Here is a 54,831-nt window from a genome sequence, read left to right on the forward strand (position 1 = left end):
AGACGAATACCCTCGAAGCCGCACAGGCCGGGTCGACCGAAAACCCCGGCCGAGCTCAGGCCAAAGCGGTAGCCGCTTCAGAACCACCTCGGACATCCACCTGCGAGAGAGGTGTGCGTTTCGCTGAGGTCTCTGAAAAGAATGCGGTCCGAAATCTTTTCAAGATTTCGACGGTGTGCGGAGGCAAGCGATGCTCGAGCTTGAGGCGACAAACACCCATCTTTACCCCGGCGCAACCGGCGCGATCCTGAGCGGTGCGCCGGGGGACGGGCCTGTCATCCTGCGCTTTGCCGATGGCGGCGGGGCCACGGGCACACTCTCCGGCGAGGTGCTGCAAATCGCCCCCTTCACCACCGCGGCCGGCACCGAGATCGCCGCGAAATCCTGGCAGATCGCCTTCGATGGCGACCGCTTCCGCATCACCGCCCGCGCCGCCCCCTGAGGGCTGGACAATCCGGGCCGCGCGGCTAAGTCTGCGCGCATGCGATTTCTTCTTGTCTTCCTGTTCTTTCCCGCCTTTGCACTGGCCAATGACTGGCAGGCTTTGGACCAGCCCGGCGCCATCGCGATCATGCGCCACGCGCTGGCGCCCGGGGCCGCCGATCCGGCCGATTTCACGCTGGATGACTGCACCACCCAGCGCAATCTCGATGACCAGGGCCGGGCCCAGGCGCGGGCGATCGGCGCGGCGTTCCGGGAGCGGGGCATCCGCTTCGACCGGGTCTTCACCAGCCAATGGTGCCGGTGCCGCGAGACGGCGGAGCTGCTCGATGTCGGCCCGGTCGAAGAGGCGCCGGCGCTCAACTCCTTCTTCGATGACTTCTCGGAGGAGGAGGCCAGCACGAACGCCGCAAAGGCCCTGATTTCAGAGACTTCCGGGGCGCGGTTGATGGTGACCCACCAGGTCAACATCTCGGGCCTGACCGGCCGCAGCACGCGGTCGGGCGAGGTGCTGATCATCCGCATGGCAGATGGTGAGGCGGAGGTGCTGGGCGCGATCATGATCGCGCCCTGAGCGCGGTTCACGGGACGAGCGCGACCTGCGACAGGCGTTCGTAGAACGGCAGATGGTGCCGCAGGTAGTCGCGCAGGTGGGGCGCCTCCTCGGCCAGGGCCTCGAACTCGGCCTCCTTGCGCAGCATTTCCTCGGCATCGGCGGCCCGGATGCCGGAGGAGGTCGAGGCGTGCTCGTGCCAGGAGCTGACCTGTTCCCAGTCCTGCGGGGCCTTCTTGTTCCAGTCGAACGCCTCCTCGCGGAAGTCGAGGCCGATCCGCTCCCACAGGCGGGCCATGGTGCCGCGGGTGTCGGCGCGGACGGTCTCGGCCTCGATCACCACGGCGTCGTGGCCGGCCTGGGTGACGGCCTGGTAGAGTTTCCACTCGTCCTCGAGCCCGATTTCCTGGTTGGACATCTGCGGATCGAGCCTGTGATAGCTGAGGATCGAGGCGAGCGGGTGGCGGATCAGGAAGCAGTGGGTGACCCGTTCCATGAAGGCCGGATCCCTGGTGATTTCCGGTAGAACATAATACGCCATGTCCTTGAAAAATACAGGGTTTTCCTCGGCCATGCCGATCAGCATGTCGCGGATTCCGGCATAGGTGGTCGGGTGATCCGACTGGGCGTCGAAGCCGGGGAACGGCTTTTCCAGGACGTTGAGGTAGTAATAGTACATGAACGGCTCGTGCGCGCAGGTCAGGTCGCCCCGTTCGCGCATCACGCGCTCCATCGCGGTGGACATCGAGCGGGGGTGCGACCAGAGCGCGATGATCTTGTTCATGTCCATGGGCCTCCTATTGATCAGGGTCAGATTAGCCGCGGGAGGACCGGGGGACAATGGCACAAGCGCAAGCCGCGACCCGGCATCTGAACCGGGCCGAAATCTGCTGCAACTTTGGGCTTCAAGCCTCAGAAATCGAATATTTCTTCCAGGAATCCACCGCGCTTTTTCTTCTTGCGCCCGTCATGGCCGCGGCGGTCGTCCCCGGCGTTCCAGACCCGGGCCTGGGGCGGTTCGGGTTCCGAGCGGTCGATGATCTTGTCGAGCTCGCCACGGTCGAGCCAGACGCCGCGGCATTTCGGGCAGTAGTCGATCTCGACACCGGCGCGTTCGGCGAGTTGGAGGGTTTCTCCGTCGACGGGGCATTGCATGGCGGGTCTCCTCTGGTGGTTTGCATCTATGGAGGTGTGCAGTACGGGGCCGATCTGCAAGGGGATGCGGCGATTTGGGCGGGGTCTTGCGAATCGGGGTTAACGGACGGAAATGGCGAGGTTTTCCGGTGTCGGTATCACGTCGGTATTACGTCGGTATTTTGTCGGTGTTCACGGCGGTGCCGGGTGCCGGTTAACGGGGCGTTCGGAGGCGGCGCAACGGGGGCTTGGAGTGCCCGGGCGGATGGCGCATGGTGAGGCCATGGAGAATGCCGACACCCCCCGCCCCGCCGCCGCCCTCGTGCTGGGGGCTAAGGTGCTGGAGGGCGGCCGGCCCTCGGCCGCGCTGGAGCGGCGGGCGCTGCATGCGGCGGGGCTGTACCGGGACGGCGTGGTGGCCCGGATTATTGCCAGCGGCGGCCCGCCGGGTGCCCGACCCACCGAGGCGGAGGCCATCCGAGGCTTGTGCGTCGCGGCGGGGGTGCCGGACGCGGCGATCCTGCTGGAGACGGAGGCCGGGAGCACCGAGGAGAACATCCGCCTCGCCCTGCCCCTCCTTGCGGCGGAAGGGATCGGGTCGGTCTGGCTGGTGACGGACGGGTTCCACGCCCGCCGGGCGGGCTTCACGGCACGGCGGCAGGGGATGGACGCGGAGATATCCTGCCCGGAGTTGACCGGCGTGCCGCTGTTGCGTCGGGTGCGGATGCATTTGAGGGAGACGGTGGCGCTTGCGGTGTATGCGGTGCGGCTGTGGCGGGGGTGACGGTCAAGTGACGGGGTTCAGTGGCATCGCGCTGACGATACTCAGGTTCCCGCAAATGGACGCATCGCCCTCGGCATGCGACACTTCTTTGTTTCGGCTACCCGAGTTTAGAAGACGCCATGTTTACACTTATCGAGAACACCATCTCGTTCGATGATACGTCCCTTGAAAGCTTTTACGAGGGGAGCACTACAATCCATCTTGGTGAAAGGGAGGGGGCGCCGTCCTATGCACCCGACTTGTTCGACGACGGCCAACTCACGATCTACTACCAGTCCTTGCTGGGTGCGGATGTATGGTTTTCCGCCGAAGGGACCGGTTACCGCTACACTGAATGCGGGGTCATGCGTTTTTTCAACGAGTTGGCGACGGTGATCTGTGCCCTTCCGATGCACAGGCTCGACACGATAAAGTTTCGCGGGCCGGACCCGGACGAAAGCTGGGAATTGTCCCGTGCGGGCGACCGTTACATGCTTCGGGAGTCCCGGTGGACAGAGGCGCTGAGCACTGACCGTGACGCGTTCGATGCATCGGTCTGGGAGGCCATGGGCATACTGATGTGGGCTTACAGGAAGCAGTTTCCCGATATAACCGACATAACCGATTATACGCATTGCCTGCGCGTTGCCGGAGATCCCATGTTCTACGGCGCAACAGGACGGTGACCGGAGGGGCCAGGGCAGAGAATGCGAGAGCGGACTGCGCTGGCGGCGTATGCGGGATGACCTTTGGTCTCAACCTGTCCCCGCCGGGCGAGCGCCGGCCCGTGGGGAGGCGCTGCAACGTAAGTGGCCCACGCTTTATGGTGCCGAGTACATCCAACCTAAGAACCTCACACCACGCCCGCCAAAGCGCCTGCCCGCCGGGACGGGCCGGCGCTCGCCCGGCGGCCTTCGGCCTCTGTTCCGGGCGTGTATCGGACCAAATCGAACGGAAAAGCCTCAGCGGCAAAACCTACCGCGCCACCGTCACGTCCACATACCGCCCGATCCCGCCCGAGCCGTAGATGCGCACGAAAACCGTCGCCCCGCCCTGCAGCAGGTTCTGCCGCGCGACCGGGTCCATCGAGCCGTTCATGATCATCCGCTCCATCGCCGCGCGGTTGTCGACATTGCCGAAGAACGGATCCCACTCGTCGCCCACCTGCCGGATGCCGTAGCGGTGGTAATTGGCCCGGTCCTGCCGGAGCACCTGCCAGGGCTGGGTCAGGCGGGCGCCCTTGGAGTTGTAAAGGTCGTCGGTGCCGATGAAGGCGGTATAGGCGCCGATCAGCTGTTGCGCCGCGGCGGGGCTGGCAAACGCCAGCAGCCCTGCGGCAAGAAATGACTTGAGGTAACGCATCTTGGCCTCGGAAATGCACACATGCCCCATGACATGCGCCCCGAGCATACGCCCGCCCGGGCCGGTGCGGCGAGTCTTTTCGTGCCGAAGGCCGCCGCCGCCTAGCGGACGACGTGGACCGCGCAGGTCGCGTGGCGCACCACCTGGTGCGCCGTGCTGCCCAGCAAAAGGTCGGCCATGCCGGGGCGGTGGCTGGCGATGACGATGCAGTCGACCGAGTTGCCCGCCGCCCAGTCGGTGATGGTGCGCCCGGCATGGCCATCGACGACGATGCCCTGCGAATGCGGGATGCGGGAGGCCATCTCGGCCAGCTCGGCCTCGATCGCCGTGCGGCTTTCGGAGAGGTATTCCTGCGGCATGTAGGAGATCGCGTAGGTCGGCACCTGCTCCATGACGTGCAGGAGGGTGACGCGGCCGGTCTCGCCGGCCAGAAGCTGGGCGACGCTCATGGCGCCGGCGGCGTCGCGATCTTCTTCGAAGGATACGGGGACGAGGACATGGGTGTACATCTTGGCTCTCCAATGCGCGTGACGGCGCGGTATGACAGTGAAACCGCCGCCTGCCCCGCATTGTTCCGCATCAGCCCGGGCGGCGCTGTCCCAGCCGCGACATCACCCGCCCGTCGGTGACGACGAGGCCCACGGCGATCAGCGCGAAACCGGTGATGGCCCCGGGGGAGAGGCGTTCGCCCAGCACCCCTGCCCCCAGCGCCACGGCCACGGGCGGGATCATCAGGGTCACCAGCATCAGGTTCGCGGCCCCTGCCCTTGCGAGGATACCGAAGTAAAGCAGGTAGGCCAGCGCGGTGGAGAGGGTGGAGAGCGCGAGCAGCGCGGCCCAGGCGGCGCCCGGAAGGGCCAGCGTGGGCGCCCCGTCGGTCAGCAAGACGAGCGGGAGCATCAGCAGCGTGCTGCCCGTCAGCATGCCGAGCGCGTTCATCTCGGGCGGTGTACCCGAGAGCATGGCGCGACCCCAGACGCTGGCGAAGGCATAGCTGAGCGCTGCGCCGAGGATGGCGAGCTGGGCGAGGTTGGCGGGGTCGAGCCCCGACAGGGCGCCCGGCCCCATGATCGCCGCCACCCCCGCCAGCCCGAAGAGCGCGCCCGTGATCTTGCGCGGCGACAGCGGCTCGTCGGCCAGCAGCAGCCCGGCCACCACCGCGGCGAACACCGCCGTGGTGCCGTTGAGGATCGAGGCGAGCCCGCTGTCGATGCGGGTCTGGCCCCAGAAGATCAGCGAGAAGGGAATGGCGTTGTTGAGCGCCCCCATCACCAGGTAGGCGCCCCAGGTGCGCGGGCTGCGGGGAATGGCGATGCCGCGCAGGCGGATCACGAGGAACAGCACCGGCAGCGCCCACGCCACGCGGTGCAGCGTGATGGTCAGCGGCGGCACGTCGCGCAGGGCGATCTCGGCCAGGAAGAACGAGCCGCCCCAGACGGTGGCGAGGGCGGCCATCATCAGCGCGGCGGCAGGGGTGATGGCGGGATTGGTCATGGCTGAGACATGGCACGGGCCGGCGCATGCCGGCGACCCGGAACTTGCGCTATTTCGACATCGCCTCCTCGATCTGCTTGGCGATCTGGGTGGCCCATTCGCCGATGATCGGCAGGAATTCCACCTGGCTCAGGAACCAGGCGATGATCGACAGAAGCAGCGTCGCCCCCAGCACAGAGCCCAGCCCGAAGACCAGCCCGCGGGCGAAGTTGAAGGCCAGCACCCTGGGCAGGGAGTTGTGCATGCGGATGAAATTGTGGGAGTTGAGCCGCGAGACCTCGCGCGTGAGCGAGCGCAGCTCGGCGCGCACGTCGTCGGGGCCCGGTTCGGGCTCTGGCTGTCGTCGTCTGCGTCGGAAGCGGGTCAACCGAACGTGGCCGTCACGTCGTACATCACCGGCTCGAAGCTCTTGCACAGCTCGTGGATCTTGCGGTTGCGGCGGCGCATCTCCTCGGAACGGAGCATGGCCTGGAAATCCTGCCGCGAGCGCCATTGCGAGTAGTTGGCGATGCGGGTCTGGGCGTCGTTCACGTGCAGGCCGGCGGCGATGAAGCCGGGCTGTTTCGAGATGAACTCCTCGTAGGCGGCGGACAGCTCGTCCATCAGGTCCTGGCAGGTGCCGGGGGTCATTTCGAAGGTGGTGATGACGGTCTGGACATCCTGTGTCGTGGCGATCTTGGGCATCGGGCACTCCCTCCTTGCAGGGACAGCCTAACAGCTAGAACGGCACGGGCAACGCGCAAGACGCGATCCGGGGGCGATTAACCTCGCGTTTACCAGTTTCGGCAAGGCTCGGCGGTGGAGGCTGAACGACATGGTGCGGATTCTGGTCCTGCTGCTGGCGTCAGCGGCCGGATCCATGGCCGCGGCCGGGACCTGGCCCATGGCGAGGGGCGAGGGGCATCTCTGTTTCTCGATCGAGGGGGATGCGGGCGGTGGCGCGGGCGCTTATGCAACGCTTTACGCCGAGATGGGCGTGGGCCGGGGGCGTGTCGTGGGGCTCGATTTCGGGCAGGCGGAGGATGATCTCGCCAAGGCGGTGTTGTTCGCACGGTTCCCGTTCGGGGCGCGCGGCGGCGACATCGTGCAGGCGTGGGAGATGGGCGTGGGCATGGTGGATGGCGCGCTGACGCTGCGGCCGGGGGTGTCGATCGGCCGGGGCTTCCAGATCGGGGAGCGCGCGGGCTGGGTCGCGCTCGACAGCCGGGCGGTGTTTTCCGAGGCGGGCACGGGGGTGCTCGAGACCGACCTGACGGTGGGCGCCGAGCTGGCGGGCGGGCACAAGTGGATGGTGCAGCTTCAGATGGCCGCACCCGATGACGCCGACCCTTACGTGAAGATCGCGCCGAGCCTTGCACTGAAACGGGGAAAGGGCCGCCACCTCCTTCTGGGGGCGGCGGCCGGGCTGGTGAATGCCGACGCGGTGAAGATCACCTTCGGCATCTGGCAGAAGTTCTGAGGCGCGTCAGGCCGGCGTGTCGATCCGCAGGCGGATCGTGACCGTGCCCTCGACCGGCGTCTCCCAGCGCAGGTTGACCCTGTCCTTGTTCGGCCCCTGCTGGACCTGGTGATAGGGCATGCCCCAGTAGATCGACCCGCCCTGCTGCCGGATCGCCCCCTTGGCCGTGACCGATTCCACCGTCCGCGCCCAGGCCTCGAACGGCAGCTTGGGGAAGGGTTCGACCACCCAGGTGTCGCTGTGGCTGGCCTCGACATGTTCCATCACCAGCGGGTTCTCGACCACGGTGTTGACGTTGTTGAAGGCGTTGCCGGTGAAGGTGATGTTCCTGAACCGGCTGAAATCCATCGTGGCAAAGCTGGTGTCGATCCCCTCGACCCGGTCGATATTGCCGTCGAACAGGCGGAAAGTATTGCCGGTCACGTTGAGCCCGTTGATGAAATGGCCGGTGCCGTAGGGTTTGACCCGGATGAAGTTGAAGGACGGCGCCGTGCTTTGCGACAGGAAGTTGTTGTTGGTGATGCTCATCGCCGAGAACGAGAACTCGCTGGAGAAACCGGGGTTCTTGTCATGCTCGTTGGTCCACTCGATCGAGCAGTCGCAGATGTAGTTGCCGCTGATCGTCGCCCGCGAGTTGGTATGCGCCATGACGATCCCGGCGCTGCGCGGGCCCACGTCGGCGGCATCGCCCTGGAAGATGTGGTTGCCGAGGATAACCGAACTGGTGCCGCCCACGATCGCGAAATGCTTGAAATAGGTACAGCGGTTATGCCGGATCTTCACGTCGTTGGCGTTGATGTTGACACCGATCGACTGGCGGTTCGGCACAAGAAGCTGCGTCTCGTCCGACAGGAACTGGCAGCGGTCGATCATCATGCCCTGGCAGCCGTCGCCATGGCTCGAGACGCCGCGTTCGCGCGGCGAGGTGAACCAGCAGTCGCGCAGGTGAAATCCGATGCCCTTGGTGGGCAGCAGAAGCCCGTTGCAATCGCCCCGGCAGAGGAAATCGACATTGGAGATGGCGAATTTCGAGATCTTCGAGAAGCCCGAGAAATCGAGCATGTACTTGAAGCGGCGGAAGGTGAAATTCTGGGTGCCCACCGCGTCGTAAAGCTCGCGGCTCAGCTCGATCGTGCCGGCGCCCACGTTCTTCGACTTCACGTAGACCTCGCGGCCAACCCCGTTGCCCTCGACCAGCGAACCCACGGGGATATTCGCCACGTTGGCCACGTTGTTGAGCTCGTAGCCCCTGCTGGTGGTATAGCTGGCCTGCGAGGTGAAGGTTTCGGTGTCCCAGTTGGGCCCGGCCACGACCGAGAACTGGCCGTTGCTGATCAGCCGCCGCTGGGCGAAATTGCTGACATCGGGAACCGCGGCCTTGAGGTCGACGGGCTCGCGCAGGTCGATCTTGAGGCCCCTCATGTCGAGCTCGACGTGATGCGGCGTGCTGATCAGCGACTGGAACGCCTTGCGAAAGGCCAGCTCCTCGTCGCCGAAGGCGTCGATATAGCCCGGCAGGTCGAAATTCTGCATGAGCGTCAGCACCTTGTCGGCGGGCATGGTGACCGTGCCGTCGAACCGCGCGCGCGCCTGCAGGGTCACGCTGTCGCCGAGGAAATAGGCCCCCTCGGGCACCAGCACGTCGCGCCCGTCGGCGGCGGCGTCGGCGGCCTCGAAGGCGGCGTGATCATCGGTGACGCCATCGCCCACGGCGCCGTAATCGCGCACGTCCACCACGCCGATCAGGTCACGCAGGAAGAAGCGGGTGACGTCCTCGATCTCGATATCGTCGATCCGGACGACGCCGCCGTTCGGGCCGGTCAGGTCGAGCCCGAAATGGCCATAGAGCGCCCCGGTGCCCCAGGCCATATCGACGCCGCCGCGGCTGCCGGTGCCGACGATGGCGCTGACCTCGACCACGTCGCCATAGGTGGTCAGCGTCACCTCCGGCCCGGTCTCGTCGACGCCCGTGACATGGGCGCCGCCCGCGCCGCCGGCCCAGCCGGCGATGCGCACATCCGGCAGCGCGCCGCTGATCGCCTTCACCCGCGCCCGGATGCGCAGGTAACAGCCCGGCAGGATCGGCGTCTCGCCGGTATGGCGCAGCTTCATGGTGGCTTGCGTCTTCAACAGCTCCAGCGCGCCGCCGAAATCGGCATCAGACGGCACGAAGGCCGCATCGGGGGAGTTGTCGTAAGTGTCGGAGCCCGGCGTGCCGTTGCCGCTCGACCAGACGTCGAGCCCGCTTGCGAAGGCCGGCGGCATGAAGGTGATGTCATCGGTAACTGCCTTGTTCATCGCTTTCCCTTTCCGCATCCGCCGCGCGGGCGTCCCGGGCCCGGATGTCAATTGGATTACCTCACCGTACGGTCGCACCGCCGGTGAAATCGGGGGGTATGCGCAAGGGGTAAGCGAGATGTCTTTACACCGCACGGTGCGTGTTGCGCGACCTGTGCTAGGATGGGACCGGGATAATTCGGACAAGGGAATTTCAGATGCTGGAATTCGACGCGGCCACGCGCCGCATTCTCGACCGGTCCTATGCCGGCTCGGACGTGGTGCGCCGGCGGCTGGAGAACTTCCGCGCGCTCGACCCGAGGCCGGGCGAACGGGTGCTCGACCTGGGCTGCGGGACGGGTTTGCTGACGGCCGAGATCGCGCGGGCGGTGGGTGATGCGGGCCATGTTCTGGGCGTCGACCCGAGCGCCGACATGCGCGCCGGGGCCGAAGAAAGCTGTGCCGGGGTCGAAACGGTGAGGATCGCGGAGGGCGATGCCGCCGCCATCCCCGCCGAAGACGGGGCCTTCGACAAGATCGTGTCGCTACAGGTATTCGAATATCTCGACGACGTGCCAGCCGCGCTGGCCGAGGTGTCGCGGGTGCTGAGGCCCGGCGGCCGGCTGGTGATCGGCGACTGGCACTGGGATTGCTTCGCGTGGCACAGCGAAAGCCCGGAGCGGATGGCGCGGATGATGGCCTCGTGGGACGAGCACTTGGCCGAACGCTGCGTCCCTGCCCTGTTGCCGGCGCTCCTGTCCGATGCCGGCTTCACCTTCGGCGAAAGCCGGGCGGTGCCCTTTACCGACACCTGCCTGCGCGCCGACGGGATGGCCAACATGATGCTGCACCTGATGGCCGGCTATGCCCGCCAGAACGGCCACCTGCCCGAAACCGAAATCGCCGCATGGAAGGCCGAGCAGGAAGAGCTGGCCCGCGCGGGCCGCTTCTTCTTCTCGCTCACGCATTTCGTCACCGTGGCCCACAAGGCGTGAGCCCCGGCGGCGTCAGGCCGTGCCCTCGGTCGCCTTGCGCACCCGTACCGCGTTGATCAGCCAGCCGGTCTCGCCCGGTATCATCTGGTATTCGAGGATATAGAGCGCGCCCTCGGCATCCCGCACCATCACGTTCTGCCACAGCTCCTTGCCGCGGCGGTCGATGGACAGGAAATTCACCTCCGAAGGCCGCCAGACCATCGGATAGCCCTGCCGCACCATCTGGCCGAAGCGCTCGGGCGTGCCGAAGATGCCCTTGATCATCGGGCTGGCATAGGTGAAGGCGGTTTCGAAATCGTCGGCGAGGAAGGCGTCGATCTGGTTCGAGATCACCTTCTCTATGTCCTCGTTGGCCTTCGCGGGCAGCGCCAGCGCAAGGGTGACAAGAATCGCGCTTATCATGTGTCGCATATCATACCTCCATGCAGGTGATACGCGGGCGACGCGGCGTCCGGATCACTCTTGCCCCGTCCCGGCGCCGCATAATGGTCTGGAACAGGCACCTTCCCCGTGCCAATCTCCGCGCCGAACGACACCGCAGCCGGAGGCTCCGCCCATGCCCGCCACTACCACCTATGCCATCGTGATGCTGATCGCGGGCTTCGGCATCCCGATCCTCGCGGCGCTCAACGCGGCGCTCGGGGTGCGGCTGGGCTCGCCCGTGGCGGCGGCGGCGCTGCTCTTCGTGGTGGCGCTCGTCGTCACGCTGGGGGTGCTGGCTTTCACCCGTCCCTCGGCGCTCCTGAACGTGGCCGGCGCGCCGAAACATCTGTATCTCGCCGGGATACTGGTCGCCTTCTATATCCTCTCGATCACCTTCGTCGCACCGAGATTCGGCGTCGGCAACGCGGTGTTCTTCGTGCTATTGGGCCAGCTTGTCAGCGCCGCGGCGATCGACCATTTCGGGCTGTTCGGGGCCAATGTCTCGCCCCTGTCGCTGTCCCGCGCGGCGGGGATCGGGCTGATGGCGGCCGGCGTCTTCATGACGCAACAGGTCTGAGAGACCGGAACCGTTGGCGAAGCCCGGCCAAGCCGTGATAGGCTTGCCCGCAAAGGAGAGATCAGCCATGGCCCACCATTTTCCGCGCCGCGCCATCCTCGGCTGGCTCGGCCTCGTCGCCCTGACCGGACCGGCGGCGCTCGCCCAGGATGTCGAGGAACCCGACCCGACCGACCTCGTGCCGCGCCGCTTTTCGCCCGCGGAGTTCGCGTCGCTCGACGACAACGAGATCTACATGGCGAACCTGGCCAACCGCCGGGGCCGCGCCATCCGGATCGACGGCTGCTCGGCCGAGGCCAGCGCCGAGATCATCCGCACCGCCAATGCCGACCGCGCCGCCGGGCTGGAGATGCTGCGCCGCCTCTGCGGCGGCTAGCTCAGCGTCCCGCCAGCGCCTGTGCCTGCTGCCAGGCGGCGTCATCCACCTCGACCGGGTCGGCGCCCTGTCGCCCGGCGCCCGGGATACGCGCGCCCTCGTCCATCGCCACCATCTCGGCGATCCGGGCAAAGCGGTCATGGAAGGCGCCCGACATCCCCGGGTCGATCAGCAGGTAGTAATCGCCGATATCGTGCGGCTCCCCTTCGGGCGCCTTGAGCGGGGCGATATCCGGCGCCGCGCGGCTGCCGGTCATCCCCGCCGCCAGCAATTCCGCCATCAGGCCAAAGCCCCAGCCCTTGTAGCCGCCCATGCTGACCAGCGAGCCGCCCAGCGCGGCCTCGGGGTCGGTCGTGGGCCTGCCCTCGGCATCGACGGCCCAGCCTTCGGGGATTTTCTCGCCCGCCGCCTTGGCCATGGTGATCTTGCCCAGCGCCACGGTGGTGGTCGACTGGTCGAACAGCATGGCGATGCCGCCCTGCCCGTCCGGCACGGCGAAGGAGATGGGGTTGGTGCCGATCACCCGCGTCTTGCCGCCCGGCGGCGCCACGATGGGCGAGGCATTGGTCATGCCCAGCGCGATCAGGCCCTGCCGCGCGATCTGCTCGGTGAAGAAACCCAGCGAGGTGCAGGTATGGGCGTGACAGATGGCAAGGCTCGCCACGCCACACTCCCGCGCCGCCGCCACGGCCTCGGGCAAACCGCGCGCAAAAGCGGGCTGCGCAAACCCCAGCCGCGCGTCGACCACCACCGCGCCGGGGCGCGGGCGGCTGACCTCCGGCGCCACGTCGCCCTTCACCCGGCCCGACCGCAATTGCTGGCAATAGCTTTCCAGGTAGTAGAGCCCGCAGATCCGGTTGCCGTGGCTCTCCGCCTCCCGCACCGCGCGGGCCACCTCGCCGGCGATCCAGCCCTCGGCGCCATGCGCCTCCAGCGCCGCGCGCGTCACTTCCTCGATCTCGGCCAGCGATACCTTTGCCATTCCTGTCACCCCCGGGCTTCTTCTTGGTAAAAATATCCAGATCCGACAGCGCCACAAGCACCGCCGCCCAAGGCCCTATCCCGCGACAACCGCGCCCTGGTCGAGCTTGACCACCCGGTCCATCCGCGCCGCCAGCTCGAGGTTGTGCGTCGCGATCAGCGCCGCCAGCCCGGTGCCGCGCACGAGCTGCATCAGCGTGTCGAACACCGTGTCCGAGGTGACGGGGTCGAGGTTGCCCGTGGGCTCGTCGGCCAGCAGCAGCCGCGGGGAATTCGCCAGCGCCCGGCAGAAGGCCACCCGCTGCTGTTCGCCGCCCGACATGGCCGAGGGGCGGTGACCGGCGCGTTCGGCGATGCCGACCCGTCCCAGCAGCTCGTCCGCCCGGGCGACGGCCTTCGCCCGCGGCACCCCGTCGGCCAGTTGCGGCAGCACGATATTCTCGCGCGCGGTGAATTCCGGCAGCAGGTGGTGGAACTGGTAGACGAACCCCACCTCGCGCCGCCGGGCGATGGTACGGCGGCGGTCCGACAGGCCCGTCATCGCCTCGCCGCCGATCTCGACCGTGCCGCTGTCGGGCGTGTCCAGAAGCCCCGCGATATGCAGAAGCGTCGACTTGCCCGCGCCCGAGGGCGCCACCAGCGCCACCATCTCGCCCGCGGCAATCTCCAGCCCGGCCTCGCGCAGCACGCGCACCTCGCCCTTCTGGCCGGGGTTGTAGGTCTTCTCGATCGCCTTCAGGCGCAGCATCGGGTCACTCATAGCGCAGCGCCTCCACCGGGTTGAGCCGCGCGGCACGGCGGGCGGGGAAGATGGTGACGATGAAGCTGAGGCCCAGCGACAGGCCCACCGCCGACATCACGTCCCAGAATTGCAGCTTGGCGGGCAGGAAATAGATGCCGCGGCTGTCCGGCGTCCAGATCGGCTGGTCCGAGAAGGAATCGAGCAACGCGAAGATCGGGTCGATATAGATCGCGAAGAGGCACCCGAGCAGCACGCCGAAGGCCGTGCCGATCACGCCAGTAAACGCCCCGCAGATGAAGAACACCCGCAGGATCGACCCCTCGGTCAGGCCCATCGTGCGCAGGATGCCGATATCGCGCCCCTTGTTCTTGACCAGCATGATCAGGCCGCTGGTGATGTTCATCGCCGCGATCAGCACCAGCACCGACAGGATCACGAACATCACGTTATCCTCGACATCGAGCGCCCGCAGGAAGCTGCCCGAGGAATCCTTCCACGTCCAGAGATAGGCGCGCTCGCCCGCCGCCTGCCGCAGGGGGCCCGCCATCGCCTCCAGCGCCTCGGGCTCTTCCAGCATGACTTCCAGCTCGTCCGCCCGCCCCTCGCGGTTGAAGAAGCTCTGCGCCTCGCCGAAGGGCAGGTAGGCGCGGGTCTTGTCGATGTCGTAGCGCCCGGCCTCGAAGACATAGACCACCTCGTAGGCGTTGATCCGGGGCGAGGTGCCGAAGGCCGTCTTGACCCCGTTGGGCGAGATCAGCTTGACCTTGTCGCCGATCGAGACGCCCAGGTCACGGGCCAGGATGCCGCCCAGCGCGATGCCGTCCGGAAAGGCCTCGATATCGCCGTTCGAGGTTTCCTCGTTGGCGATGCGGGGGATGGTCTTGAGGTCGTCGAGCGCGATGCCGAACACCTCGACCCCGGCGTTGCGGTCGCGGGCATTGGCCATCACCTGCCCCTTGACCAGCGGCGCGACGCGGGTCACGCCCGGCACCTGCCGGACGCGCTCGGCCATGGCCTCGTAATCCTCGATCGTGCGGTCGATGCGGCCGGTCTGCTGGTCGACATCGCCGCCGCTGTAGATCGTAACATGGGCGTTGGCGCCAAGGATGGTGTCGACGAACTCCGCCCGGAAGCCCGAGCGCACGGCCAGCGTGGCGATCAGGGCGAAGACCGCCAGCGTGATGCCGATCAGGCTGATCCACGTCATCGTCGAGACGCCGCCCTCGGCCCGCCGGGCCCGCAGGTAGCGCCAGGCGATCATCCATTCGAAACGGGAAAACGGGGCTGGATTGGCTGCCACTTGGACCTCGGAATTATTTTGCGCGGACCTTGGGCATTGGGAGGGCCTGCGTCAAGCGAAAGGCGCCGCGCCTCAGCAGGAGCCGACGTTCAGCCCCTCGGACATCTTGCCGACGCGCGGGTCATAGACCGCCCGGTCGGACTCGGCATACTCGATCAGCCAGTGGCCCAGCACCACGTCGCCGTCACAGGACTTGCCCTGTTCGACCCGCAGGTAGAACACCGTCTCGCCATCGCTGCCCGACAGCACGAACCAGTCGTCCTGCCCGTCCTCGTGGGTGATCTCGGCCCCCTCGTTCACGTGGAAGGCCTTGGTCTGCTCGCGATAGGCGGCCACGCTGTCGGTGGTGTTGTAGCTGCCGTAGATGCTGATCTCGCCGCTGTCCTCGGGGCTCGCGAAGGACTGCCCGTCGCCGTTCTGCGGCGCGGGGCCCGCCACGAACCCCACCGGCAGCGTGCCGTGCACGTCGAAACGGTCGTTGTGATAGGTCAGGCTGTCGGCCAGCGCCGCCGCACCCCAGAGGAGCGCGCCTCCCGCCAGTGTCAGCCCTGCCGTCCGCATGCTCATCGTGCGCCTCACATCCACGTGTGGAACGAGCTTTTCGCCATCGGCTCGGCCCGGTCCAGGTGCGGGTGATGCGGCCCGTAGATCTCCGCCAGCCGGGCGATCGCCTGCTCGGGCGGCAACTCCTCGCTCTCGCCCGTGCGGCGGGAGGTCAGCTCCACCACCCCGTTCTTGAGGCCGCGCGGCCCCACAGTGATGCGCCACGGCAGGCCGATCAGGTCCATCGTCGCGAACTTGCCGCCCGCCCGCTCGTCGCGGTCGTCGTAAAGCGGCTCGAGCCCCAGCGCGGTGACCGCCTTGTAAAGCGCCTCGCAGGCGGCGTCGGCCGCCTCGTCGCCCTGCTTGAGGTTGACGATGCCCACGTGGAACGGCGTCACCCCCTCGGGCCAGATGATGCCCTTGTCGTCGTGGCTGGCCTCGATGATGGCGCCGACCAGCCGGCTCACGCCGATGCCGTGGCTGCCCATGTGCACCGGCACGGGCTTGCCGTCGGGGCCCTGCACGGTGGCGCACATCGGCTCGGAATACTTGGTGCCGAAATAGAAGATCTGGCCCACCTCGATCCCCCGCCCCTCGCGCCGGCGCTCTTCCGGCACGCGCTCGTGGAAGACCTTTTCCTCGTGCGTGTCGTCGGTGCGGGCATAGCGGCTGGTGAATTCCTCCAGCACCGCCTGGCACTGGCCGACATCGTTGTAGTCGATATCGCGGTCGCCGAATTTCAGGTCGGTGATCTCGCTGTCATAGAACACGCCCGACTCGCCCGTTTCGGCCAGCACGAGGAACTCGTGCGTGTCGTCGCCGCCGATCGGGCCACTGTCGGCGCGCATCGGGATCGCCTGAAGGCCCATCCGCTCGTAGGTGCGCAGGTAGCTCACCAGGTGGCGGTTATAGGCGTGCAGCGCGTCCTCTTTCGTCAGGTCGAAATTGTAGCCGTCCTTCATCAGGAACTCGCGGCCCCGCATGACGCCGAAGCGCGGGCGCACCTCGTCGCGGAATTTCCACTGGATCTGGTAGAGCGTCATCGGCAGGTCCTTGTAGCTGCCGACATGGGCGCGGAAGATATCCGTCACCAGCTCTTCCGCCGTGGGGGTATAGAGCATGTCGCGGCCGTGCCGGTCCTGCATCCGCAGCATTTCCTTGCCGTAATCGTCGTACCGCCCGCTTTCGCGCCACAGGTCGGCCGATTGCAGCACCGGCATCAGGATCGGGTTGTGCCCGGCGCGGATCTGCTCTTCATGCACGATGTTCTCGATCTTGCGCAGCACCTTGAAGCCCAGCGGCAGCCACGAGTAGATCCCGGCGGTGGCCTGCTTGATCATCCCCGCCCGCAGCATCAGCCGGTGGCTGACGATCTGTGCCTCGGCGGGGTTCTCCTTGAGAACGGGCAGGAAGTAACGGGACAGGCGCATCGGGCGGACCTCGTGATGGGTGGCGTAAAGGTGGCGTTCGGCCCCCCGTTTATGGCTTTGCCGGGGGTGAGACAAGCCATGCGGGCGTTCCGGGCCCGGTTTTCGTACCCGCCTGCCCCGTCGCGGCTGAATCGGACCGGCCGGGCGCGGTTTCTCTCACCCCGCCCTTGAAAGCGCGCCCCGCATCGGCAATGTGTAGACGGACGCTTAACCGGGGCAACCATGGCACTTCCCGTCTCGACACAGGCAAAATACTGGGGCATCGCGGCGGCGGTGTTCCTCGTGCTGATGTGGTTCCTGGGCGACGTGATCCTGCCTTTCGTGCTGGGCGGGGCGATTGCCTACCTGCTCGACCCGATCGCCGACCGATTCGAGCGGATGGGCTGTTCGCGCGCCGTCTCGGTCATGCTGATCACGCTGGTGGCGGTGATGATCTTCGTCATTCTAGCGCTCCTGGTAATCCCGACGCTGGTGAACCAGACCGTCACCCTGTTCGAGACGGTGCCGCGCGTCTTTGCCGAGCTGCAGATGTTCCTGACCAACCAGTTCCCGGCGCTGGTCGATGAGGACTCGACCCTGCGCCAGTCGCTGACCGCCCTGGGCGAGACGATCCGCGACCGCGGCGGCCAGATCGTGGAATCGATCATCACCTCGGCCGCCTCGCTGATCAACGTGGTGGTGCTGCTGGTGATCGTGCCGGTGGTGGCGGTCTACCTGCTTTACGACTGGGATCGCATGGTCGCCGAGATCGACGCCCTGCTGCCGCGCGACCACGCCCCGGTGATCCGCCGCCTCGCGCGGGAAATCGACACGGCGCTGGCCAGCTTCATCCGCGGCATGGGCACGGTCTGCCTGATCCTCGGCACGTATTACGCCGTGGCGCTTATGGCGGTGGGGCTGCAATTCGGCCTCGTGGTGGGGGCCATCGCCGGGCTCATCACCTTCATTCCCTACGTGGGCGCGCTGGTGGGCGGTGTGCTGGCCATCGGGCTCGCGCTGTTCCAGTTCTGGGGCGACTGGGTCTCGATCGGACTGGTCGTTGGCATCTTCGTGCTGGGCCAGGTGATCGAGGGCAACATCCTGACGCCCAAACTGGTCGGCAATTCCGTGGGCCTGCACCCGGTCTGGCTGATCTTCGCGCTGTCGGTCTTCGGCGCGCTTTTCGGTTTCGTCGGCATGCTGGTCGCGGTGCCGGTGGCGGCGGCGCTGGGGGTGCTGGCGCGGTTCGGGCTGCAGCATTACAAGGACAGCCCGCTCTACCGTGGCCAGGCCGAGGACGACTTCCGGTAATGGCCCGGCAGCTCAGCTTCGATCTGCCGGTGCGCACCGCGCTCGGGCGCGACGACTTCTTCGTATCGTCGGCCAACGCCACCGCCGTGGCGATGATCGAGGGCTGGCACACCTGGCCCGCCCGCAAGCTGGTGCTGGTGGGGCCGCGCGGGGCCGGCAAGACCCACCTCGCCCATGTCTGGGCAGCCCAGAGTGGCGCGCGGATAATCCCGGCGCGCGAGGTGGCCGGGGCCGACATCCCGGCACTGGCCGAGGGCCCGGTGGCGATCGAGGATTGCGACGCCATCGCCGGCGACCGCGCGGCCGAGGACGCGCTCTTCCACCTCCACAACCTCGCGCTGGCCGAGGGGCAATCGCTGCTCTTCACCGCCGCCGCCGCGCCGAACCACTGGCCGCTCGCCCTGCCCGACCTCGCCAGCCGGATGCAGGGCACGCCCACGGTCCAGATCGCGCCGCCGGACGATGAATTGCTGATGGCGGTGATGATGAAACTCTTCGCCGATCGCCAGCTTTCGCCCGCGCCGCCGACCCTGCCCTTCCTGATCAAGCGCATCGACCGTTCCTTCGATGCCGCAAGAAACATCGTCGAGCGCCTCGATGCCGCCGCGCTCGAGCAGCGCCGGCCGATCAACACCGGTCTTGCCCGCGACCTGCTGGACAATAACGGCGCGTGAAGGCAGACTCCGTCACCTTCCCGTCACGAAAATCGCGCAAGAAACAGAGCAGTATGCACAAGGCTGATTTTCTCAAATCCCCCATGCCCGCCCCGGTCGAGCTGCCCGACCTCGATATCGAGGGGCCGGGCCGGTTCTTCAACCGTGAGCTGAGCTGGCTGGGCTTCAACTGGCGCGTGCTGGAAGAGGCGCAGAACCCGCGCGTCCCGCTGCTGGAGCGGCTGCGCTTCCTGTCGATCTCGGCCAACAACCTCGACGAGTTCTACAATGTTCGCGTCGCCGGCCTGCGCGAGCTGGCGCGCGAGGGGCGCTCGAACCCCGGCGCCGACGGGCTGACGCCGGCCGAACAGCTTGTCCTGATCGACGAGAATGCCCGCCGCCTGCTGGCCAGCCAGCAGACCACGCTGGGCGGGCTGCGCGCCGAGATGGAGGCGCAGAACATCCTGATCCTCGATCGCGACAGCCTGTCGGAAAGCGACCGCGACTACCTGTCCGACGCCTTCCTCAACAAGGTCTTCCCGGTGCTCTCGCCGCTGGCGATCGACCCGGCGCACCCCTTCCCCTTCATTCCCAACCTGGGCTTCTGCCTTGCCCTGCAGCTGGAACGGAAATCCGACCGGCGCGCGCTTCAGGCGCTGCTGCCCATCCCGCAGCAGATCGACCGCTTCACCTTCCTGCCCGCGCCCGAGGGCACGCATCGTGCCCTGCCGCTGGAAGAACTGCTGCTGTTGCATCTCCACAGCCTCTTCCCCGGCTACCGCTGCAAGGATCACTGCGCCTTCCGCGTCCTGCGCGACAGCGACCTTGAGGTCGAGGAGGAGGCCGAGGATCTCGTCCGCGAATTCGAGGTGGCGCTGAAACGCCGCCGGCGGGGCGAGGTGGTGCGGATGAACATCTCGGCCAACGCCCCCGACGCCCTGCGCGCCACCATCATGCGCGAATTGCACGTGAACCCCGACGAGGTGGTCGAGGTCGACGGCATGATCGGCCTCGCCGATCTCAAGGAACTGGTCATCGACAGCCGGCGCGACCTGCTTTGGCCCGCCTTCACCCCCCGCGTGCCCGAACGGGTGCAGGACCATGACGGCGACATGTTCGCCGCCATCCGCCAGAAGGACATGCTGCTGCACCACCCCTACGAGACCTTCGACATGGTGGTCCGTTTCCTGGCCCAGGCCGCGCGCGATCCCGACGTGGTGGCGATCAAGCAGACGCTCTACCGGACGTCGAAGAACTCCCCCATCGTCGAGGCGTTGTGCGAGGCGGCGGAAGACGGCAAGTCGGTCACCGCGCTGGTGGAACTCAAGGCGCGGTTCGACGAGGCCGCCAATATCCGCCAGTCCCGCCGGCTGGAACGCGCCGGCGCGCACGTGGTCTATGGCTTCATTGACTGGAAGACCCACGCCAAGATTTCCACCGTGGTCCGGCGCGAGGGCGACAACCTCGTCACCTATACCCATTACGGCACCGGCAACTACCACCCGATCACCGCCAAGATCTACACCGACCTCAGCTTTTTCACCTGCGATGCCAAGCTGGGGCGGGATGCCACCAAGGTGTTCAACTACCTCTCGGGCTATGCCCTGCCCGAGACGCTGGAAAACCTGTCGATCTCGCCCCACGAGATGAAGAACGACCTGATCCGCATGATCGACGCCGAGATCGCCCATGCCCGGGCGGGCCGGCCGGCGGAAATCTGGGCCAAGCTGAACTCGCTGATCGAACCCGACGTGATCGACGCGCTTTACCGGGCCAGCGCCGCCGGCGTGAAGATCAGCCTCGTCGTGCGCGGCATCTGCGGCATCCGGCCCGGCGTGAAGGGGCTGTCGGACAATATCCGCGTGAAATCCATCGTCGGCCGGTTCCTCGAACATTCCCGCATCGTCTGTTACGGCAACGGCGCCGGGCTGCCGTCGAAGAACGCCCGCGTCTTCATCAGCTCGGCCGACTGGATGGGCCGCAACCTCAACCGCCGGGTCGAAACGCTGGTCGAGATCGAGAACGCCACCGTCAAGGCCCAGATCGTCAGCCAGATCATGGCCGCCAACATGGCCGATATCGCCCAAAGCTGGACGATGGCGCCCGACGGCGCCTTCACCCGCGCGGAATGGCCCGAGGGCGAGTTCGCCTTCAACTGCCACCGATTCTTCATGGAAAACCCGTCTCTGTCGGGCCGCGGCTCGGCCGGGGCGGCGGATGTTCCGAAATTGACACATACGGGCGATTGACCACCTCCGCCCCCTGACGCATATGTTGGGCATGACCAACCGAGGGCCAGATGGACGGCACGAACGATCCCGCTGAAACCGATTGGGGCCCATTCGGGCGACCGCTTTTCGACGAGGCCTCGGCCCGGGGGCTGAGCCGGGTGGGCGTGGTCGATATCGGCTCGAACTCCGTCCGGCTGGTGGTGTTCGACGGCGCGGCCCGCAGCCCGGCCTATTTCTTCAACGAAAAGATCATGTGCGCGCTGGGGGCCGGCATGTCCGAAACCGGGCGGCTCAACCCCGAGGGGCGCGCCCGCGCGCTCGCCGCCATGCGCCGGTTCAAGCACCTGGGCGACGGGATCGGCACCGACGGGCTGACCGCCGTCGCCACCGCCGCCGTGCGCGAGGCCGAGGACGGCGCCGAATTCTGCGAGGAGGTCGAGCGCGAGACCGGCATCCACATCCACGTCATCGACGGCAAGGAGGAGGCACGGCTCTCGGCGCAAGGGGTGCTGCTGGGCTGGCCCGGCTCCTACGGCCTCGTCTGCGATATCGGTGGCTCGTCGATGGAGCTGGCCGAGATCAACGGCGGCCGCGTCGGCCGGCGGCTCAGCTCGTCGCTGGGCCCGCTCAAGCTGCGCGACATCAAGGGCGGCAAGAAGGCCCGCAAGGCGCTGATCCGCGACCGCATCTCGTCGATGCAGGATGACCTCGGCGAGCAGAAGAACCGCCTGTTCCTCGTCGGCGGCTCGTGGCGGGCCATCGCCAAGATCGACATGGAGCGCCGCGGCTACCCGCTGCACGTGCTGCACGAATACCGGATGACGGCCAAGGCGGTGCGCGAAACCGCCAAGTATATCGAGAAATCCGACCCCGAAGACCTGCGCAACCGCGCCGGTGTCTCGTCAAGCCGGATGGCGCTGGTGCCGATCGCGTCGGAAGTGCTGCGCGAGGTGGTCAAGACCTTCAAGCCCCGCGACATCGCCATTTCCAGCTACGGCATCCGCGAGGGGCTGCTCTACGAACAGATGCCCCAGCGCCTGCGCGACCGCGACCCGCTGATCGAGGCCTGCGCCTTCGCCGAATCGCGCGATGCCCGCGTGCCGGGCTATGGCACGGTGGTCTACAAGTTCATCGAGCCGCTGTTCAAATCCGTCCGGCCGGAGCGGCGGCGGATCATCAAGGCCGCCTGCCTGCTGCATGACGTCAGCTGGCGCGCCCACCCCGATTACCGCGCCGAGGATTGTTTCGACAACGCCACACGCGCCAACCTTGGCGGGCTCAAGCATTCCGAACGGGTGTTCCTCGGCCTGGCTCTGCTGCACCGCTATTCCAACCGGCGCGAGGGCACGCGCTTCCAGGACCTCAACACGCTGGTCTCCGAAGACGACCAGGTTCAGGCCGAGGTGCTGGGCAAGGCCATGCGCTTTGCCGCGATGCTCTGGCTCAAACGCGACGCGCGGCTGGGTGAACTGCGCTGGTTCCCCAAGAAGAAACGCCTCGACCTGCGCCTCTCGCCCGAGGCGGCGCCGCTTTTCGGCGAGGTGGCCGAGGCCCGCTTCCGCTCGCTGGCGGAAACCCTGCAGGCGGAAGCGACGATCAAGATGGGGCAGTAGGTCGGTTGACCTACATGGAGCCGGGCAGGGTCTTCCTCGCGACCGAAATCAGATCTCGATCTCTTCCCCCGGCTCGATATCCAGCTCCGGATCGCCCGGCGTCTCGGGCTCCAGCGGGATCTTCCGGCGTATGATGATATCGCCGTTGGGCAGCATCTCGGGCATGTGGTAATTGCTCAGGTCGTCGACCTTGCCCAGCAGGTCGGCAAAGGCCGGCCCCATCTCCTGCGCGAAGTCGCGCAAGGCCGGCTCGATCTCTCCCGCCATGCCCTCCAGGTCGCGCAGCGCCGGCTCCATCTCCCGCAGGATACCCTCCAGGAACATCCGCGCCCCCTCTTCCATCAGCGAGCGCTCGGTCCCGGGCTCTTCCGGCTCGGCCTCGGTGTCCTGGGCCAGCACGGGCGGGCTCAGGCACAGGGCCAGCGTGGTGATCAGGGCCAGACGTGTCATGCCCCCGATATAGGAAGCCCGGATGTCGGTTTTAAGACGTGCCTCACCCGACCCCCTCGGTCTCGATCTTCATTTCGTTGCCGCAATGCTTGCAGTGGATCGCATCGCTGTCATGCCGCATGAGCCCGCATTGCTCGCATTTCTGCCGTACCTTGGCGGGCGAGAAGATGGCGCTGGCCAGCCGCAGGAACAGCCCCACCCCCACCAGCATGATCACCACCGCCAGAAGCCGGCCATATGTCGTGGTCATGGCGATATCGCCGAACCCCGTCGTGGTCAGCGTCGCCACGGTGAAGTAAAGCGCGTCGACATAGCTCTCCAGCCCCGGCTCCTGCGCCCGCATCACGTAGACCAGCGCGGTCATCGCGAAGATGAAGACCAGCAGGTTCACCGCCGAAACCACCGTATCCTCGTGCCGGCGGAAGAACCGCCAGTCGCGGCGCAGGTCGCGCAGCAGGTGATAGGAATGCACCAGCCTGAGCGCCCGCAGAAGCCGCAGCATCATCAGCCCCTGCCCGATGAACGGCGCCGCCATCAGCGACAGGATCACCACGATGTCGACCATCACGTAGAACTGCCGAATGTGCCGCCAGCGGTTGGGCGCGATCCAGACACGCGCCAGCAAGTCCAGCAGGATCAGCAGCGCGATCACCCCGTCGGCAATCAGAAGCCACGGCGACAGCTCCAGCATGGCGGTCGCAAGGAAGAACACGATCGACACCGCGTCGAAGGCCAGCAGCCAGTAGCGGAACCGCGTGGCCCGCGTATCGCGGCCCTCGTAAAGCAGGCGAACCCTGTCCTTCAGCGTCATGCGGGCCCCCTCACAGCTCGATATCCATGGTCACCGGGAAATGATCCGACGCGGTAAGCAGCGCGTCGCGCAATTCCGGCACCCGCCAACAGCCCGGATCCTCGAACGGGTGCCAGATGCGCCAGCGCGGCTTCTTCTTCCGGAGGCCCGGCGAGACCATGATGTAATCGAGCAGCGCCTGAAGATAGCGCTGCTCCGACTGGATATAGAACCGCGCCGTCGTGTTCATCGCCCCGATCCTGCGGGTCAGCGCGCGGCGCGCGTGCGGGTCGTAAAGCCGGTGTTCGGTATCGGCCCCCTCGCCCATGATGATCTCGATCGACGAACGCCCGAACAGATCCTCGTACTCGTCAAGCCCCGGCCCGTCATTCAGGTCCCCCATCAGGATCAGCTCCTCGCCCGCCTCCAGGTGCTGCGCGATCCGCTGGCGCAGCCACACCGCCTGCGCCTGCTGCTTGCGGCGATTGGAAATCGCCATGCGCATCACCTCGTCGCGATTGGTCGCCCCGTGCGGCGCCTTCGACTTGAGATGCGCCCCGATCATCCGAAAGCTGGCCCCCGTGGGCGTCTCGGCGGCAATCTCGAAGGGCGGCTTGGAAAACACCACCAGGTCCTCGGTCGCGTCGATATCGAGGTCGATCCGGAACACCCCGTCGAACCGCGGCGCCTCGCGCGCGCCTTTCTGGCCGGTGGGCTCGCCCTTCGGATCGTGCCGGCAGGACAGCCTGTCGGGGTCGAACAGCAGCGCGATCTCCTGCTGGGTGTCGTTGTGAAACCCGATCAGCGCCTTGCGCGCCCGCAGCCCCACCGCCGCCGCGAACCCTTCCAGCGCCGTCACCGTCGACCGCCGGCTGTTGTGGTCGGGCGCCTCGATCACCATCACCGCATCGGCATCGAGCGCGCTGAACACGACCCCCAGCGCCGCCAGCTGGTCGCGCCGCGTCACGTCGTGCCGGCCCGACCACTCGCCATCGTCGAAGGCTGTGCCGGCATCATCGAAAAGCGCGTTGAACCATTCCACGTTGTAGGTGGCAAAGCGCATCTCAGACCCTTTCGGAAATCTCTTCCCACGCGCGGTTGATGTCGATGATCCGCTTCTCGGCCAGCTTCACCGCTTCCTCCGGTACGCCGCGGGCCAGCATCCGGTCGGGGTGGCTCTCGCGCACCTGCCGGCGCCAGGCGGCGCGGATCTGGTCCATCGGCATATCCGGGCTCACGCCCAGGATGGAATAGGGGTCGGGCTTGGCGTCGGGCACGAATCGGCACTTCAAGGCGTTGAATTCATGCGGTTTCAGCCCGAACAGCTCGGCCACCCGTTCCAGGAACTGGTCCTCGTTCGGGTGATAGACCCCATCCGCCACGGCGATGTGGAACAGCCCCTCCATCAGGTCGCTCAGCGTGTCGGTATCCTCGCCGAACATCCGCCTTATGCGCTCGGCATATTCCTCGAAGCCCGCCACGTCCTGCCGGGCCAGGTTGAAGACCTTCGCCGCCCCCGCCTCGTCGGCCTGGGCGATCTGGAACACCTCGCGGAACGCCGTCACCTCGTCGCGCGTCACCAGCCCGTCGGCCTTGGCCATCTTGGCACCCAGCGCGATCACGGCAATGGCAAAGGCGACGCTGCGTTCGGGCGGCGTGCGCAGGCGGTCGAAGACCTGGCTCAGCGGCTCGCCATTGGCCAGCGCCGACAGGGCCTCGGATATGCGGTTCCAGATCGACATGGGCGTGACCCTACCGGCTTCCGCGCGGGATGTCAGCGTCAACCGCCGCCGGGGCCAAGGATTTTCTGCATCAGCACAAGATCCATCCAGCGGCCGAACTTGGCGCCAACCTGCGGCATCCGGCCCACGGTTTCAAAGCCGATGGCCTTGTGAAAGGCAATCCCCGCCGCGTTCTCGCCGCTGACCCCCGCCACCAGCACGTGACAGCCCCTCTCTCCCAGCGCCTCCTCCAGCCGATCCATCAGCGCCCGGCCCATCCCCCGCCCCCGCGCCTCCGGCGCAAGCTGCACGGTATGCTCCATCGTATGCCGATACCCCGGCCCGCCGCGGAAGGGAAACGCCGTGGCAAAGCCCTGCACCGCGCCGTCTTCCTCGGCCACGAAAAACGCGCCCGGCCGCGCCGCGATATCGGCGGCCAGCCCGGCTTCGGTCTTCTCCTCGGTGGTGAAGGTGACGGCGGTCTCGCGGATATAGGGGTTCCAGATCCCGGCGATGGCGCCCGCATCCTCCGGCACGGCGGCGCGCACGCTCATTCCAGCACGCGCAGCCCGTGCGGCGTGTCGATCTCGTAGCGCATCGCCTGCTCGCCGGGCTCGATCACCACGCGCTCATCCTCCAGCCGGTCCTTCAGCGCCGCCTGCAGCGCCACGGCCTCCGGATGCGCGATCACCAGCCGCCGGAGCGCACAGCCCGAGGGTGCCAGCCGTGCCGCCGGATGGGCCGAGCCCTCCCACTGGATCACCGCCGGGAAGGCATTGTCGAAGGGCAGCACCCCGTCCTCCGGCACCGCCATCCGCCAGCGCAGGTCGCCCCGCTCCAGCGCCACGGGAACGCCCGCCCCGGGGATATCGGCCACCACCCCGTCCAGGTCATCCGTCCGGCAGATCCAGATCCGCGGCCGCGGCCGCCCCTCGAACCGGTCGAGGTCGAACCACCGGGGATAGGACAACGCCCCTGCCCCCGGATCGACCGCGATCACCTCGAGGTAAAGCCCCTCCTCCATCCCCAGAAGCAAGTTGTGGGTGCCGAACTTCACATGCTGCCCGCCCGGCTGCAGGCCCACGCCCAGCGCGTGCTCCACCGCCTCGCGGCCCTCGTCCAGCGTCTCGGCCGCCACGGCCAGGTGATCCAGTTCCAGCATTTTGCCCCGCGCTCGTTACCACGTCGCGGCCACCATAGGCACCGCGCCCACCGCTTGGCAATCGCTCAGACCACCACCCGCCACAACGCCCAGAACGCCACCAGAACCGTGGGGTAGAACGTCGCCGCGAAACCGAAGGCGCGCAGCGGCGGCGCCACGTGATAACCGGCCCAGAAGGCCAGCCTTGCCACCGCGAACGCCACCCCCAGCACGAGGATCACGCCCGGCCCCTCGGGACCAAGCAGCACCGCCGCCGCGGGCCACACGGCCATGGCCAGCACGAGCTGCTCGGTGGTGTTGACCAGCACCCGCCGGTCGATCTCCGCCGCGCCGGCCAGCGCGCCGCCATCGACGATGGCCTCATCGAAGAACCGCCGCTGCGCCAGCCGCCCGACCATGGCGATCATCACCAGCCCCGGCGCGAAGAACGCGGTCATGATCGTCGGCATCAGCGCAAAGACCGGCAGTTCCACGAACACCGCCGCCCCCACGAGCACCGCCATGGCCCAGGCCACGCCGGCCGCCATGCCCACCGCAATCTTCCGCCTCTTCTCCATCACCCCGCCCTTCTTCTGGCCCAAAATATCCCGGGGGAGACGTTGAATTTCCTCCGGAAATTCAACGTCGGGGGCAGCGCCCCCTTATCCTACCCCCGCGCCTCGCGAATGAGCTTCAGGATATCCTGCGCCGCCGCGGGAATGTTCGTCCCCGGCCCGAAGATCGCCTTCACCCCGGCCTCCTTCAGGAACTCGTAATCCTGCTGAGGGATCACCCCGCCGCAGATCACGATGATATCGCCCGCATCCTTCTCGCGCAGCGCCTCGATCAGCTGCGGCGCCAGCGTCCGGTGCCCCGCCGCCTGAGAGGAAATCCCCACGACATGCACGTCATTGTCGATGGCGTCCTGCGCCGCCTCGTTCGGCGTCTGGAAAAGCGGGCCGACGTCCACGTCGAAGCCGATATCGGCGAATGCCGTGGCGATCACCTTGGCGCCGCGGTCATGCCCGTCCTGCCCCATCTTCACCACCAGCATCCGCGGCCGGCGACCCTCCTCCTCGGCGAACTCCTCCACTGATTTCTGGATCGCGGCAAAGCCGTCGTCGCCCTCGTAGGCCGCGCCATAGACGCCGGCCAGCGTCTTCACCTCGGCCCTGTGCCGGCCGAATACCTTTTCCATGCTCATGCTGATCTCTCCGACAGTGGCGCGGGCCCGGGCGGCCTCGACCGCCCCTTCCAGCAGGTTGCCGCCCTCTTTCGCGCGGCGTTCCAGTTCTTCCAGCGCCTTGGTACAGGCCGCCTCGTCGCGGTTGGCGCGGATCCGTTCAAGCGCGGCGATCTGCGAGCGGCGCACCTCGTTGTTGTCGATCGACAGGATATCGATCGGGTCTTCCTTGTCCTTGCGGTACTTGTTGACGCCCACGATCACCTCGTCGCCCCGGTCGATCATCGCCTGCCGGGTGGCGGCGGTCTCCTCGATGCGCAGCTTGGGCATGCCGCTGGCCACCGCCTTGGTCATGCCGCCCATCTCCTCGACCTCCTCCATCAGCGCCCAGGCCTTCTCGGCCAGGTCATGGGTCAGCTTTTCGACGTAATAGGAGCCCGCCAGCGGGTCGACCACGTTGGTGACGCCCGTCTCTTCCTGCAGGATCAGCTGGGTGTTCCTTGCGATCCGGGCGCTGAAATCCGTGGGTAGCGCAATCGCCTCATCGAGCGCGTTGGTATGCAGCGACTGCGTCCCGCCCAGCACGGCGCTCATCGCCTCGTAGGCGGTGCGCACGACGTTGTTGTAGGGGTCCTGCTCCTGCAGCGACACACCGGACGTCTGGCAATGGGTCCGCAGCATCATCGACCGCGGGTTCTTCGGTTCGAACTCGCTCATCACCCGGTGCCAGAGCAGCCGAGCCGCCCGCAGCTTCGCCGCCTCCATGAAGAAATTCATGCCGATCGCAAAGAAGAAGCTCAGGCGGCCTGCGAACTTGTCCACGTCCATCCCCCGGTGGATCGCTGCGCGGACGTATTCCCTCCCGTCGGCCAGGGTGAAGGCCAGCTCCTGCACCAGGTTCGCGCCCGCCTCCTGCATGTGGTAGCCCGAGATCGAGATCGAGTTGAAGCGCGGCATCTCCCACGCGGTGTACTCGATGATGTCGGCCACGATCCGCATCGACGGCTCGGGCGGGTAGACATAGGTGTTGCGCACCATGAATTCCTTGAGGATGTCGTTCTGGATCGTCCCCGACAGGACCGACTTGTCGTGCCCCTGCTCCTCGCCCGCGACGATGAAGCTGGCCAGGACCGGGATCACCGCGCCGTTCATCGTCATGCTCACCGACACCTGGTCGAGCGGGATGCCGTCGAACAGGATTTTCATGTCCTCGACGCTGTCGATCGCCACGCCCGCCTTGCCCACGTCGCCCACCACGCGCGGGTGATCGCTGTCATAACCGCGGTGGGTGGCCAGGTCGAAGGCCACGCTGACCCCCTGCTGCCCGGCAGCGAGGTTCCGGCGGTAGAAGGCGTTCGATTCCTCCGCCGTCGAGAAGCCGGCATATTGCCGGATGGTCCAGGGCCGGCCCGCGTACATCGTGGCCTTCACGCCCCGCGTGAAGGGCGCCGCCCCGGGGATCGAGCCCAGGTGATCCAGCCCCTCGACATCCTCCTCGATGTAGACCGGGCTCACGTCGATGCCTTCCAGCGTCTTCCACGTCAGGTCATCCAGCGTGCGGTTCTTCAGTTCCTTCTCGGCGATCTCGCGCCAGTCGTCTTTCTTCGATGCCATTGCCTTGTCCTCTTCTCGTCCGGCCGGTGGCAGGGTCGCCCCCGCGCTCACCGGTCCCTGATTTCCGATCCCTGCCGCCCCGCGCGAACGCCGCCCGGCGCCCCCCGCCTGCGACTTTTTCCGTTCTCGCTGAATTCTGACTTCGCATCCCGCGCCCGACGGCCTATATCTGGGGCGACGGGAGTATCCATGCAAAGAACGTTAGCGCTTGTTTTCGTAAGCTTTTTGTCTGCCTTCGCCGGGGCCGCCCCGGCCGTGGCGCAGGACGATCCGCCGCGTGACGACATCATCCTGCCCGGCGAGAACGTCGACCTGGAAGAGTTCATGTGGACGAAACGCCCCCTCGTCGTCTTCGCCGACAGCCCGGCCGACCCGCGATATGTCCAGCAGATGGAATACATCAACGAGCGGCTCGATGATCTCGCCTTGCGTGACGTGGTGGTCCTGACCGACACCGAGCGCGGCGCCGACACCGCGCTGCGCCGGGAATTGCGGCCGCGCGGCTTCATGCTGGTGCTGATCGGCAAGGACGGCACCATATACCTGCGCAAGCCGCTGCCCTGGTCGGTGCGCGAGATTTCCCGCGTCATCGACAAGCTGCCCATGCGGCAGCAGGAAGTGCGCGAACGGCGCGGCGGCGAAAGCTGAGCGGCGCGCATCACCCCTCCCCCATCGCGGCGAACAGCAGGTCGCGGCGCGTGTCCATCACCATGACCGTGCCGCTCTCGCTGTCATAGGCCAGCAGCGCATCGGGGCTCAGCAGCGCCCGGCGAAACGCCCCCTCCGCCCCGTCATCCATGCAGGACCGCGCCTCGAGCCCGGCGCGGCGCATCGCCATGCCGGTCGGCCGCGCCTCGTTGGCAAGCTCTACCAGCGCGGCATCGGGCGCCATGCCATCGGCCCGCAGCGCCGCCCGCCCCTGCCGCGGCAGGGCCCACAGCATCTCGGGCACCGACCCCGTCACCGGCATCGCCGCGCCAACATCCGGACCGGCCAGACGGAACACGCCCGCCACGCAATCGCCGCGCGCCTGGAAATACGCGGTCTCGCCCAGCGCGAACCACTGCTCCAGCCGTGCCCGCATCGCCGCCTCGTCCTCTCGCACGCAGGCGGTCAGAAGCGCCAGCACCACCCCGGCCAAAGCGAACTGCGTTATTGCCGCGGTTCGGTTCATTCAAAGAAACTCTCTTCTACAACAGCGACCTTGAAGGTTTCGGTTACACGGCATCCGACTTCATGCCGAACCATCAGGCGCGCGAGTTCCGGACCGTCAATCAAGACAAGACGAGCGCCAAGCTTCTCGGCAGTCGACTTGGCACTTGGGCTAAAGCCAGAGGTAGTGACGAAGATCCCCTTCGTCACATCTTTCAACCCCAGCGCGCCATAGAAATCACGGATTGATCCGGAGCCAATCGTATTGCCTACCGCATAGCGCTTGGCCTGAACATAAACCTGAACGACGCCGAGCGGGTCAAGATTGATTACACCGTCAACGCCATCGTCACCGGACCGACCAAGAATGTTACCGGAAGTATCGTCGTAGCCATAGCCCATTTTCAGGAGCAGATCGACGATAACTCCCTCAAAGAAGGCCGGCTCACTATCGCGCAATCGCTCAAGCAAATCTGCCGCCAAGGCATCCACAATTTGCTGGTGTGCTGTGCGCATTGTTTCGTCAGGAGTCGTCGTATCGTTCTCGACGGCGACGTCGCCTACACCTGAAACATTCGTGCGGGACTTAAACTCGAGAAATTGTTCGTAGCGTTCCAAGAACTTTGCATCGATACGATCAGGATGCTCCGCTAAGACGTTCCTTCCTTCGGCTGTAATGTCGAAATATCCTCGCCGCGTGTTGCGCAGCAAGCCAGCCTGTTTCAGATAGCTTCTCGCCCAATGAACCCGGTTTGCAAACCGCGTCTGCTTACCGCTGGGCAGCATTTCCGACTTCTCTTCGTCACTGAGGCGGAGCTTACGTTCGAGTTCTGAGACTGCGTCCGAGATTTTTACTTCTCCGGACGCAGCCAATTCCAGAACTGGCCTCATCAAAGACTGATAGTCGGGGATCATTGCCTTACTCGAATTCCATGATCACGTCATCCACCGCAAGGCTGTCGCCCGGCCCGGCGTTGATCTTCGAGACGATGGCCTTGCGCTCGGCCCGCAGGATGTTCTCCATCTTCATCGCCTCAACCGTGCAAAGCGCCTGCCCCTCCTGCACTTCCTGGCCTTCCTCCACGCCGATGCTGACGATCAGGCCCGGCATCGGACACAGCAGCATCTTCGACGTATCGGGCGGCTGCTTCTCGGGCATCAACGCGGCCAGCTCAGCCTGACGGGGCGTGCGCACATGCACCTTCAGGTCGGCCCCCCGCGTGCGGATGCGGAACCCGCCCGAGATCTTGCCCACCTTCAGGACCAGCAATTCGCCATCCACGTCCAGCTCCGCCAGTTGATCTCCCGGCGTCCAAGCGCTGCTCAGCCTGTGGCTGGTGCCGTCCTCGAATGTCACGGTCGCGCCCTCGCGGTCGGCGTCGATGGTGACGGGGAAGCTCTGCCCCTGCAGGGTCACGACCCAGTCGCTGCCGACGTGGCGCTCGTGGTTGTCCATCCGGCCCGACACCCGCGTCCGCCGGATCTCGGCGATCCGGTGCATCGCGGCACAGCCCGCGGCGACCCGGCGCAGCGCCGGCTCGGCCAGTTCCACGCCGTCGAACCCCTCGGGGTATTCCTCGGCGATGAAGGCCGTGGTCATGTCGCCGGAGACGAATTTCGGGTGATCCATCACCGCGCTCAGGAACGGCAGGTTGTGCCCGATCCCCTCGATCTCGAAACTGTCGAGCGCCACGCGCATCGCCTCGATCGCGGTCGCCCGGTCCTTGCCCCAGGTGCACAGCTTGGCGATCATCGGGTCGTAATACATGGAAATCTCGCCGCCCTCGTAGACGCCGGTATCGTTGCGCACCGCCGTCTCGCCGCTGCCCGCTTCATCCTGCCACTTGCCGCTTTCCAGGAGCGGGCCCGCCGACACCTCGACCGGCGGGCGATAGCGCGTCAGCCGCCCGATCGAGGGCAGGAAGTTGCGGTACGGGTCCTCGGCATAAAGCCGACTCTCCATGGCCCAGCCGCCAAGCTTCACGTCCTCCTGGCTGATCGAGAGCTTCTCGCCGGCCGCCACCCGGATCATCTGCTCCACAAGGTCGACGCCGGTGATCAGTTCCGTCACCGGGTGCTCCACCTGAAGCCGGGTGTTCATCTCGAGGAAATAGAAGTTCTTCTCGCCATCGACGATGAACTCCACCGTCCCGGCGCTGGCATAGCCCACCGCGTGGGCCAGCGCCACGGCCTGCTCGCCCATCGCCTTGCGGGTTGCCTCGTCGAGGAAGGGGCTCGGCGCCTCCTCGATCACCTTCTGGTTCCGCCGCTGGATCGAGCATTCCCGCTCGCCCAGGTAGATGCCGTTGCCGTGGCTGTCGCACAGCACCTGGATCTCGATATGCCGCGGCTGGGTCACGAATTTCTCGATGAACATCCGGTCGTCGCCAAAGCTGCTGGCGGCCTCGTTCTTCGACGCCTGGAAGCCCTCGCGCACCTCCTCGGCATTCCACGCGATCCGCATCCCCTTGCCGCCGCCGCCGGCGCTGGCCTTCAGCATCACCGGAAAGCCGATCTCCTCGGAAATCTTCAGCGCCTCCTCGGCATCCTCGATCAGCCCCATATGGCCGGGCACGGTGTTCACATCCGCATCCTTGGCGATCTTCTTACTGGTGATCTTGTCCCCCATCGCCTCGATCGCACCCTTGGGCGGCCCGATGAAGGCCACGCCCGCCTTCTCCAGCGCATCGGCAAATTTGGGGTTCTCCGACAGGAAGCCATAGCCCGGATGCACCGCCTCGGCGCCGGTCTGGCGGATGGCCTCCATCACCTTGTCGATGACGATATAGCTCTCACTCGCCGGCGGCGGACCGATATGCACCGCCTCGTCGGCCATCTGCACATGCAGCGCGTTGCGGTCGGCATCCGAATAGATCGCCACCGTCTGAATGCCCATCTTGCGCGCGGTCTTGATGACGCGGCAGGCAATCTCCCCCCGGTTGGCGATCAGGATTTTCTTGAACATGTCTCAGGTCCTCTTCTCGGGTCTTGGCCGCGCGGCGCGCGGAAGGGCGATTGCGGGCACGGGCGACAGGCCGCCATGCACGCAAAGCTCTGGAATGAAACGAAAAAGGGGCGGCCTGCACGATGTGCAAGGCCGCCCGTCAGGGGAAGGGTAACGGATAAGACGAAACGTCCTGGCCCCTTGGGGAAGGGCCACCACTACAAGGCCCACGCTGCACATCCGCGCGGCTCTCGCCAAGTGGCGCGTCACACGGATAGGGAGATCGGCTGCATTCCGCACAAATCCGGGGAGGGGTGGCAAGTTCATGCCCAAAACCCCGCCCATTTTTCCGGCACGGGCCATCAACCGCCCTCCCCGTCGAACGCCTCGGGGAAGGCCGCGCGCGCGACATTCACGTCGAGCACGAGCAACGCCTCGTAATCCTCCGGGTCGAACGGGTCGCTGGCGGGCTTCACCTCGCGCCCGAACAGCCAGCTCAGCCGCCCGGCATCCAGATTGCCCCGCTCGAACGGCTCGTCGCCGAACTGCTCCCACAGCGCCCGCACGAAGGCGGTGTCGGCCATGCGGTCGGCCGGCCGCCGGTCGCGATAGCGCTCGCGGCGCACGATCGGCGTGGCCCCCTTGGGGTTGGCGCGCCTTATGGTGAACTGGAAATCCGATCCGGGCAGGCGCCCGGGAAAGCCGCGATGCTTCAGCATGGGGCGCCCTCCGTGACAGCGGGGCGCGGTGCGGCGGTCAGGACGGGCCCAAGGGCCCGCCCCGTCTTTTCCCTCGCGGGATTACTTGTACTTGCCGGTGTAGACGGGCTCGACCGAAATCGGCGCCGGATCGACCACGACGAATTCTTCTTCCTGCTGCTGTTGGGCACAGGCGGCAAAAGTCGCCACGATGCCGAGCGCAAGAATGCTCTTGATAGTCTTAGACATAAATGTCTCCTGTATGTGTACACATTTGGACGCCACGTTAAACGCCCCACCTGCCTCACGTGGGTCTTTGCGGTCACTGGAGAGTAACCGGAGTCCAGAATACTGGAATCGCCGGACATTTGATACTTGTCCACAGCGATGCCGGTTTCGTGTGACTCCAAAGCCTCAAACTTGCCCACACTTGAGATTCGAGCCGCAAGATATTGTGTAAACATCAGAAAACCTCCCAGATACAGAGGCCGTTTTCGACCCTGTAGGCCTCGAACACCTGCACCACATCCGGGTCCGCCACCCCGAATTCCGATGGCCCGTCGCCCACCGAAACGATGATCGTCGCGCCGGTCGCCTCGGCATCGGGCGCGTTCGGAAGGGCATAGGCGTTGCACAGGTGCTCCAGGTCGGCCGAAACCACCTCCAGCCCCGCCGCCCTGTCGAGCCCCGGCGCCACGAAGCGGAAGCGCAGCACCGGTGCGCCGCCGCCCTCCTCCTGCAGCACCTCCTGCAGCCCGGCCTCCAGCCCCGAGGGCAGGACGAGGCGCTCCTCCTCCGCCCCGCCCTGCCGGGCACTGGCCGCGATCGTGACCGCCGCCGCGCAAACCATCGTCAATCCTCTCATGACGCCCACCTGATCCACCTCTCCCGGTTCCCGGCATCCGCCAGCACGCCGGCAATCCGCGCCTCGACCTGCGCCCGCGCCACCGGCCCGTCCACCTGCCCGCCCGCGGTCACCGCCAGCATCCCGTCCTCGTCCGCCACGCGCACCACCGGCGCGAACCCCTTCACCCGCCGCAGCGCGCGCCACACGTCCTGCCGCACCTGCCGGGCCAGCCGCCGCCGGTTCACGACCGGCACCACCGTCCGCGCCGCCACGTCGAACCGCGCTGGCCACCGCCGCGCCACGGTCAGCACGCCCGCCTCCTCCACGATATGCCACCCGTCACGCGCCATCGGCCAAAAACCACCCCATGCTTCTTCTGGCTGAAAATATCCCGGGGGCGTGGGGGCTGGCCCCCACTCCTGCCCTCTCCACTGCCACTACAGCGGAATATTGTCGTGCTTCTTCCACGGCAGGCTGCGCTTCTTCTTCCGAAGGCTGGCGAACGCCCGGCTCACCCGCATCCGCGTGTTGTGCGGCTGGATCACCTCGTCGATGAAGCCCCGCTCGGCCGCCACGAAGGGGTTGGCGAACCGGTCCTCGTAGCTCTTGGTATGCGCCGCGATCTTCTCGGGATCGCCCAGGTCGGCGCGGTGGATGATTTCCGTCGCCCCCTTGGCGCCCATCACCGCGATCTCGGCCGTGGGCCAGGCATAGTTGAAATCGCCCCGCAGATGCTTCGACGACATCACGTCATAGGCCCCGCCATAGGCCTTCCGGGTGATCACCGTCACCTTGGGCACCGTCGCCTCGCCGAAGGCGTAAAGCAGCTTGGCTCCGTGCTTGATCACCCCGCCATACTCCTGGCTCGTGCCGGGCAGGAAGCCGGGCACGTCCACCAGCGTCAGGATCGGGATCTCGAAACAGTCGCAGAACCGCACGAAGCGCGCGGCCTTCCGGCTCGAGTCGATATCGAGGCACCCGGCCAGCACCATCGGCTGGTTCGCCACCACGCCCACCGTCCGGCCTTCCAGCCGGATGAAGCCGGTGATGATGTTCTTGGCGAAATCCTCCTGGATTTCATAGAAATCGCCCTCGTCCGCCAGCTTCTCGATCAGCTCCTTCATGTCGTAGGGCGTGTTCGGGTTGTCGGGGATCAGCGTGTCGAGGCTGGGCTCCTGCCGGCTCGGCTCGTCGAAGAACGGGCGCACCGGCGACTTCTCGGTGTTGTTGAGCGGCAGGAAATCCACCAGCCGCCGCACCTCGGCCAGCGCCTCGACATCGTTCTCGAAGGCCGCGTCGGCGACCGAGCTCTTCTTGGTATGGGTGCTCGCCCCGCCCAGCTCCTCCGCCGTCACCTGTTCGTTGGTCACGGTCTTGACCACGTCCGGGCCCGTGACGAACATGTAGGAGCTGTCCTTTACCATGAAGATGAAGTCGGTCATCGCCGGCGAATAGACGGCCCCCCCGGCACAGGGCCCCATGATCACGCTGATCTGCGGGATGACGCCCGAGGCCTCGATATTGCGCTGGAACACCTCGGCATAGCCGGCAAGGCTCGCCACGCCCTCCTGGATGCGCGCCCCGCCCGAGTCGTTCAGCCCGATGATCGGCGCGCCGTTCTGCAGCGCCATGTCCATCACCTTGCAGATCTTCTCGGCATGGGTTTCCGACAGCGAGCCGCCGAAGACGGTGAAATCCTGGCTGAACACGTAAACCTGCCGGCCGTTGATCGTGCCCCAGCCGGTGATCACCCCGTCGCCGTAGAGCTTGTTCTCCTCCATCCCGAAATCGATACAGCGATGGGTCTTGAACATGTCGAACTCTTCGAAGCTGCCCTCGTCGAGCAGGATTTCGATGCGTTCGCGGGCGGTCAGCTTGCCCTTGGCGTGCTGGGCGTCGATGCGTTTCTGGCCACCGCCAAGACGCGCCTCGGCGCGGCGGTCCTCGAGTTCCTGCAGGATATCCTTCATGAGAGTCCTCTTCCCGGTTTTCGCCGGAAAATAGAGAAGACGGCGCAGGATACAAAGCACAATTCGGCAAATTTGCAAATCTTTAGCAGAGCGGTCGAAGCTAAGTGCAAAACCGGCAAAGCCCGGCGGCAGCACCACGCCGCCCCGCCACCGTGCGCCACCGCACAACCCAGTGGCAGACGGCTATGCATCTGGCGATATGGACACCGCCGCGCGACGCGTTAGATTGCGCCCATGACCGACACCCCCCACGGTGCCCCGCCCGCGCAGACGGCGGCGGACCCGATTACCCCACCTCCGCGCCGGTTCCTCGACCGGACCACGCCGCCGCATGTCCTGACGCTGATCACCCTGTCGGCACTGGCGGCGCTGGCGATGAACATTTTCCTGCCCTCGCTGCCGGCGATGGCCACGCATTTCGGCACCGATTACCGCGTGATGCAACTGTCGGTCGCGCTCTATCTCGGCGTGAACGCGGTGCTGCAGCTCTTCGTCGGCGCCATCTCCGACCGGATCGGGCGGCGGCCGGTGCTGCTGGCGGGCGTGGCGATCTTCCTGCTGGCCACGCTGGGCTGCATCTTCGCCACCAGCACGGTCATGTTCCTCGTCTTCCGCATGTTCCAGGCGGCGATCGTCACGGCGCTCGTCCTGTCCCGCGCCGTGGTGCGCGACATGGTCCCCGAGGCCCAGGCCGCCTCGATGATCGGCTACGTCACCATGGGCATGGCCGTGGCCCCCATGGTCGGCCCGGCGATCGGCGGCGGGCTCGCCTCGGTCTTCGGCTGGCAGGCCGGGTTCTGGGCGCTGTTCGTGATCGGCTGCGTCACCCTGTGGCTGACATGGTCCGACCTCGGCGAAACCGCCCCCTCGCGCGCCGGCACCACCTTCCGGGACGAGCTGCGCGACTATCCCGAACTGCTGAAATCCCCCCGCTTCTGGGGCTATACCGCGACCTTGGGCCTCTCCTCGGGATCGTTCTTCGCCTACCTGGGCGGCGCGCCCTACGTGGGCGACCAGGTCTTCGGCCTCGACCAGGCCACCTTCGGGCTGTTCTTCGGCGCGCCCGCCGTGGGCTATTTCTGCGGCAACTTCCTCGCCGGGCGCTTCTCGGTGCAGGTGGGCATCAACCGCATGGTGCTCTGGGGCTCGATGATCGTCGCGGCCGGTGTCTCGCTCAGCCTGCTGCTGTTCGAACTCGGCCTCGGCACGCCCTACACCTTCTTCGGGCTGATGACCTGCGTCGGCCTGGGCAACGGCATGGCCATCCCCAACGCCACCTCCGGCGCGCTGTCGGTTCGCCCCCACCTTGCGGGCACGGCCAGCGGGCTGTCCGGCTCGCTGATGATCGGGCTGGGCGCCGGGCTCTCGGCGCTGGCGGGCGCGTTGCTGACACCGGGGGCCGGCGCGGCCCCGCTCCTGTGGATCATGGTGGTCACCGCCATCGGCGCGATCTGCTCGATTGGCCTCGTGATCCGGCGCGAGAAACGATTGGCGCTCGGCGGGTGACGAACGAAAAGGGCCGCCCCAAGGGGCGGCCCGGTTCGTCACGGAAACGAGGCAGGTTCAGCCGTCGTATTCCGGCATCTGCTCCAGCTCGCTGCGGCTCATGTCGGTGTAGACCCGCAGTTCATCGCCATTCTCGGCGCGCTTGATCTCGACATCGTCGAAGGCCACGGCAACGCTGCGTTCGCCGATCCCGAGGAAGCCGCCGACATCGATCACGATATCCTCGACCTGGGCCGCGCTATCGCCGACCACGGCCACCGAGACCTCGCCCACGCGCTCCTGCTGGGCATAGACCCGGGCGCCCGTCAGCTCTTCGGCGGTGAAGCTTCCGGCTTCGGCATTGGCATAGCCGTCGACCTCCGCCCGGTTCTCGCCGCTCTGGTCCGAGGCGACCTGCTCGCCATTGTCCTGTTCGGACTGTTGGCTCGCGGTCTCTTCGGCCCGCGCGTCGTCGGCCTCCTGGCCGCTCCCGGATTGCGCAACGCGCTCGGCGTCGTTGTTCCGGTCGGACTGCTGGGTCGAAACCTTCCCGGTGATGCCTTCTTCGGACGCGTCGTCGCGCTCCGACTGCGCCATGCGCTCGGCATCGTCGTCCTCGGCACTCTGGCCGGCCGACGCCTGCTCCGTCAGGTTCTCACCGGAGGTCTCTTCGCTCTCCGACTGCGCGACGCGTTCGGCTTCGTCGTCCTGGGCGCTCTGGCCAGCCGACGCCTGCTCGGTCGCGTCCTCGCCGGAGGTCTCGTCGCTCTCCGACTGCGCAACACGCTCGGCGTCGTCGTCCTGGGCACTCTGGCCAGCCGACGCCTGCTCGGTCGCGTCCTCGCCGGATTGCCGATCACCCTGAGACTGCGCTTCCTGCTGATCGCCATCCTCGCCGGCACGCCTGATCGTCACCTCGGGCTCCCCGGCACGGGTGACTTCCACGGTCGGCTCGCCGGATTGGGTCACGTTGACCTTCGGCTCGGCCCGCTGGAACTGGATCGACGGCTCGGCACGCGAGATCTCCACGCGCGATGCGTCCTCTTCCGAGTCCGGCTGGTTGACCGTCACGGTCGGCTCGGCGCGCGAAAGCTGCACGTCAGCCTCTTCCTTGGCAAGCTTGCCGGTTTCGCCCTGCGCGTATTTCTCGCCGGTCCGGCTGTCCTCGATCTGGACACCTTTCGAGTTCTCGACGTCCTCGGCAACCTGAAGGTCAAGCCGCACCGAAGGCGACGATTGCGACACGGTCACTTCCGGCTCGGCCTGCCGCACTTCGACCTGCGGCTCGGCATTCGCCACGTCGACACCCGGCTCGGGCATGGTGACGATGATCTCGGGGGCGGGCTGTTCGATCCGGATCGTCGGCTGAACGGTCTCGACCGTAATCTCGGCCGGCTTTTCCTTCACCACGATCTCGGCGGCCTGCTCCTGCACGCTCACGTCGGCACGGCCCGGCGTCACCGCGACCTCGGCCTCGCCGCCATTGACGTCGACCGAAGGCGCTTCGCGGTCAAGAAAGACGGTGCCTTCCACCGTCACCTCGTCGCTCAGCTGAACCGTCGTCTGGTCACGCTCGACGGCGCTCATCTCGGCGGTTTCCGAGTCGCGGGCCACCGCGGTCTCGTCATCGGTCTCGCCCTGGGCGAGCTGCATGTCATTGTCTTCTGCGGTCGTGCGCAGCTCGGTCAGCGCGTCGTTGCACTGCGCCGCTTCACCGCTTTCCACGATCCTTGCATAATCCGCGCGGTCGTCCGGGGCGGCCTCGAACAGCCGGTCGGGCGCCTCGGCTCTGACCTGTTCGAGCTGGGTGCATTCCTGCGGCCGATCCTGGGCGACAGCGGCTGGCGCGCCGATCGTGACGGTCAGTGCGGTCGTCACGGCGAGCCTGGCTTTGCGGGATAACATGTGTTCCTCCTTTGAAATGTCTTCCGTGGAGTCCCAACCAAACCCCCGATCCGAATGTTCCTGAGAGAATTCTGCCGCATCCGCCGCGGGCCGGCCGCGGGCGCAACGGCAGCTTGCGCCCGGCAATTTGCAAATCTACCATAAGCGAACCGCGAAACTGCAAAGGCCGCGCCATGCCCGCCCAGAAACTCTATGCCGGCGCCAAGCTGCGCGAAACCCGCCAGAAACTGGCGCTCACGCAAAAGGATTTCGCCGCCAAGCTGGGCGTCTCGCTGCCCTACCTGAACCAGATGGAGAACAACAACCGCCCGGTCTCGACCACCGTCGTGCTGGCGCTGGCGCAGGAGTTCGGCTTCGACGTGACCGAGCTGTCGACCGGCGATGCCGAGCGCATGGTCTCGGACATGCGAGAGGCGCTGGCCGACCCGGTCTTCACCGACCCGCCGCCGCTGACCGACCTGCGCCTGACGGCCTCGAACGCGCCGGCGCTGGCCAAGGCCTTCCTCGACCTGCACCGCGCCTATCGCCAGACCCATGAACGCCTCGCCTCCCTCGACGAGGCGCTGGGACGCGAGGACAGCCGCATGCAGCCCTCCCCCTGGGACGAGGTGCGCGACTTCTTCCACTATTGCGACAACTATATCGACGCGGTCGACCGCGCCGCCGAGCGCTTCGCCGGCACAGACCGCACCCGCCCGGTGCGCGAGATCGCCGAGGCCAAGCTGGCCTCACTCGGCATCACCATCAGCCATACCGACACCGGCAAGCTGCGCCACTACGACCGCGACAGCCGCACGCTCCACCTCTCCTCCCGGGCCGAGCCGGAAACCCGCACCTTCCAGATGCTCCTGCAGATCGCGCTGCTCACGCAGGACAAGCTCTTGGAGGCCACGCTCGACCTCGCCCGTTTCCAGTCCGACGCCGCCCGCGCCATCGCCAAGATCGGGCTCGCCAACTACTTCGCCGGCGCCGCGCTCATGCCCTACACCGCCATCCTTCAGGCCGCGCAACAGCACCGCCACGACCTCGAGATCCTCGCCAACAGCTTCGGCGCCTCGATCGAGCAGGTCTGCCACCGGCTCTCGACCCTGCAACGCCCCGGCGCCAAGGGCGTGCCCTTCTTCTTCGTCCGCGTCGACCAGGCCGGCACCATCACCAAGCGCCACTCGGCCACCCGCCTGCAATTCGCCCGCTTCGGCGGCGCCTGCCCGCTCTGGAACGTCCACCGCGCCTTCGAGACGCCGGGCCGCTTCCTGCGCCAGCTTGCCGAAACCCCCGACGGAGTCCGCTACATCTCTCTCGCCCGCGACGTCTCCAAACCCGGCGGCAGCTTCGGCGCCCCGGTCCGCCGCTTCGCCATCGCGCTCGGCTGCGAGATCCGCCATGCCGACGCGCTGGTCTATGCCGACGACCTCGACCTCACCAACGCCAAGGCGTTCGAACCCATCGGCATCTCCTGCCGCATCTGCGAACGCACGCAGTGCCACCAACGCTCGGTGCCGCCACTGGAACGGCGGCTGCAGGTGGAACCGGACGAGCGCGGGGTGCTGCCCTACACGGTGGATTGACCCCTCAACGCAAAGCGCGCCGCCCGTTGGGGCGACGCGCTTCCTTGTAACTCTCCGGCCCTGCAGTTCAGGCCGACAGCATCCGGTACAACTCGTCCTTCAACGAAGCCCGCTTCTTGCGCAACTCCACCTCGGCCAGCCCCTCCACCGGGGCCACGTTGCTCTCGGCCCGGTGCACGGCCCGGTTGACCTCGTGATATTCCTCCGCAAGCCGCGCGAAATGCGTGTCCTGCGTCTTCATGGCGGTGATCTTTTCCGCGTGTTCGGGGAATTCCTCGTGCAGCTCGTGCGGGGTATGGGACATCGGCGCGCCTCCTTCATTGGCTGAACCCGCTCCAACCCTAGGCGCGCGCCGCCCCGCCGGCCTTGATACCGATCAAACGCCGCGCGGAAATCAGATCATGATATGGCGCATCAGCTCGTCGCGCATGGTGTCGCGCTCCTTCATCAGCTCCACATCCGCCTCCTGCGATTGCGGCTCCTCGTCCATTTCGGCCCGGTGGGCGGCGCGCTGCAGCTCGTGGTAACGCAGCGCCTTGGCGCGGAATTCCGGGTTCTCCACCTCCAGCCTCTTGATCTGGTCGGCGTGGTCCGGAAACTCGTCGTAGAATTCCTTGGGAAGTTGCGACATGGGGTCCTCCTTCGGGCACCGTGCTGGTGCCTGAAGGAAAAACGCGCCCGGCCCGCCCCCGGTTCCGGGCCTCAGCGCTGCGCCGTCTCCCAGTCCGGGTGCATCCAGGGCTGCGCGTTCTCCGGCGGCAGGGGGCTACGCCCCAGGATATGATCGGCCATCTTCTCGCCCAGCATGATCGACGGCGCGTTGAGGTTGCCGTTTGTGATCCGCGGAAACAGGCTCGAATCGGCCACCCGCAACCGCTCGACCCCGATCACCCGACCCTCCGGGTCGACCACGGCGCCGGGGTCGTCCGCCCGCCCCATCCGGCAAGTGCCGCAGGGGTGATAGGCGCTCTCGGCATGTTCGCGGATGAACCCGTCCAGCTCGTCATCGCTCTGCACGTCCTTGCCCGGCTGGATCTCGTGCTTGCGGAAAGGCGCAAAGGCCTCCTGCTCGAACAGCTCCCGCGTCAGGCGGATGCATTTGCGGAAATCGACCCAGTCGCTCTCCTCGCTCATGTAGTTGAACCGGATCACCGGGTCATCGGCCGGATCGGCACTCCTGAGCGTCACGCTCCCGCGCGACGCGCTCCGCATCGGGCCGACATGCGCCTGGAAGCCGTGCCCCTCGGCCGCCGCCTGCCCGTCATAGCGCACGGCGATGGGCAGGAAGTGGAACTGGATATCCGGGTACTCCACCCCGGAATCCGAGCGGATGAAGCCGCAGCTCTCGAACTGGTTCGAGGCCCCCGGCCCCGCCTTGCCCAGCAGCCATTGCAAGCCCACCCACGCCTTGCCGTAAAGGCTCCAGTACTTGTAAAGGCTCACCGGCTGGCTCGCCGCCATCTGGATATACAGCTCCAGGTGATCCTGCAGGTTCGCCCCCACGCCGGGCCGATCGGCCACCACGTCGATGCCATGCTCCTTGAGATGCGCCCCCGGCCCCACGCCCGACAGCATCAGCAGCTTCGGCGAGTTGATCGACGACGCCGCAAGGATCACCTCCCGCCGCGCCTTGATCACCTGGCTTCGGCCACCGACGATCGCCTCGACCCCCACGGCGCGGCCCTCCTCGATCACCGCCCGCTGCACGAGGCCGCGCACGATATCGCAATTCTCCCGCTTCAGTGCCGGCTTCAGATAGGCATTCGCCGCCGACCACCGCCGCCCCTTCCAGACGGTCATGTCGAAGGGCCCGAACCCCTCCTGCTGCTCGCCGTTGTAGTCGTCGGTCAGCTGGTACCCGGCCTGCCCGCCCGCCTCGATGAAGGCGCGGGTCAGCGGGTTCGCCATCTGCCCCCGGCTCACGTGCAGCGGACCATCCTTGCCGCGCCAGCCCGGGTCGCCGCCATGCCCGCCATCGTGCCAGCTCTCCATCCGCTTGTAATAAGGCAGCACATCGGCATAGCCCCAGCCCTCGGCCCCCTGCGCGCGCCAATGGTCGAAATCGCAGGCATGGCCCCGCACATAGACCATCCCGTTGATCGACGACGACCCGCCGATCACCTTGCCCCGCGGACAGGCCAGCCGCCGCCCGCCCAGGTGCGGCTCGGGCTCCGACTGGTAGCCCCAGTCATAGCGCTTCATGTTCATCGGGTAGCTCAGCGCGCCCGGCATCTGGATGAACGGGCCGATATCGCTGCCGCCATGCTCGACCACCAGCACCGATTTCCCGGCCTCGCTCAGCCGGTAGGCCATGGCACAGCCCGCGCTGCCCGCCCCCACGATCACGTAATCCGCTTCCATCCTACCTCGCTTCCCCAAGGTCACACCCGGTGATTCCGCGAAGGGTCAAGGATGCCCCGGACTTGCTCCGGGGCACCGCGCCCTGGCGCGGCTCGTCCTTGAGGCTTCGGGGAATCGCCCCACACACTCGATCAGGCGCGTTCAGGGCAGACCTGCCCCTGAACCGCCTCTCAACAAAATCCCGAACCCAGCCACACACACCACGCCGCAACTCGCACGCCTCCGCCCCGGCAGGACGGGGTGGGCGGGCGGGCGGCCTGCCGGGGCGGAGGCGCTCGCCCCACATCAAAACGGCGCCTCCGTCGCGCCCATCCGCACGTAGACCGACTTGACCTGGTTGTAATGCTGGATGGCTTCCTTGGAATTCTCCCGACCCACGCCAGACGCCTTCACACCGCCAAACGGCACCTCGACCGGCGCGTCGTTGTAGGAGTTGATGAAACAGCTCCCCGCCTCCAGCCGCCCGATCACACGGTGCGCGCGGCTCAGGTCCGAGGTATACACCCCCGCCGACAGCCCGAACTCCGTGGCATTGGCCCGGGCCACCACCTCCTCCTCGCCATCAAAGTCGAGAACGCTCATCACCGGCCCGAAGATCTCTTCCCGCGCGATGGTCATGTCATCCGTGACGTCAGCAAACACCGTCGGTGCCATGAAACACCCCGGCCCCGCCGCCCGCTCGCCGCCACAGACCAGCCGCGCGCCCTCCTCGATGCCTTTGGCGACATAGCCCAGCGCGATCTGCAACTGCGCCTCGCTCACCATCGGGCCATAGTTGGTGGCCTCGTCCATCGGGTCGCCCATCACGACGCCCTGCAACCGCTCTTCCAGCCGATTCAGAAAGGCCTCCTTTACGCCCTTCTGCACGAACACCCGCGTCCCGTTCGAACAGATCTGCCCGCTCGAATAGAAATTCCCCAGGATCGCGCCCGAAACCGCATCCTCGACATCCGCATCGTCGAACACCAGCATCGGGCTCTTCCCGCCCAGCTCCATCGTCACATGCTTCATGCCCGCGGCCGCGGCGGCATACACCTTCCGCCCCGTCGGCACCGACCCGGTCAGCGACACCTTGTCGACCCGCGGATCCCCCACCAGCGCCCCGCCCACGGCGCCACGCCCCTGGATCACGTTGTAAAGCCCGGCAGGCGCCCCCGCCTCGACCAGTATCTCCGCCACCTTCAGCGCACAAAGCGGCGTCACCTCGGACGGCTTGAAGATCATCGCGTTCCCGCAAGCCAGGGCCGGCGCCCCCTTCCAGCAGGCGATCTGCGTCGGGTAGTTCCACGCCCCGATCCCCACGCACAGGCCCAGCGGCTCGCGCACCGTGTATGCCCAGTCGCCCCCCGACAGCGGGATATGCTCGCCGGTCAACGACCCCGCCAGCCCGCCGAAATACTCCAGCGCATCGGCCCCGCTCGTGGCATCCGCCACCAGCGTCTCCTGCAACGGCTTGCCCGTGTCCCACGTCTCCAGCACCGACAGCTCGCGGTTGCGCTCGCGCATGATATCCGCCGCCCGGCGCAGCACCCGGCCCCGCTCGGTGCCCGACAGCGTCGCCCACTCGGCCTGCGCCGCCCGGCCCGAGGCGATGGCCGCCTCGATCACCGCCGCCGTCGCCTCGTGCACGGTGGCGATCACCTCGCCCGTGGCGGGATAGACCACCTCGATCACCGCGCCTTCGGTATCCTCGATGTAACGGCCATTCACGAAATGGCTGGCCTGCGGTTGAACTGTCACGTCCGGGTCTTCCTTGTCTGATGCCGCCCCGGGGTTACCGGGGCGGCAGTGTTGCGTTGGATCAGTGCGCCCGTTCCACCTTGTGGAAATCGAGGTCGCGGTCCTCGGGCATGCCGTCGATCGCCATCACCTCGCGTCCCCTGGTGACGATGATGAAGATCACGCAGGTCAGGTACAGCCCGATGACGATGGCCCCGATCCACTGGATCTGCAGCCACTGGCTCTTGAACAGCAGCGTCAGCGCGAACAGCACGGCCACGTTGCCGGCGATGTACTTGAGCTTGCCGAACCGCTCGACCGTCAGCGACAGGTTGTCGGTGTAAAGCCGGATCAGCGAGTCGAGCGAGTTGATCACGAAGGTCACGCCCACCACGATCATCGTGATGTTGATCATCCCCTCGGTCGGGATGTCGTTGAGGTGATAGTAGTACAGAACCGAGAACCACAGCGCGAGCGGGATCGACGGGATCACCAGCAGGGCCGCCAGCAATTGCCAGGTCTTCAGCCCGCCCACGAAGCGCGAGGTGAACTGCCCGATCATGATCGACCACGCGAACCACCAGAACAGGTAGAAGGCGTGATAGTCGGTCAGCGGCAGCACGAACCGGTGCAGGTTGCCGAAATAGGCGCCGATATTCGAGATCGTCCCGCCGAACTCGCCCAGCCCTATGCCGGCATAGGCCCACATACCAAGGATCAGCAGCAGGAACGCCACGGTCGAGCCGACCGAGAGGATTCGCACGTATTTCAGGTCGGTCGAGGAATAGGCCGCCGCCAGGATCACCGCGAAGACGATCACGTAGAAGGTGAACACCACCGTCTCGCCATCCCCGATCGAGGGGATATAGCCCGGCAGGTAGATCAGGAACAGCGACGCGGTAAAGGCACAGGTGCCCACGATCACCACGTTGTTCACCAGTTTGACCACCGGGATTTCGAAGAACTTCACCCGCGGCTCGATCACGCAGAAATAGAACGATGTCAGGAAATAGAAGGCCCAGATCAGGAAGCCCCAGAAGCCGAACTCCACCGCCAGCGGGTTGGCGAAGGCATAGGCGGGCTCTTCGGCATAGCCGCCGAACTCGGTCAGCGGGAACATGATCAGCCCCACGTCCAGCCCCGAGGTGAACAGGATCGCGATGAAGGTGAACAGGTGCACGGGCGTGACGCCCACGCATCTGAGGTTCCACCACTTCACCACGCAAAACACCACCAGCGCGAAGGCCAGCAGTACGCCGAAAGATATGATCAGGTCCATCTTCGTCTCCCCTTTCCGCGCTCTGTGCGCGTGTCGTTAAAAGATGGAAGCGACCCTTAACATTTATTCTTGATTCACGAAACAAAAATTTGAATGGCTATTTAAATTCTGAAACGGCGGTTGCACTTGAATTCGCTGTCTCAATGAAGAAAATGCCCGCATGAGCCGCACCCGCATCCGCGATATTCGCCATGACGAGCTGATCGACGCCGCGATCACCGCCACCCACGAGTCCGGCTTCGCCGTCGTCACCATGGCCGATATCGCCCGCCGGGCCGGCGCCTCGGCGGCCTCGATCAACTACTATTTCGGCAGCAAGGAAAAGCTGATGGAGGCGGCGATGCGGCGGGTGATGTCCACCCTTCGCCACTGCGTGATCGACCGCCTTCGACAGGCCACCACCCCCGAGGAACGCCTCTACGCCGTGGTCTGCGCCAATTTCGACGACCGGCTGTTCACCGCCCGCATCTGCTCTTTCTGGGTGCAGTTCTGGGCCCACGCGCCCTATGCCGGGAACCTGTCCCGCCTGCACCGCATCAACCGGCTCCGGGTACAGTCGCACGTCCGGACCGAGCTGCGCACGCTGGTCTCGCCCGAGCTGCGTGAACCGCTGCGGGAATCGATCCAGGCCTACATGGACGGAATCTGGGTCGAAGTCGCCCAGAACCCCCGCCCGACCAATCCCGCCCGCGCCCGCGACACCGCCCGCCAGGTGGTCGCCACCCTGCTCGACGGCGCCCGCGGCTAGGCCCGCCGCCAGGGCGCCGGCGCACGCACGCCTCGGGGTCTGGCTGTCGGCGGGGATCGGGAACATGGAGAATTCCGGGAAATGGGGCCCGAGGCGTTGCCCGGGCCGGTCTTTACGTCTTCTGCCGCACCACCAGCACGTCGCACTCGGCGTGCATCACCACGTGCCCGGCGGTCGAGCCGATCACGTAATCGCGGATCCGCGGGTTGTGCGAGTTCATCACGATCAGGTCGCACTTGAACTCCGCCGCCGCCCGCGGGATCGCCCGGTGCGGCTGGCCGGTGCGCACCACCGACTTGATCGTCACGCCCGAGGTCTCCTGCCCGTCCACGAACTTCTGCAGATCCGGCAGGCTGTCCTCCGGCAGAACCTTCAGGTTGTCGCTGATCTCCGGCACCACGGTCAGCGCGATGATCTCGGCGCCCCCGGCGCGGGCCATCGACACCGCCTTGGCCATCAGCTCGTCAGATTGCGGTGCGTGTTTCAGCTTGATCGGCACCAGTATTCGCGAATGCATCTCCGTCCCTCCTTGTCAGGCCGTGGCAGGGCCGCACTCGGGCGGCCCCGCCTGTCTCATGTCCGGCTCACTCGGCCGGCGCGATCCCCTCGGGGCCCGGCGCCGGGCGTCCACCCTCGGGCTCGGGCGTCGCCGCATCCCGCACCGGGCGCTGAACCAGCGGCTCGTCCTTCAGCGCGCGAATGAGCCCCCACATCATGATGAACATGATGATCGAGAACGGCAGCCCCGCCGCCAGCGACGCCGTCTGCAGCGCCCCCAGCCCGCCGGAGGCCAGCAGCACCGCCGCCACCGCGCCCTCGCCGAAGCCCCAGAAGACGCGGTAGGTCACCGGTGGCTCCTCCTTGCCCATCGAAATGAGCGTCGTCACCACCAGCGTGCCGCTGTCCGACGAGGTCACGAAATAGGTGATGATCAGGATCAGCGCGACGAAGCTCAGGAAGCTCCCGAAAAAGCCCAGCCCGAAATTGTCCATGATCAGGAACAGCGGCCGCGCGATATCCTCGTTCACCGCGGCGATGATGCCCCCGTCTTGCACGAATTCCTGGTAGAGCGCCGTGCCCCCGAAAACCGCCATCCAGAAGAAGGTGATCAGCGTCGGCACGATCAGCACGCCCACAGCGAATTCCCGGATCGTCCGGCCGCGCGACACGCGGGCGATGAACATCCCCACGAAGGGCGCCCACGCGATCCACCAGCCCCAGTAGAACACGGTCCACGCGCCCTGCCAGCCGCTTTCCGGGTCGGGGTTCACCCACAGGCCCATCGGGATCACGTTGACGATGTACTCGCCCACGTTGGTGATGAAGAAGCCCAGCAGGAACACGGTCGGCCCGACGATGATGAAGACCAGGATCAGGAAGATCGACAGCCACATGTTCGTCTCCGACAGGATCTTGATGCCGCGGCCTACGCCCGACACCGCCGACAGCGTCGCGATGGCCGAGATCACCATGATCAGCAGGTACTTGATCCACGGGTCCATCGGCACGCCGAACAGGTGGTTCAGCCCGGCCTGGATCTGCCCGGCCCCCAGCCCCAGCGTCGTCGCCACCCCGAACACTGTGCCGAAGATCGCCAGCAGGTCCGCCGTGTGGCCCCACGCGCCATAGATCCGGTCGCCCAGGATCGGATACAGCGACGCCCGGATCGTCAGCGGCAGCCCCTTGCGATAGGCGAAATAGGCCAGCGCCATGCCGACGATCACGTAGACCGCCCAGCCATGCAGCCCCCAGTGCAGGAAGGTCACCTGCATCGCGGTCACCGCCCCCTCCATCGAGTTGGCGGTCCCCTCCTCGAGGAAGGGCGCGTTCTGCACGTGGTACATCGGCTCGGCCACCGACCAGAACAGCAGGCCGATCCCCATGCCGGCCCCGAACAGCATCGAGAACCACGCAAACGTGGTGAATTCCGGCCGGTCCTCGTCCTTGCCCAGCCGGATCGAGCCGTAGCGCGAAAAGATAAGCCCGACCACGAAGGCGATGAAAATCGCGATCGACAGGATGTAGTACCAGTTCAGGTTGGCGTTGATCCACGTCTGCACGTTGGAAAAGAACTTGCCCATCGCCTCCGGCGCGAACACCCCGATCAGCACGAAGCCGAGGATCAGGAGCTTCGACAATGTCGCCATCGGCGGGTTCACGTCACGGAAGATGCCGGACGTGCCTATCTTCAGGCGGGATTCGTCGACTTGATCTTGCATTGCGTTTCCTCACTGTTGCGGTGCCGGCGGCGCGTGGCTTTTTGCCATCTTCGCCGTGGCGGTCCCTCGTCGTCCCTGGCCCCGGGCGGCTCGCCCGCCCGGCGCCCTGTCGCCTACTCGCCTCTCGGGTAGCGCTGGTTTTCCTCCACCACGTTCAGGTCCATGTGGTTGCGCATGTAACGTTCGCTGGCCTTCATCAGCGGCTGGTAATCCCACGGGTAATACCCGCCCTGGCGCAGCGCCTCGTACACCACCCAGCGCCTCGCCTGGCTTTGCCGCACCTGCGCGTCGAACAGCTCCAAGTCCCAGCGCGCCTCGGCCTTCTCGGCAAAGTATTTCAGCGTCTCGGCATGGGCCGGATCATCCGCCAGGTTGGTCAGCTCGTGCGGGTCTTCCTCCAGGTCGAACAACTGGTCGGGATCGAGCGAGCAGCGGTTGAACTTCCACTTCCCCTCCCGCAGGCTGACCAGCGGCGCGTAGGATGCCTCGGCGGCATATTCCATCGCCACCGGGTTCTCGCGTTTCACACCCCGCCCCTGCGGCTCGAGGCTCTGCCCCTCGACCCACGGCGCGATCTCGTCCATCGACACGCCCGCCAACTCGCACAGCGTCGGGCAGACATCGATCGTGCTGACCGCCTCCGTCACCAGCCCCGGCTCCATCGACGGGGCCGAGATCATCAGCGGCACCCGGGCCGAGCCTTCGTAGAAGCTCATCTTGAACCACAAGCCCCGCTCGCCCAGCATGTCGCCGTGGTCGGAAACGAACAGGATGATCGTGTCATCCACCTGACGCGTCCCTTCCAGCGCCTCCATCACCTCGCCGATCTTGTCGTCGAGATACGAGATGTTGGCAAAATACGCCCGGCGCGAACGCTTGATATCCTCTTCGGAAATGGTGAAGGACCGCCAGTCATCGGCGTCGAAAATGCGCTTCGAGTGGCTGTCATGCTCCTCGTAGGGCATCGCCGGCACCTCCGGCAGCAGGTGCTCGCAATCCTCGTAGAGGTCCCAGTACTTCTTCCGCGCCACGTAGGGGTCATGCGGATGGGTGAAGCTGACGGTCAGGCACCACGGCCGGTCGTCATGCCGCCGGCCCAGGTCATAGACCTTGCGCGTGGCGTTATAGGCGACCTCGTCGTCATACTCCATCTGGTTGGAAATCTCGGCCACGCCCGAGCCGGTGACGGACCCGAGGTTGTGATACCACCAGTCGATCCGCTCGCCCGGCTTGCGGTAATCCGGCGTCCAGCCGAAATCGGCGGGGTAGATATCGGTGGTCAGCCGCTCCTCGAACCCGTGCAGCTGGTCGGGGCCCACGAAATGCATCTTGCCGGACAGGCAGGTCTGGTAGCCGGCGCGGCGCAGGTGGTGGGCATAGGTGGGAATGTCGGCGGCAAACTCGGCCGCGTTGTCATAGACCCGGCTGTGAAACGGCAGCAGCCCGGACATGAAGCTCGCCCGGCCCGGGGCGCACAAGGGGCTCGCCGTATAGGCATTGCGGAACCGCGTCGAGCGCGCGGCCAGTTTCTTGATGTTCGGCGCGTGCAGCCACTCCGCCGGGCCATCGGGAAAGAGCGTGCCGTTGAGCTGGTCGACCATGAAGATCAGGATGTTTGGCTTGCTCATTTGGTGGTGGGTCCCTCTTCGAGAAAAGTGTCAAGATAGTGCATCATCACGTCGATCGCCGCCTCGGCGGACAGCGGATCGGCGCGCAGCGCCTGCCGGATATAGAGCCCGTCGATCATCGCCGCGAGCCCCCTCGTCAGCACCCGCCCCTCGGCGCCGGCCACCTGCCGCACGGCATAGTGCAGGTTCGACCGCAGCCGCCGCTGGTAGATGTTCAGAAGCCGGTTCGCCTCGTCCGATTTCTGCGCCTGGACGTAGAAATTGAGCCAGGCCGACACCGTCTCCTGCCGGAATTGCCGGGGCGAGAAGCTGGCGCGCACGATGGCCTCGATCCGCTGCCGCGGGGTCTTCGCCATCACCAGCGCGCCACGCACCTCGGCGCCGTAAAGCGACAGGATATGGCGCATCGCGGCGGCGAAGATCTGCTCCTTCGAGCCGAAATAGTGATGCGCCAGCGCGCTCGACATCCCCGCCCGCTTGGCGATCTGGCTGACCGTGACATCGAGTGTCCCGCGCTCGCCGATCTCGTGGATCGTCGCCTCGACCAGGGCCGAGCGGCGTATCGGTTCCATTCCGACCTTGGGCATGGCGGGGACCTCGCAAATACCTGTTGCGTCACCCGGCGTAAACGTGTTTAATTGACTCGTCAATCAATAAAAACCGGAGGGACGCCACAGCCCCCGAACGGCCCCGATCACCCAATTTTTCATTGCAGGCCGGGAAGCCGTCATACTAACGTCGCATCATGCAGCGACAAAAAATCGAATGTATGTTCGGGGGTTAAACGACACGGAACGCACCGTCAGTCCGGAACCACGGGACAGAACGCGCCGACGCCGAAACATGGCGCGGCCGGTATATTGCAAGTGACCAACCAACAGGGAGACACCGACATGGCACTTATCAAGGGCGGCCTTCTCGACCGCCGCGGATTTCTGAAAACCACCGTCGCGGCCGCCGCGGCCTCGACCCTGCCGCTGGGCGGCGCCTTCGCCCAGACACCCAAGCGCGGCGGCAACCTGCGCGTCGCCAAGGGCCACGGCAACACCACCGACACGCTCAACCCCGGCCAGTGGGACAACGGCTACATGCTGGCCCTCGGCTTCGCCATCCACGGCCGCCTGACCGAAGTGGCCCAGGACGGCTCGCTGATCCCGGAACTGGCCGAAAGCTGGGAAGCCTCCGACGACGCCTCCGAATGGCGGTTCAAGATCCGCAAGGGCGTGACCTTCCATGACGGCAAGGCGCTGGAAGTGCAGGACGTGGTCAACTCGATCAACTTCCACCGCGGCGAGAACTCGACCTCCGCCGCCGGCCCGATCGTGGCGCCGATCACCGACATCACCACCGAAGGGGACGACACGGTCGTCTTCACCCTCGACGGCGGCAATGCCGACTTCCCCTTCATCCTCAGCGATTACCACCTGGTGATCTGCCCCGCCGACGGCGACAGCATCGACTGGCAGTCGGGCAACGGCTGCGGCAGCTACAAGCTGACCGCCTTCAACGCCGGCGTCTCCTCCTCCTTCGAGCGGAACGAGAACCACTGGCGCGACGACGTGGCCTTCGTCGACACCTGCGAGATGCTCGCCGTGGTCGACCCCAACGCCCGCACCACCGCGCTCGTCTCGGGCGACGTGCACGCCATCGACAAGGTCGACCTCAAGGCGGCCGGCCTCCTGGGCCGCAAGCCCGGCGTCAACATCCAGTCCATCGCCGGCACACAGCACTACACCTTCGCCATGGACACCCGCGCCGACCCGTTCAAGGACAACAACGTCCGCCAGGCCCTGAAATACGGCATCAACCGCCAGGAACTGGTCGACAAGATCCTGTTCGGCTACGGCTCGGTCGGCAACGACCACCCGATCGGCCAGGGCCAGCGCTTCTTCAACTCCGAGATGGAGCAGAAGGAGTTCGACCCCGACAAGGCCAAGTGGCACCTCAAGGAAGCCGGGATGGACAGCGTCTCGGTCAGCCTCTCGGCCTCCGACGCCGCCTTCCCCGGCGCGGTCGACGCGGCCACGCTGTTCCAGAACTCGGCCTCCGAGGCGGGTATCGAGCTCAAGGTCGTGCGCGAACCCAAGGACGGCTACTGGTCCGACGTCTGGATGAAGAAACCCTTCTCCGCCGTCTACTGGGGCGGCCGCCCGGTCGAGGACCAGATGTTCGCCACCGCCTACCAGTGCGGCGCGGCCTGGAACGACAGCTTCTGGTGCAACGACCGCTTCGAGGAGCTGCTGACCACCGCCCGCGCCGAGCTCGACGAGGACAAGCGCCGCGAGATGTATTACGAGATGCAGGACCTCGTCGCCAACCAGGGCGGCGTGATCATCCCGATGTTCGCCAACTACGTCTTCGCCACCGGCGACAATGTCGGCCATGCCGAACAGATGGCCTCGAACTGGGACATGGACGGCGAGCGCTGGATGGAGCGCTGGTGGATCAACTCCTGAGCCCCGGCGCGGCCATGGCCGCATGAAACTTCAGGCCCCGGCGGAGCGATCCGCCGGGGCTTTCTCATGGCAGCCCCCGCCGGACCATACCCCCCGACGCGCAGACCCGCCTCACCGGACCTCCCGCACGTCTTCCCGCGCCGATTATTCCCGCCGGAGGCATGAAGCCTTCTCCCCGAGCACCCCCCACGCGGCCCATGCCAACAGCCCCCCACCGCTTCTTCTGGCCGAAAATATCCCCGCCGGAGGCATGAAACCCTCTCCCCCACCGCCCACCACGCGGCCCCATGCCACCAGACCCGCCACCGCTTCTTCT

At 66.4% G+C, this 54,831-nt stretch carries 57 protein-coding genes; 17 read left to right on the plus strand and 40 right to left on the minus strand.

Annotated elements, in window-relative coordinates:
* The first annotated feature begins 190 nt into the window (after positions 1-190).
* Together ACO07J_RS12690 and ACO07J_RS12695 are read left to right on the plus strand one after the other, a co-directional pair.
* Positions 191-442 carry a hypothetical protein gene (locus ACO07J_RS12690; RefSeq protein ID WP_422029384.1) on the plus strand — a complete coding sequence of 84 codons (252 nt, stop codon included), beginning with the start codon at positions 191-193 and terminating at the stop codon, positions 440-442.
* Positions 443-481: 39 nt separating this feature from the next.
* Positions 482-1,015, plus strand: coding sequence for a histidine phosphatase family protein (locus ACO07J_RS12695; RefSeq protein WP_422029386.1), 534 nt, complete (start codon positions 482-484; stop codon positions 1,013-1,015).
* Positions 1,016-1,022: 7 nt separating this feature from the next.
* Here the strand turns inward: ACO07J_RS12695 and ACO07J_RS12700 are convergent, their stop codons facing one another.
* Together ACO07J_RS12700 and ACO07J_RS12705 are read right to left on the minus strand one after the other, a co-directional pair.
* Entirely contained in the window at positions 1,023-1,778 is a 756-nt protein-coding gene (locus ACO07J_RS12700) for a hypothetical protein (RefSeq protein WP_422029388.1), read from the minus strand.
* Positions 1,779-1,906: 128 nt separating this feature from the next.
* The gene (locus ACO07J_RS12705; RefSeq protein WP_422029390.1) at positions 1,907-2,149 is read right to left on the minus strand and encodes a zf-TFIIB domain-containing protein; all 243 of its coding nucleotides are present in this window, start codon (positions 2,147-2,149) and stop codon (positions 1,907-1,909) included.
* Between the two features lie 244 nt (positions 2,150-2,393).
* Here ACO07J_RS12705 and ACO07J_RS12710 point away from each other — a divergent pair, with 244 nt between their 5' ends.
* Positions 2,394-2,912 (plus strand): YdcF family protein, encoded by a 519-nt coding sequence (locus ACO07J_RS12710; RefSeq protein WP_422029392.1) that lies wholly within the window; start codon positions 2,394-2,396, stop codon positions 2,910-2,912.
* 119 nt (positions 2,913-3,031) lie between these two features.
* Positions 3,032-3,577 (plus strand): hypothetical protein, encoded by a 546-nt coding sequence (locus tag ACO07J_RS12715; RefSeq protein WP_422029394.1) that lies wholly within the window; start codon positions 3,032-3,034, stop codon positions 3,575-3,577.
* A 289-nt stretch (positions 3,578-3,866) separates the two neighbouring features.
* Here ACO07J_RS12715 and ACO07J_RS12720 read toward each other — a convergent pair whose 3' ends face one another.
* From ACO07J_RS12720 to ACO07J_RS12740, 5 genes are all read right to left on the minus strand, one after another.
* Entirely contained in the window at positions 3,867-4,301 is a 435-nt protein-coding gene (locus tag ACO07J_RS12720) for a hypothetical protein (RefSeq protein WP_422029396.1), read from the minus strand.
* A 53-nt stretch (positions 4,302-4,354) separates the two neighbouring features.
* The gene (locus tag ACO07J_RS12725; RefSeq protein WP_422029398.1) at positions 4,355-4,762 is read right to left on the minus strand and encodes a universal stress protein; all 408 of its coding nucleotides are present in this window, start codon (positions 4,760-4,762) and stop codon (positions 4,355-4,357) included.
* A 70-nt stretch (positions 4,763-4,832) separates the two neighbouring features.
* Positions 4,833-5,747, minus strand: a complete 915-nt coding sequence (locus tag ACO07J_RS12730) for a DMT family transporter (protein WP_422029400.1) — start codon at positions 5,745-5,747, stop codon at positions 4,833-4,835.
* Between the two features lie 49 nt (positions 5,748-5,796).
* Entirely contained in the window at positions 5,797-6,114 is a 318-nt protein-coding gene (locus ACO07J_RS12735; RefSeq protein WP_422029402.1) for a DUF5665 domain-containing protein, read from the minus strand.
* Positions 6,111-6,431 (minus strand): antibiotic biosynthesis monooxygenase family protein, encoded by a 321-nt coding sequence (locus tag ACO07J_RS12740; RefSeq protein ID WP_422029404.1) that lies wholly within the window; start codon positions 6,429-6,431, stop codon positions 6,111-6,113. The genes ACO07J_RS12735 and ACO07J_RS12740 overlap by 4 nt, the downstream gene beginning before the upstream one ends.
* Positions 6,432-6,561: 130 nt before the next feature.
* Between ACO07J_RS12740 and ACO07J_RS12745 the strand changes: the two genes are divergently transcribed.
* The gene (locus ACO07J_RS12745) at positions 6,562-7,206 is read left to right on the plus strand and encodes a hypothetical protein (protein WP_422029406.1); all 645 of its coding nucleotides are present in this window, start codon (positions 6,562-6,564) and stop codon (positions 7,204-7,206) included.
* A gap of 6 nt (positions 7,207-7,212) precedes the next feature.
* Here the strand turns inward: ACO07J_RS12745 and ACO07J_RS12750 are convergent, their stop codons facing one another.
* Entirely contained in the window at positions 7,213-9,504 is a 2,292-nt protein-coding gene (locus ACO07J_RS12750; protein ID WP_422029408.1) for a glycosyl hydrolase family 28-related protein, read from the minus strand.
* A 197-nt stretch (positions 9,505-9,701) separates the two neighbouring features.
* Here ACO07J_RS12750 and ACO07J_RS12755 point away from each other — a divergent pair, with 197 nt between their 5' ends.
* Positions 9,702-10,478 carry a methyltransferase domain-containing protein gene (locus tag ACO07J_RS12755; RefSeq protein ID WP_422029410.1) on the plus strand — a complete coding sequence of 259 codons (777 nt, stop codon included), beginning with the start codon at positions 9,702-9,704 and terminating at the stop codon, positions 10,476-10,478.
* A gap of 12 nt (positions 10,479-10,490) precedes the next feature.
* Here the strand turns inward: ACO07J_RS12755 and ACO07J_RS12760 are convergent, their stop codons facing one another.
* Complete coding sequence (locus ACO07J_RS12760) at positions 10,491-10,880, minus strand: DUF4864 domain-containing protein (RefSeq protein ID WP_422029412.1); 390 nt, start codon at positions 10,878-10,880, stop codon at positions 10,491-10,493.
* A 154-nt stretch (positions 10,881-11,034) separates the two neighbouring features.
* Here ACO07J_RS12760 and ACO07J_RS12765 point away from each other — a divergent pair, with 154 nt between their 5' ends.
* Together ACO07J_RS12765 and ACO07J_RS12770 are read left to right on the plus strand one after the other, a co-directional pair.
* On the plus strand, positions 11,035-11,478 hold the full coding sequence (locus ACO07J_RS12765) for a DMT family transporter (RefSeq protein WP_422029414.1): 444 nt from the start codon (positions 11,035-11,037) through the stop codon (positions 11,476-11,478).
* A gap of 67 nt (positions 11,479-11,545) precedes the next feature.
* Entirely contained in the window at positions 11,546-11,854 is a 309-nt protein-coding gene (locus ACO07J_RS12770) for a hypothetical protein (protein WP_422029416.1), read from the plus strand.
* Between the two features lies 1 nt (position 11,855).
* Here ACO07J_RS12770 and ACO07J_RS12775 read toward each other — a convergent pair whose 3' ends face one another.
* The 5 genes from ACO07J_RS12775 to proS all read right to left on the minus strand — a co-directional run bounded on the left by ACO07J_RS12775 (position 11,856) and on the right by proS (position 16,850).
* Entirely contained in the window at positions 11,856-12,836 is a 981-nt protein-coding gene (locus tag ACO07J_RS12775; protein ID WP_422029418.1) for an Ldh family oxidoreductase, read from the minus strand.
* A 75-nt stretch (positions 12,837-12,911) separates the two neighbouring features.
* Complete coding sequence (locus ACO07J_RS12780) at positions 12,912-13,595, minus strand: ABC transporter ATP-binding protein (RefSeq protein ID WP_422029420.1); 684 nt, start codon at positions 13,593-13,595, stop codon at positions 12,912-12,914.
* Positions 13,588-14,877 (minus strand): lipoprotein-releasing ABC transporter permease subunit, encoded by a 1,290-nt coding sequence (locus tag ACO07J_RS12785; RefSeq protein WP_422029422.1) that lies wholly within the window; start codon positions 14,875-14,877, stop codon positions 13,588-13,590. The genes ACO07J_RS12780 and ACO07J_RS12785 overlap by 8 nt, the downstream gene beginning before the upstream one ends.
* A gap of 72 nt (positions 14,878-14,949) precedes the next feature.
* Positions 14,950-15,444, minus strand: a complete 495-nt coding sequence (locus ACO07J_RS12790; RefSeq protein WP_422029424.1) for a hypothetical protein — start codon at positions 15,442-15,444, stop codon at positions 14,950-14,952.
* An 8-nt stretch (positions 15,445-15,452) separates the two neighbouring features.
* The gene (gene proS, locus ACO07J_RS12795) at positions 15,453-16,850 is read right to left on the minus strand and encodes a proline--tRNA ligase (protein WP_422029426.1); all 1,398 of its coding nucleotides are present in this window, start codon (positions 16,848-16,850) and stop codon (positions 15,453-15,455) included.
* A gap of 222 nt (positions 16,851-17,072) precedes the next feature.
* Here proS and ACO07J_RS12800 point away from each other — a divergent pair, with 222 nt between their 5' ends.
* From ACO07J_RS12800 to ACO07J_RS12815, 4 genes are read left to right on the plus strand one after another with little or no spacing between them, the layout of a single operon-like run.
* A complete protein-coding gene (locus tag ACO07J_RS12800; RefSeq protein ID WP_422029428.1) occupies positions 17,073-18,140 on the plus strand; it encodes an AI-2E family transporter in 1,068 nt (355 codons plus the stop codon).
* Positions 18,140-18,814 (plus strand): chromosomal replication initiator DnaA, encoded by a 675-nt coding sequence (locus tag ACO07J_RS12805; protein WP_422029430.1) that lies wholly within the window; start codon positions 18,140-18,142, stop codon positions 18,812-18,814. Before ACO07J_RS12800 ends, ACO07J_RS12805 begins: the two co-directional genes overlap by 1 nt.
* A gap of 53 nt (positions 18,815-18,867) precedes the next feature.
* Positions 18,868-21,042, plus strand: coding sequence for an RNA degradosome polyphosphate kinase (locus ACO07J_RS12810; RefSeq protein WP_422029432.1), 2,175 nt, complete (start codon positions 18,868-18,870; stop codon positions 21,040-21,042).
* Between the two features lie 50 nt (positions 21,043-21,092).
* Positions 21,093-22,637: a Ppx/GppA family phosphatase gene (locus tag ACO07J_RS12815; RefSeq protein ID WP_422029434.1), complete on the plus strand. Its 1,545-nt coding sequence runs from the start codon at positions 21,093-21,095 to the stop codon at positions 22,635-22,637.
* Positions 22,638-22,685: 48 nt separating this feature from the next.
* Here the strand turns inward: ACO07J_RS12815 and ACO07J_RS12820 are convergent, their stop codons facing one another.
* The 8 genes from ACO07J_RS12820 to scpA all read right to left on the minus strand — a co-directional run bounded on the left by ACO07J_RS12820 (position 22,686) and on the right by scpA (position 29,536).
* Positions 22,686-23,087 (minus strand): hypothetical protein, encoded by a 402-nt coding sequence (locus ACO07J_RS12820; RefSeq protein ID WP_422029436.1) that lies wholly within the window; start codon positions 23,085-23,087, stop codon positions 22,686-22,688.
* A gap of 43 nt (positions 23,088-23,130) precedes the next feature.
* Positions 23,131-23,898, minus strand: a complete 768-nt coding sequence (locus tag ACO07J_RS12825) for a potassium channel family protein (RefSeq protein WP_422029438.1) — start codon at positions 23,896-23,898, stop codon at positions 23,131-23,133.
* A 10-nt stretch (positions 23,899-23,908) separates the two neighbouring features.
* A complete protein-coding gene (locus tag ACO07J_RS12830) occupies positions 23,909-24,940 on the minus strand; it encodes an endonuclease/exonuclease/phosphatase family protein (RefSeq protein WP_422029440.1) in 1,032 nt (343 codons plus the stop codon).
* A gap of 1 nt (position 24,941) precedes the next feature.
* Entirely contained in the window at positions 24,942-25,619 is a 678-nt protein-coding gene (locus ACO07J_RS12835; RefSeq protein ID WP_422029442.1) for a TerB family tellurite resistance protein, read from the minus strand.
* Positions 25,620-25,657: 38 nt separating this feature from the next.
* Positions 25,658-26,152 (minus strand): GNAT family N-acetyltransferase, encoded by a 495-nt coding sequence (locus ACO07J_RS12840; RefSeq protein ID WP_422029444.1) that lies wholly within the window; start codon positions 26,150-26,152, stop codon positions 25,658-25,660.
* On the minus strand, positions 26,149-26,760 hold the full coding sequence (locus ACO07J_RS12845) for a VOC family protein (protein WP_422029446.1): 612 nt from the start codon (positions 26,758-26,760) through the stop codon (positions 26,149-26,151). Before ACO07J_RS12845 ends, ACO07J_RS12840 begins: the two co-directional genes overlap by 4 nt.
* A gap of 65 nt (positions 26,761-26,825) precedes the next feature.
* The gene (locus tag ACO07J_RS12850; RefSeq protein WP_422029448.1) at positions 26,826-27,317 is read right to left on the minus strand and encodes an MAPEG family protein; all 492 of its coding nucleotides are present in this window, start codon (positions 27,315-27,317) and stop codon (positions 26,826-26,828) included.
* An 89-nt stretch (positions 27,318-27,406) separates the two neighbouring features.
* A complete protein-coding gene (scpA, locus tag ACO07J_RS12855; protein WP_422029450.1) occupies positions 27,407-29,536 on the minus strand; it encodes a methylmalonyl-CoA mutase in 2,130 nt (709 codons plus the stop codon).
* 189 nt (positions 29,537-29,725) lie between these two features.
* Here scpA and ACO07J_RS12860 point away from each other — a divergent pair, with 189 nt between their 5' ends.
* Positions 29,726-30,184: a DUF4174 domain-containing protein gene (locus tag ACO07J_RS12860; protein ID WP_422029452.1), complete on the plus strand. Its 459-nt coding sequence runs from the start codon at positions 29,726-29,728 to the stop codon at positions 30,182-30,184.
* A gap of 10 nt (positions 30,185-30,194) precedes the next feature.
* Here the strand turns inward: ACO07J_RS12860 and ACO07J_RS12865 are convergent, their stop codons facing one another.
* The 8 genes from ACO07J_RS12865 to ACO07J_RS12900 form a co-directional block, all read right to left on the minus strand.
* Positions 30,195-30,710: a hypothetical protein gene (locus ACO07J_RS12865; protein ID WP_422029454.1), complete on the minus strand. Its 516-nt coding sequence runs from the start codon at positions 30,708-30,710 to the stop codon at positions 30,195-30,197.
* Positions 30,707-31,603, minus strand: coding sequence for a winged helix-turn-helix domain-containing protein (locus tag ACO07J_RS12870; protein ID WP_422029456.1), 897 nt, complete (start codon positions 31,601-31,603; stop codon positions 30,707-30,709). The genes ACO07J_RS12865 and ACO07J_RS12870 overlap by 4 nt, the downstream gene beginning before the upstream one ends.
* Before the next feature lie 4 nt (positions 31,604-31,607).
* Positions 31,608-33,653, minus strand: coding sequence for an acetyl-CoA carboxylase biotin carboxylase subunit (locus ACO07J_RS12875; protein WP_422029458.1), 2,046 nt, complete (start codon positions 33,651-33,653; stop codon positions 31,608-31,610).
* Positions 33,654-33,994: 341 nt separating this feature from the next.
* A complete protein-coding gene (locus tag ACO07J_RS12880) occupies positions 33,995-34,351 on the minus strand; it encodes a hypothetical protein (protein ID WP_422029460.1) in 357 nt (118 codons plus the stop codon).
* 81 nt (positions 34,352-34,432) lie between these two features.
* Complete coding sequence (locus ACO07J_RS12885) at positions 34,433-34,579, minus strand: hypothetical protein (protein WP_422029462.1); 147 nt, start codon at positions 34,577-34,579, stop codon at positions 34,433-34,435.
* Between the two features lie 214 nt (positions 34,580-34,793).
* The gene (locus ACO07J_RS12890; protein WP_422029464.1) at positions 34,794-35,195 is read right to left on the minus strand and encodes a DUF6497 family protein; all 402 of its coding nucleotides are present in this window, start codon (positions 35,193-35,195) and stop codon (positions 34,794-34,796) included.
* A complete protein-coding gene (locus ACO07J_RS12895; RefSeq protein WP_422029466.1) occupies positions 35,192-35,527 on the minus strand; it encodes a hypothetical protein in 336 nt (111 codons plus the stop codon). The genes ACO07J_RS12890 and ACO07J_RS12895 overlap by 4 nt, the downstream gene beginning before the upstream one ends.
* An 87-nt stretch (positions 35,528-35,614) precedes the next feature.
* The gene (locus ACO07J_RS12900; protein ID WP_422029468.1) at positions 35,615-37,147 is read right to left on the minus strand and encodes an acyl-CoA carboxylase subunit beta; all 1,533 of its coding nucleotides are present in this window, start codon (positions 37,145-37,147) and stop codon (positions 35,615-35,617) included.
* 234 nt (positions 37,148-37,381) lie between these two features.
* On the opposite strand from ACO07J_RS12900, the gene ACO07J_RS12905 reads away from it, so the two are divergent.
* Entirely contained in the window at positions 37,382-38,653 is a 1,272-nt protein-coding gene (locus ACO07J_RS12905) for a multidrug effflux MFS transporter (protein WP_422029470.1), read from the plus strand.
* A 57-nt stretch (positions 38,654-38,710) separates the two neighbouring features.
* Here ACO07J_RS12905 and ACO07J_RS12910 read toward each other — a convergent pair whose 3' ends face one another.
* On the minus strand, positions 38,711-40,537 hold the full coding sequence (locus ACO07J_RS12910) for a PRC-barrel domain-containing protein (RefSeq protein WP_422029472.1): 1,827 nt from the start codon (positions 40,535-40,537) through the stop codon (positions 38,711-38,713).
* 173 nt (positions 40,538-40,710) lie between these two features.
* Between ACO07J_RS12910 and ACO07J_RS12915 the strand changes: the two genes are divergently transcribed.
* Positions 40,711-42,105: a helix-turn-helix domain-containing protein gene (locus ACO07J_RS12915; protein WP_422029474.1), complete on the plus strand. Its 1,395-nt coding sequence runs from the start codon at positions 40,711-40,713 to the stop codon at positions 42,103-42,105.
* Positions 42,106-42,172: 67 nt separating this feature from the next.
* Here ACO07J_RS12915 and ACO07J_RS12920 read toward each other — a convergent pair whose 3' ends face one another.
* From ACO07J_RS12920 to ACO07J_RS12940, 5 genes are all read right to left on the minus strand, one after another.
* The gene (locus ACO07J_RS12920; RefSeq protein ID WP_422029476.1) at positions 42,173-42,409 is read right to left on the minus strand and encodes a YdcH family protein; all 237 of its coding nucleotides are present in this window, start codon (positions 42,407-42,409) and stop codon (positions 42,173-42,175) included.
* Positions 42,410-42,499: 90 nt separating this feature from the next.
* A complete protein-coding gene (locus tag ACO07J_RS12925) occupies positions 42,500-42,736 on the minus strand; it encodes a YdcH family protein (protein WP_422029478.1) in 237 nt (78 codons plus the stop codon).
* Between the two features lie 71 nt (positions 42,737-42,807).
* Complete coding sequence (betA, locus tag ACO07J_RS12930; RefSeq protein WP_422029480.1) at positions 42,808-44,466, minus strand: choline dehydrogenase; 1,659 nt, start codon at positions 44,464-44,466, stop codon at positions 42,808-42,810.
* A gap of 285 nt (positions 44,467-44,751) precedes the next feature.
* Positions 44,752-46,206: a betaine-aldehyde dehydrogenase gene (betB, locus tag ACO07J_RS12935; RefSeq protein ID WP_422029482.1), complete on the minus strand. Its 1,455-nt coding sequence runs from the start codon at positions 46,204-46,206 to the stop codon at positions 44,752-44,754.
* Between the two features lie 61 nt (positions 46,207-46,267).
* Positions 46,268-47,464: a BCCT family transporter gene (locus ACO07J_RS12940; RefSeq protein ID WP_422029484.1), complete on the minus strand. Its 1,197-nt coding sequence runs from the start codon at positions 47,462-47,464 to the stop codon at positions 46,268-46,270.
* Positions 47,465-47,624: 160 nt separating this feature from the next.
* On the opposite strand from ACO07J_RS12940, the gene betI (ACO07J_RS12945) reads away from it, so the two are divergent.
* On the plus strand, positions 47,625-48,212 hold the full coding sequence (betI, locus tag ACO07J_RS12945) for a choline-responsive transcriptional repressor BetI (RefSeq protein ID WP_422029486.1): 588 nt from the start codon (positions 47,625-47,627) through the stop codon (positions 48,210-48,212).
* Positions 48,213-48,324: 112 nt separating this feature from the next.
* On the opposite strand, the gene ACO07J_RS12950 is transcribed toward betI (ACO07J_RS12945), so the two are convergent.
* The 4 genes from ACO07J_RS12950 to betI (ACO07J_RS12965) all read right to left on the minus strand — a co-directional run bounded on the left by ACO07J_RS12950 (position 48,325) and on the right by betI (ACO07J_RS12965) (position 52,646).
* Positions 48,325-48,729: a universal stress protein gene (locus tag ACO07J_RS12950; RefSeq protein WP_422029488.1), complete on the minus strand. Its 405-nt coding sequence runs from the start codon at positions 48,727-48,729 to the stop codon at positions 48,325-48,327.
* A 67-nt stretch (positions 48,730-48,796) separates the two neighbouring features.
* The gene (locus tag ACO07J_RS12955) at positions 48,797-50,431 is read right to left on the minus strand and encodes a BCCT family transporter (protein WP_422029490.1); all 1,635 of its coding nucleotides are present in this window, start codon (positions 50,429-50,431) and stop codon (positions 48,797-48,799) included.
* A gap of 113 nt (positions 50,432-50,544) precedes the next feature.
* Positions 50,545-52,059: a choline-sulfatase gene (betC, locus tag ACO07J_RS12960; protein WP_422029492.1), complete on the minus strand. Its 1,515-nt coding sequence runs from the start codon at positions 52,057-52,059 to the stop codon at positions 50,545-50,547.
* Positions 52,056-52,646, minus strand: a complete 591-nt coding sequence (gene betI / locus ACO07J_RS12965) for a transcriptional regulator BetI (RefSeq protein WP_422029494.1) — start codon at positions 52,644-52,646, stop codon at positions 52,056-52,058. The genes betC and betI (ACO07J_RS12965) overlap by 4 nt, the downstream gene beginning before the upstream one ends.
* Positions 52,647-52,952: 306 nt before the next feature.
* Between betI (ACO07J_RS12965) and ACO07J_RS12970 the strand changes: the two genes are divergently transcribed.
* Positions 52,953-54,515, plus strand: a complete 1,563-nt coding sequence (locus ACO07J_RS12970) for an ABC transporter substrate-binding protein (RefSeq protein WP_422029496.1) — start codon at positions 52,953-52,955, stop codon at positions 54,513-54,515.
* Positions 54,516-54,831: the final 316 nt, after the last annotated feature.

It is taken from the genome of Roseovarius sp. (assembly GCF_965228755.1).
Classification (GTDB): Bacteria; Pseudomonadota; Alphaproteobacteria; order Rhodobacterales; family Rhodobacteraceae; genus Roseovarius.

Excerpts from the sequence above, each read along its gene's own strand:
- ACO07J_RS12810 (WP_422029432.1), top strand. The coding sequence starts at position 18,868 with ATGCACAAGGCTGATTTTCTCAAATCCCCCATGCCCGCCCCGGTCGAG.
- ACO07J_RS12820 (WP_422029436.1), bottom strand. The coding sequence starts at position 23,087 with ATGACACGTCTGGCCCTGATCACCACGCTGGCCCTGTGCCTGAGCCCG.
- ACO07J_RS12745 (WP_422029406.1), top strand. The coding sequence starts at position 6,562 with ATGGTGCGGATTCTGGTCCTGCTGCTGGCGTCAGCGGCCGGATCCATG.
- ACO07J_RS12700 (WP_422029388.1), bottom strand. The coding sequence starts at position 1,778 with ATGAACAAGATCATCGCGCTCTGGTCGCACCCCCGCTCGATGTCCACC.
- ACO07J_RS12805 (WP_422029430.1), top strand. The coding sequence starts at position 18,140 with ATGGCCCGGCAGCTCAGCTTCGATCTGCCGGTGCGCACCGCGCTCGGG.
- ACO07J_RS12905 (WP_422029470.1), top strand. The coding sequence starts at position 37,382 with ATGACCGACACCCCCCACGGTGCCCCGCCCGCGCAGACGGCGGCGGAC.
- ACO07J_RS12925 (WP_422029478.1), bottom strand. The coding sequence starts at position 42,736 with ATGTCGCAACTTCCCAAGGAATTCTACGACGAGTTTCCGGACCACGCC.
- proS (WP_422029426.1), bottom strand. The coding sequence starts at position 16,850 with ATGCGCCTGTCCCGTTACTTCCTGCCCGTTCTCAAGGAGAACCCCGCC.
- ACO07J_RS12725 (WP_422029398.1), bottom strand. The coding sequence starts at position 4,762 with ATGTACACCCATGTCCTCGTCCCCGTATCCTTCGAAGAAGATCGCGAC.
- ACO07J_RS12915 (WP_422029474.1), top strand. The coding sequence starts at position 40,711 with ATGCCCGCCCAGAAACTCTATGCCGGCGCCAAGCTGCGCGAAACCCGC.
- betI (WP_422029486.1), top strand. The coding sequence starts at position 47,625 with ATGAGCCGCACCCGCATCCGCGATATTCGCCATGACGAGCTGATCGAC.
- ACO07J_RS12790 (WP_422029424.1), bottom strand. The coding sequence starts at position 15,444 with ATGAGCATGCGGACGGCAGGGCTGACACTGGCGGGAGGCGCGCTCCTC.
- ACO07J_RS12955 (WP_422029490.1), bottom strand. The coding sequence starts at position 50,431 with ATGCAAGATCAAGTCGACGAATCCCGCCTGAAGATAGGCACGTCCGGC.
- betC (WP_422029492.1), bottom strand. The coding sequence starts at position 52,059 with ATGAGCAAGCCAAACATCCTGATCTTCATGGTCGACCAGCTCAACGGC.
- ACO07J_RS12900 (WP_422029468.1), bottom strand. The coding sequence starts at position 37,147 with ATGAAGGATATCCTGCAGGAACTCGAGGACCGCCGCGCCGAGGCGCGT.
- ACO07J_RS12715 (WP_422029394.1), top strand. The coding sequence starts at position 3,032 with ATGTTTACACTTATCGAGAACACCATCTCGTTCGATGATACGTCCCTT.
- ACO07J_RS12815 (WP_422029434.1), top strand. The coding sequence starts at position 21,093 with ATGGACGGCACGAACGATCCCGCTGAAACCGATTGGGGCCCATTCGGG.
- ACO07J_RS12830 (WP_422029440.1), bottom strand. The coding sequence starts at position 24,940 with ATGCGCTTTGCCACCTACAACGTGGAATGGTTCAACGCGCTTTTCGAT.
- ACO07J_RS12950 (WP_422029488.1), bottom strand. The coding sequence starts at position 48,729 with ATGCATTCGCGAATACTGGTGCCGATCAAGCTGAAACACGCACCGCAA.
- ACO07J_RS12750 (WP_422029408.1), bottom strand. The coding sequence starts at position 9,504 with ATGAACAAGGCAGTTACCGATGACATCACCTTCATGCCGCCGGCCTTC.
- ACO07J_RS12870 (WP_422029456.1), bottom strand. The coding sequence starts at position 31,603 with ATGATCCCCGACTATCAGTCTTTGATGAGGCCAGTTCTGGAATTGGCT.
- ACO07J_RS12690 (WP_422029384.1), top strand. The coding sequence starts at position 191 with ATGCTCGAGCTTGAGGCGACAAACACCCATCTTTACCCCGGCGCAACC.
- ACO07J_RS12740 (WP_422029404.1), bottom strand. The coding sequence starts at position 6,431 with ATGCCCAAGATCGCCACGACACAGGATGTCCAGACCGTCATCACCACC.
- ACO07J_RS12770 (WP_422029416.1), top strand. The coding sequence starts at position 11,546 with ATGGCCCACCATTTTCCGCGCCGCGCCATCCTCGGCTGGCTCGGCCTC.
- ACO07J_RS12730 (WP_422029400.1), bottom strand. The coding sequence starts at position 5,747 with ATGACCAATCCCGCCATCACCCCTGCCGCCGCGCTGATGATGGCCGCC.
- ACO07J_RS12890 (WP_422029464.1), bottom strand. The coding sequence starts at position 35,195 with ATGAGAGGATTGACGATGGTTTGCGCGGCGGCGGTCACGATCGCGGCC.
- ACO07J_RS12880 (WP_422029460.1), bottom strand. The coding sequence starts at position 34,351 with ATGCTGAAGCATCGCGGCTTTCCCGGGCGCCTGCCCGGATCGGATTTC.
- ACO07J_RS12840 (WP_422029444.1), bottom strand. The coding sequence starts at position 26,152 with ATGAGCGTGCGCGCCGCCGTGCCGGAGGATGCGGGCGCCATCGCCGGG.
- ACO07J_RS12970 (WP_422029496.1), top strand. The coding sequence starts at position 52,953 with ATGGCACTTATCAAGGGCGGCCTTCTCGACCGCCGCGGATTTCTGAAA.
- ACO07J_RS12865 (WP_422029454.1), bottom strand. The coding sequence starts at position 30,710 with ATGAACCGAACCGCGGCAATAACGCAGTTCGCTTTGGCCGGGGTGGTG.
- ACO07J_RS12775 (WP_422029418.1), bottom strand. The coding sequence starts at position 12,836 with ATGGCAAAGGTATCGCTGGCCGAGATCGAGGAAGTGACGCGCGCGGCG.
- ACO07J_RS12850 (WP_422029448.1), bottom strand. The coding sequence starts at position 27,317 with ATGGAGAAGAGGCGGAAGATTGCGGTGGGCATGGCGGCCGGCGTGGCC.
- ACO07J_RS12800 (WP_422029428.1), top strand. The coding sequence starts at position 17,073 with ATGGCACTTCCCGTCTCGACACAGGCAAAATACTGGGGCATCGCGGCG.
- ACO07J_RS12910 (WP_422029472.1), bottom strand. The coding sequence starts at position 40,537 with ATGTTATCCCGCAAAGCCAGGCTCGCCGTGACGACCGCACTGACCGTC.
- ACO07J_RS12875 (WP_422029458.1), bottom strand. The coding sequence starts at position 33,653 with ATGTTCAAGAAAATCCTGATCGCCAACCGGGGGGAGATTGCCTGCCGC.
- ACO07J_RS12940 (WP_422029484.1), bottom strand. The coding sequence starts at position 47,464 with ATGGACCTGATCATATCTTTCGGCGTACTGCTGGCCTTCGCGCTGGTG.
- ACO07J_RS12780 (WP_422029420.1), bottom strand. The coding sequence starts at position 13,595 with ATGAGTGACCCGATGCTGCGCCTGAAGGCGATCGAGAAGACCTACAAC.
- ACO07J_RS12765 (WP_422029414.1), top strand. The coding sequence starts at position 11,035 with ATGCCCGCCACTACCACCTATGCCATCGTGATGCTGATCGCGGGCTTC.
- ACO07J_RS12920 (WP_422029476.1), bottom strand. The coding sequence starts at position 42,409 with ATGTCCCATACCCCGCACGAGCTGCACGAGGAATTCCCCGAACACGCG.
- ACO07J_RS12710 (WP_422029392.1), top strand. The coding sequence starts at position 2,394 with ATGGCGCATGGTGAGGCCATGGAGAATGCCGACACCCCCCGCCCCGCC.
- ACO07J_RS12825 (WP_422029438.1), bottom strand. The coding sequence starts at position 23,898 with ATGACGCTGAAGGACAGGGTTCGCCTGCTTTACGAGGGCCGCGATACG.
- ACO07J_RS12760 (WP_422029412.1), bottom strand. The coding sequence starts at position 10,880 with ATGATAAGCGCGATTCTTGTCACCCTTGCGCTGGCGCTGCCCGCGAAG.
- ACO07J_RS12720 (WP_422029396.1), bottom strand. The coding sequence starts at position 4,301 with ATGCTCGGGGCGCATGTCATGGGGCATGTGTGCATTTCCGAGGCCAAG.
- ACO07J_RS12885 (WP_422029462.1), bottom strand. The coding sequence starts at position 34,579 with ATGTCTAAGACTATCAAGAGCATTCTTGCGCTCGGCATCGTGGCGACT.
- ACO07J_RS12860 (WP_422029452.1), top strand. The coding sequence starts at position 29,726 with ATGCAAAGAACGTTAGCGCTTGTTTTCGTAAGCTTTTTGTCTGCCTTC.
- ACO07J_RS12705 (WP_422029390.1), bottom strand. The coding sequence starts at position 2,149 with ATGCAATGCCCCGTCGACGGAGAAACCCTCCAACTCGCCGAACGCGCC.
- ACO07J_RS12835 (WP_422029442.1), bottom strand. The coding sequence starts at position 25,619 with ATGTCGATCTGGAACCGCATATCCGAGGCCCTGTCGGCGCTGGCCAAT.
- ACO07J_RS12845 (WP_422029446.1), bottom strand. The coding sequence starts at position 26,760 with ATGCTGGAACTGGATCACCTGGCCGTGGCGGCCGAGACGCTGGACGAG.
- betI (WP_422029494.1), bottom strand. The coding sequence starts at position 52,646 with ATGCCCAAGGTCGGAATGGAACCGATACGCCGCTCGGCCCTGGTCGAG.
- ACO07J_RS12895 (WP_422029466.1), bottom strand. The coding sequence starts at position 35,527 with ATGGCGCGTGACGGGTGGCATATCGTGGAGGAGGCGGGCGTGCTGACC.
- betA (WP_422029480.1), bottom strand. The coding sequence starts at position 44,466 with ATGGAAGCGGATTACGTGATCGTGGGGGCGGGCAGCGCGGGCTGTGCC.
- scpA (WP_422029450.1), bottom strand. The coding sequence starts at position 29,536 with ATGGCATCGAAGAAAGACGACTGGCGCGAGATCGCCGAGAAGGAACTG.
- ACO07J_RS12755 (WP_422029410.1), top strand. The coding sequence starts at position 9,702 with ATGCTGGAATTCGACGCGGCCACGCGCCGCATTCTCGACCGGTCCTAT.
- ACO07J_RS12695 (WP_422029386.1), top strand. The coding sequence starts at position 482 with ATGCGATTTCTTCTTGTCTTCCTGTTCTTTCCCGCCTTTGCACTGGCC.